The organism is Amycolatopsis sp. FBCC-B4732, from assembly GCF_023008405.1.
GTDB classification, from domain to species: domain Bacteria; phylum Actinomycetota; class Actinomycetes; order Mycobacteriales; family Pseudonocardiaceae; genus Amycolatopsis; species Amycolatopsis pretoriensis_A.
The window spans coordinates 2,113,768-2,171,438 of the sequence record NZ_CP095376.1; the positions used below are offsets into that span (position 1 = coordinate 2,113,768).

48 protein-coding genes (1 of these 48 running past the window's edge) are annotated in these 57,671 nt (G+C 71.7%); 27 read left to right on the top strand and 21 right to left on the bottom strand.

Going from position 1 to position 57,671, the window contains the following annotated elements:
• Positions 1-1,803 carry the 3' portion of a hypothetical protein gene (locus MUY14_RS09060; RefSeq protein WP_247022415.1) on the top strand. 123 nt of this gene lie to the left of the window's left edge, so the window shows 1,803 of its 1,926 coding nt (coding positions 124-1,926); its start codon lies beyond the left edge, outside the window; its stop codon occupies positions 1,801-1,803.
• Entirely contained in the window at positions 1,800-3,461 is a 1,662-nt protein-coding gene (locus MUY14_RS09065; RefSeq protein WP_247022416.1) for a hypothetical protein, read from the top strand. Before MUY14_RS09060 ends, MUY14_RS09065 begins: the two co-directional genes overlap by 4 nt.
• 91 nt (positions 3,462-3,552) lie before the next feature.
• Here MUY14_RS09065 and MUY14_RS09070 read toward each other — a convergent pair whose 3' ends face one another.
• Positions 3,553-3,984, bottom strand: a complete 432-nt coding sequence (locus MUY14_RS09070) for a MarR family winged helix-turn-helix transcriptional regulator (RefSeq protein WP_247022419.1) — start codon at positions 3,982-3,984, stop codon at positions 3,553-3,555.
• Positions 3,985-4,029: 45 nt separating this feature from the next.
• On the opposite strand from MUY14_RS09070, the gene MUY14_RS09075 reads away from it, so the two are divergent.
• Positions 4,030-4,716 (top strand): class I SAM-dependent methyltransferase, encoded by a 687-nt coding sequence (locus MUY14_RS09075; RefSeq protein WP_247022420.1) that lies wholly within the window; start codon positions 4,030-4,032, stop codon positions 4,714-4,716.
• 92 nt (positions 4,717-4,808) lie between these two features.
• Here the strand turns inward: MUY14_RS09075 and MUY14_RS09080 are convergent, their stop codons facing one another.
• The gene (locus tag MUY14_RS09080; RefSeq protein WP_247022421.1) at positions 4,809-5,009 is read right to left on the bottom strand and encodes a hypothetical protein; all 201 of its coding nucleotides are present in this window, start codon (positions 5,007-5,009) and stop codon (positions 4,809-4,811) included.
• Complete coding sequence (locus MUY14_RS09085) at positions 4,987-5,478, bottom strand: GNAT family N-acetyltransferase (protein ID WP_247022422.1); 492 nt, start codon at positions 5,476-5,478, stop codon at positions 4,987-4,989. The genes MUY14_RS09080 and MUY14_RS09085 overlap by 23 nt, the downstream gene beginning before the upstream one ends.
• Before the next feature lie 74 nt (positions 5,479-5,552).
• Here MUY14_RS09085 and MUY14_RS09090 point away from each other — a divergent pair, with 74 nt between their 5' ends.
• Positions 5,553-6,050, top strand: a complete 498-nt coding sequence (locus tag MUY14_RS09090; protein WP_247022423.1) for a hypothetical protein — start codon at positions 5,553-5,555, stop codon at positions 6,048-6,050.
• Here MUY14_RS09090 and MUY14_RS09095 read toward each other — a convergent pair.
• Positions 5,942-6,838 (bottom strand): alpha/beta fold hydrolase, encoded by an 897-nt coding sequence (locus MUY14_RS09095; protein WP_247022424.1) that lies wholly within the window; start codon positions 6,836-6,838, stop codon positions 5,942-5,944. The two genes, MUY14_RS09090 and MUY14_RS09095, sit on opposite strands and share 109 nt — an antisense overlap.
• A gap of 89 nt (positions 6,839-6,927) precedes the next feature.
• On the opposite strand from MUY14_RS09095, the gene MUY14_RS09100 reads away from it, so the two are divergent.
• From MUY14_RS09100 to MUY14_RS09115, 4 genes are all read left to right on the top strand, one after another.
• Positions 6,928-7,518 (top strand): TetR/AcrR family transcriptional regulator, encoded by a 591-nt coding sequence (locus MUY14_RS09100; RefSeq protein ID WP_247022425.1) that lies wholly within the window; start codon positions 6,928-6,930, stop codon positions 7,516-7,518.
• 235 nt (positions 7,519-7,753) lie between these two features.
• Positions 7,754-8,296, top strand: coding sequence for a hypothetical protein (locus MUY14_RS09105; RefSeq protein ID WP_247022426.1), 543 nt, complete (start codon positions 7,754-7,756; stop codon positions 8,294-8,296).
• Between the two features lie 429 nt (positions 8,297-8,725).
• Positions 8,726-9,301: a TetR/AcrR family transcriptional regulator gene (locus MUY14_RS09110; RefSeq protein ID WP_247022428.1), complete on the top strand. Its 576-nt coding sequence runs from the start codon at positions 8,726-8,728 to the stop codon at positions 9,299-9,301.
• Positions 9,298-10,575, top strand: coding sequence for a DUF3237 family protein (locus MUY14_RS09115; RefSeq protein ID WP_247022430.1), 1,278 nt, complete (start codon positions 9,298-9,300; stop codon positions 10,573-10,575). Before MUY14_RS09110 ends, MUY14_RS09115 begins: the two co-directional genes overlap by 4 nt.
• A gap of 13 nt (positions 10,576-10,588) precedes the next feature.
• Here the strand turns inward: MUY14_RS09115 and MUY14_RS09120 are convergent, their stop codons facing one another.
• From MUY14_RS09120 to MUY14_RS09135, 4 genes are all read right to left on the bottom strand, one after another.
• Positions 10,589-11,710: an epoxide hydrolase family protein gene (locus tag MUY14_RS09120; protein WP_247022432.1), complete on the bottom strand. Its 1,122-nt coding sequence runs from the start codon at positions 11,708-11,710 to the stop codon at positions 10,589-10,591.
• A 40-nt stretch (positions 11,711-11,750) separates the two neighbouring features.
• On the bottom strand, positions 11,751-12,569 hold the full coding sequence (locus tag MUY14_RS09125; RefSeq protein WP_247022433.1) for a family 1 encapsulin nanocompartment shell protein: 819 nt from the start codon (positions 12,567-12,569) through the stop codon (positions 11,751-11,753).
• Between the two features lies 1 nt (position 12,570).
• On the bottom strand, positions 12,571-13,122 hold the full coding sequence (locus tag MUY14_RS09130) for a hemerythrin domain-containing protein (RefSeq protein WP_247022434.1): 552 nt from the start codon (positions 13,120-13,122) through the stop codon (positions 12,571-12,573).
• Between the two features lie 179 nt (positions 13,123-13,301).
• Positions 13,302-13,634, bottom strand: coding sequence for a DUF3253 domain-containing protein (locus tag MUY14_RS09135; protein ID WP_247022435.1), 333 nt, complete (start codon positions 13,632-13,634; stop codon positions 13,302-13,304).
• A 116-nt stretch (positions 13,635-13,750) separates the two neighbouring features.
• Between MUY14_RS09135 and MUY14_RS09140 the strand changes: the two genes are divergently transcribed.
• Positions 13,751-14,344, top strand: coding sequence for a TetR/AcrR family transcriptional regulator (locus tag MUY14_RS09140; protein ID WP_247022437.1), 594 nt, complete (start codon positions 13,751-13,753; stop codon positions 14,342-14,344).
• A 67-nt stretch (positions 14,345-14,411) separates the two neighbouring features.
• The gene (locus tag MUY14_RS09145) at positions 14,412-15,101 is read left to right on the top strand and encodes a type 1 glutamine amidotransferase domain-containing protein (protein WP_247022438.1); all 690 of its coding nucleotides are present in this window, start codon (positions 14,412-14,414) and stop codon (positions 15,099-15,101) included.
• A gap of 33 nt (positions 15,102-15,134) precedes the next feature.
• Here MUY14_RS09145 and sigC read toward each other — a convergent pair whose 3' ends face one another.
• Positions 15,135-15,701 carry an RNA polymerase sigma factor SigC gene (gene sigC, locus MUY14_RS09150; RefSeq protein ID WP_247022439.1) on the bottom strand — a complete coding sequence of 189 codons (567 nt, stop codon included), beginning with the start codon at positions 15,699-15,701 and terminating at the stop codon, positions 15,135-15,137.
• Between the two features lie 62 nt (positions 15,702-15,763).
• On the opposite strand from sigC, the gene MUY14_RS09155 reads away from it, so the two are divergent.
• The 4 genes from MUY14_RS09155 to MUY14_RS09170 all read left to right on the top strand — a co-directional run bounded on the left by MUY14_RS09155 (position 15,764) and on the right by MUY14_RS09170 (position 19,483).
• Positions 15,764-16,495, top strand: coding sequence for a zf-HC2 domain-containing protein (locus tag MUY14_RS09155; protein ID WP_247022440.1), 732 nt, complete (start codon positions 15,764-15,766; stop codon positions 16,493-16,495).
• Between the two features lie 697 nt (positions 16,496-17,192).
• On the top strand, positions 17,193-17,417 hold the full coding sequence (locus MUY14_RS09160; protein WP_247022441.1) for a hypothetical protein: 225 nt from the start codon (positions 17,193-17,195) through the stop codon (positions 17,415-17,417).
• 105 nt (positions 17,418-17,522) lie between these two features.
• On the top strand, positions 17,523-18,872 hold the full coding sequence (locus MUY14_RS09165; RefSeq protein WP_247022442.1) for a PepSY domain-containing protein: 1,350 nt from the start codon (positions 17,523-17,525) through the stop codon (positions 18,870-18,872).
• Positions 18,869-19,483, top strand: a complete 615-nt coding sequence (locus MUY14_RS09170) for a DUF5134 domain-containing protein (RefSeq protein WP_247022443.1) — start codon at positions 18,869-18,871, stop codon at positions 19,481-19,483. The genes MUY14_RS09165 and MUY14_RS09170 overlap by 4 nt, the downstream gene beginning before the upstream one ends.
• Before the next feature lie 210 nt (positions 19,484-19,693).
• Here MUY14_RS09170 and MUY14_RS09175 read toward each other — a convergent pair whose 3' ends face one another.
• On the bottom strand, positions 19,694-20,143 hold the full coding sequence (locus tag MUY14_RS09175) for a hypothetical protein (RefSeq protein WP_247022445.1): 450 nt from the start codon (positions 20,141-20,143) through the stop codon (positions 19,694-19,696).
• Positions 20,144-20,730: 587 nt separating this feature from the next.
• On the opposite strand from MUY14_RS09175, the gene MUY14_RS09180 reads away from it, so the two are divergent.
• Together MUY14_RS09180 and MUY14_RS09185 are read left to right on the top strand one after the other, a co-directional pair.
• A complete protein-coding gene (locus tag MUY14_RS09180; RefSeq protein WP_247022446.1) occupies positions 20,731-21,468 on the top strand; it encodes a cytochrome c oxidase assembly protein in 738 nt (245 codons plus the stop codon).
• Positions 21,469-21,479: 11 nt separating this feature from the next.
• Positions 21,480-23,705 (top strand): cation-translocating P-type ATPase, encoded by a 2,226-nt coding sequence (locus MUY14_RS09185; RefSeq protein ID WP_247022448.1) that lies wholly within the window; start codon positions 21,480-21,482, stop codon positions 23,703-23,705.
• A 9-nt stretch (positions 23,706-23,714) separates the two neighbouring features.
• On the opposite strand, the gene MUY14_RS09190 is transcribed toward MUY14_RS09185, so the two are convergent.
• Positions 23,715-24,284, bottom strand: coding sequence for a sigma-70 family RNA polymerase sigma factor (locus tag MUY14_RS09190; RefSeq protein ID WP_247022449.1), 570 nt, complete (start codon positions 24,282-24,284; stop codon positions 23,715-23,717).
• Positions 24,285-24,418: 134 nt separating this feature from the next.
• On the opposite strand from MUY14_RS09190, the gene MUY14_RS09195 reads away from it, so the two are divergent.
• Genes MUY14_RS09195 through MUY14_RS09205 form a run of 3 tightly spaced genes read left to right on the top strand, consistent with a single transcriptional unit; the run spans position 24,419 to position 27,042 of the window.
• Complete coding sequence (locus MUY14_RS09195; RefSeq protein WP_247022451.1) at positions 24,419-24,625, top strand: heavy-metal-associated domain-containing protein; 207 nt, start codon at positions 24,419-24,421, stop codon at positions 24,623-24,625.
• 15 nt (positions 24,626-24,640) lie between these two features.
• Positions 24,641-24,793, top strand: a complete 153-nt coding sequence (locus MUY14_RS09200; protein ID WP_247022452.1) for a hypothetical protein — start codon at positions 24,641-24,643, stop codon at positions 24,791-24,793.
• Between the two features lie 41 nt (positions 24,794-24,834).
• Positions 24,835-27,042: a cation-translocating P-type ATPase gene (locus MUY14_RS09205; RefSeq protein ID WP_247022453.1), complete on the top strand. Its 2,208-nt coding sequence runs from the start codon at positions 24,835-24,837 to the stop codon at positions 27,040-27,042.
• Here the strand turns inward: MUY14_RS09205 and MUY14_RS09210 are convergent.
• A complete protein-coding gene (locus MUY14_RS09210; protein WP_247022455.1) occupies positions 27,027-28,052 on the bottom strand; it encodes an MBL fold metallo-hydrolase in 1,026 nt (341 codons plus the stop codon). The genes MUY14_RS09205 and MUY14_RS09210 overlap by 16 nt on opposite strands.
• Positions 28,053-28,275: 223 nt before the next feature.
• On the opposite strand from MUY14_RS09210, the gene MUY14_RS09215 reads away from it, so the two are divergent.
• Complete coding sequence (locus tag MUY14_RS09215) at positions 28,276-33,129, top strand: RHS repeat-associated core domain-containing protein (protein ID WP_247022456.1); 4,854 nt, start codon at positions 28,276-28,278, stop codon at positions 33,127-33,129.
• 155 nt (positions 33,130-33,284) lie between these two features.
• Here MUY14_RS09215 and MUY14_RS09220 read toward each other — a convergent pair whose 3' ends face one another.
• A complete protein-coding gene (locus MUY14_RS09220; RefSeq protein ID WP_247022458.1) occupies positions 33,285-34,265 on the bottom strand; it encodes a hypothetical protein in 981 nt (326 codons plus the stop codon).
• Positions 34,262-34,864 carry a hypothetical protein gene (locus tag MUY14_RS09225; RefSeq protein ID WP_247022460.1) on the bottom strand — a complete coding sequence of 201 codons (603 nt, stop codon included), beginning with the start codon at positions 34,862-34,864 and terminating at the stop codon, positions 34,262-34,264. Before MUY14_RS09225 ends, MUY14_RS09220 begins: the two co-directional genes overlap by 4 nt.
• Before the next feature lie 383 nt (positions 34,865-35,247).
• Between MUY14_RS09225 and MUY14_RS09230 the strand changes: the two genes are divergently transcribed.
• Positions 35,248-38,064 carry a PQQ-dependent sugar dehydrogenase gene (locus MUY14_RS09230; protein ID WP_247022462.1) on the top strand — a complete coding sequence of 939 codons (2,817 nt, stop codon included), beginning with the start codon at positions 35,248-35,250 and terminating at the stop codon, positions 38,062-38,064.
• Between the two features lie 501 nt (positions 38,065-38,565).
• Here the strand turns inward: MUY14_RS09230 and MUY14_RS09235 are convergent.
• Positions 38,566-39,036, bottom strand: coding sequence for an ATP-binding protein (locus tag MUY14_RS09235; RefSeq protein WP_247022464.1), 471 nt, complete (start codon positions 39,034-39,036; stop codon positions 38,566-38,568).
• A 60-nt stretch (positions 39,037-39,096) separates the two neighbouring features.
• Between MUY14_RS09235 and MUY14_RS09240 the strand changes: the two genes are divergently transcribed.
• Positions 39,097-39,948: a MerR family transcriptional regulator gene (locus MUY14_RS09240; RefSeq protein ID WP_247022465.1), complete on the top strand. Its 852-nt coding sequence runs from the start codon at positions 39,097-39,099 to the stop codon at positions 39,946-39,948.
• Here MUY14_RS09240 and MUY14_RS09245 read toward each other — a convergent pair.
• Entirely contained in the window at positions 39,917-40,336 is a 420-nt protein-coding gene (locus MUY14_RS09245) for a hypothetical protein (RefSeq protein WP_247022467.1), read from the bottom strand. The genes MUY14_RS09240 and MUY14_RS09245 overlap by 32 nt on opposite strands.
• On the bottom strand, positions 40,333-41,901 hold the full coding sequence (locus tag MUY14_RS09250) for a cytochrome bc complex cytochrome b subunit (RefSeq protein ID WP_247022468.1): 1,569 nt from the start codon (positions 41,899-41,901) through the stop codon (positions 40,333-40,335). The genes MUY14_RS09245 and MUY14_RS09250 overlap by 4 nt, the downstream gene beginning before the upstream one ends.
• 113 nt (positions 41,902-42,014) lie before the next feature.
• Here MUY14_RS09250 and MUY14_RS09255 point away from each other — a divergent pair, with 113 nt between their 5' ends.
• Complete coding sequence (locus MUY14_RS09255) at positions 42,015-43,013, top strand: SDR family NAD(P)-dependent oxidoreductase (protein WP_247022470.1); 999 nt, start codon at positions 42,015-42,017, stop codon at positions 43,011-43,013.
• Here MUY14_RS09255 and MUY14_RS09260 read toward each other — a convergent pair.
• From MUY14_RS09260 to MUY14_RS09270, 3 genes are all read right to left on the bottom strand, one after another.
• The gene (locus MUY14_RS09260) at positions 42,991-43,452 is read right to left on the bottom strand and encodes a hypothetical protein (RefSeq protein ID WP_247022472.1); all 462 of its coding nucleotides are present in this window, start codon (positions 43,450-43,452) and stop codon (positions 42,991-42,993) included. The genes MUY14_RS09255 and MUY14_RS09260 overlap by 23 nt on opposite strands.
• Before the next feature lie 400 nt (positions 43,453-43,852).
• Entirely contained in the window at positions 43,853-44,290 is a 438-nt protein-coding gene (locus tag MUY14_RS09265) for a hypothetical protein (RefSeq protein ID WP_247022474.1), read from the bottom strand.
• Positions 44,291-44,335: 45 nt separating this feature from the next.
• Positions 44,336-46,405 (bottom strand): PQQ-dependent sugar dehydrogenase, encoded by a 2,070-nt coding sequence (locus MUY14_RS09270; RefSeq protein WP_247022475.1) that lies wholly within the window; start codon positions 46,403-46,405, stop codon positions 44,336-44,338.
• A gap of 142 nt (positions 46,406-46,547) precedes the next feature.
• Between MUY14_RS09270 and MUY14_RS09275 the strand changes: the two genes are divergently transcribed.
• Positions 46,548-49,361: a glycoside hydrolase family 2 TIM barrel-domain containing protein gene (locus tag MUY14_RS09275; protein ID WP_247022476.1), complete on the top strand. Its 2,814-nt coding sequence runs from the start codon at positions 46,548-46,550 to the stop codon at positions 49,359-49,361.
• 43 nt (positions 49,362-49,404) lie between these two features.
• Here the strand turns inward: MUY14_RS09275 and MUY14_RS09280 are convergent, their stop codons facing one another.
• Positions 49,405-52,176, bottom strand: a complete 2,772-nt coding sequence (locus tag MUY14_RS09280) for a ricin-type beta-trefoil lectin domain protein (protein WP_247022478.1) — start codon at positions 52,174-52,176, stop codon at positions 49,405-49,407.
• 428 nt (positions 52,177-52,604) lie between these two features.
• Here MUY14_RS09280 and MUY14_RS09285 point away from each other — a divergent pair, with 428 nt between their 5' ends.
• Genes MUY14_RS09285 through MUY14_RS09295 form a run of 3 tightly spaced genes read left to right on the top strand, consistent with a single transcriptional unit; the run spans position 52,605 to position 57,620 of the window.
• Positions 52,605-53,510 (top strand): ABC transporter ATP-binding protein, encoded by a 906-nt coding sequence (locus MUY14_RS09285; RefSeq protein WP_247022480.1) that lies wholly within the window; start codon positions 52,605-52,607, stop codon positions 53,508-53,510.
• The gene (locus MUY14_RS09290) at positions 53,507-54,859 is read left to right on the top strand and encodes an ABC transporter permease (RefSeq protein WP_247022481.1); all 1,353 of its coding nucleotides are present in this window, start codon (positions 53,507-53,509) and stop codon (positions 54,857-54,859) included. Before MUY14_RS09285 ends, MUY14_RS09290 begins: the two co-directional genes overlap by 4 nt.
• 4 nt (positions 54,860-54,863) lie before the next feature.
• Positions 54,864-57,620 carry an alkaline phosphatase family protein gene (locus MUY14_RS09295; protein ID WP_247022483.1) on the top strand — a complete coding sequence of 919 codons (2,757 nt, stop codon included), beginning with the start codon at positions 54,864-54,866 and terminating at the stop codon, positions 57,618-57,620.
• The last annotated feature ends 51 nt before the right edge of the window (positions 57,621-57,671 follow it).

The window sequence follows — 57,671 nt, forward strand, 5'->3', positions numbered from 1 at the left end:
GGGAAGACCCAGCTGCTGCGCACTTTCGCGCGAGGGTGGGCCGGCAAGATCCCGTACTCGTTCCTCGACGTCGCCGCCGTCGAAGACCGGCTGGGTGAAGACGCGCTCCCCGAACTGCTCGCCGCGATCGCCGCGCAGCTGTCCCGGCGGTGCGCGCTCTACGGCTCGTTGCGCTTCGACCGCCTGGTCATCGGCCTGAAGGCCGCCCAGCTCGACCTGGACGACGATCCCGCGGGCGCCCGCCGGCAGGTCGAGACCATGCTGACCGAGCGGCTCGGCCTCTCCACCCTCAAGAAGGTGCTCACCGGCGTCGCCCAGCAGGCGCTGAAACAGGTTCCGAGCCCGGTGGAGGCGCCGGGAGGGCTGGTGCAGGTCGCGGTCGACGCCGTCGTCGACGGTGCTGCCGGGCGGCTGCTGACCCGCAACGCTCTCGGACGCGCCCGAAGCTGGTACGCCCACCGGGATCGCCACGAGGTCGGCGACGCGGTCGGCCAGCTGATCGACCTGAACACCGCCCTGCGCACCCCCGAGCTGGCCGATGCCGCGAGCCAAGCCGGTGAACTGCTGTGCGACGCTCTGCTGGCCGACCTCCGCGACAACTTCCGGACCGCGCGGCACGCCGACGAGTGGGCGGCCGGCTGCCTGGTGCTGCTCGACAACGTCGACTGCGCGCTGGGCACCCGGTTCCTCGGCACGGTGGCGGAGTTGCGAACGCTGGACGCCGCCGCCGGGGTGAGCCTGCCGGCGCCGTGGGTGCTCGCCGGGACCAGCCGTGGCGCGCTCCTGGGCGCCCTTCCGCCGGCGCAGCGCGCCGCGGTGCTCGATCTCGGCGCACTCACCGACCTGAACACCCCGGAGGGAACCGATCCGCCGTGGGCGCGGCGCCGGCTGCCGTTCCTCACGGCCGACGACGTCCGCAAGCTCGTCTCGACCGTCCCCGAAGCGCGGCGGCACCCCAACCTCGGCAGCTGCGTGCACCTCGTCACCGGCGGGCACCCCGGTGCGGCCGTGTTCCTCCTCGACGCCGTCGCCGCGACCGCCCCGGGAGATCCCGAGCACCTGCTCGACGCGGCCCACGGCGCGTCCACGGTGCGCGACGCCTTGACCCACCACCTCACGGCCGGCCTCGACGAGACGGTCGTCGAGGCGCTGATCACCTGCTCGGCCGCCCGTGACCGCCACGACGGCCAGCGGCTCGCCACGCGGCTCCCGGGCACCGCCGGCGCTGACCTGCCCCTCGCGATGTGGGACGACACGGGCACCCACCCGACGACCGTGGTGCGGGCACTGCTGCTGCGCAACCTCGCCGACCGCACCGAAGATCACCTCTGGAGCTGGCGCCGGACCCACGAGTTCCTCGGTGGGGCCGGTCCGGCCGACTCCGCCGCACCGGCGCGACTGCTGCACCACACGTTGGCACTCGGCGAAACCACGGCGGTGCTGGACGAGCTCGCGCGGCGCCTCGGCACGATGCCGCTGCCCGAGTGGCTGACGCTGCTGCTGGCCGTCACCTCCGCGCCGGCCCGCGGTGCGCGGACCGTGGCCACCGGCCCCTGGCCGGGATTCCTGCCCTCGCTGGTGAACAGGCTGTGGACCGCGGCCGATCCGTTGTCGTGCGCGAACCGCCGGACCCTGCACACGCGCATCGCCGGCGGCTTGGCGGAACTCGCGAACCACCTCGACGACACCTGCGACGAACTGACCGACCTGATCGCCGACCACCAGGCGCAGGCTCGGCGGTGGCGACCGGCCCTCACCCGATCCGCGGCCGCGCCGGGCAACCGATTCGAAGGAGTTTCGTGAGCGACGCCGTCTACGACTACCCCGTCCGGCCGGCGACGCGGACCCGCGCGCGCCGCCGCGTGCTGGTGCTGGCCGCCGCTGTCCTGCTCCTGCTCGGCGGCGGGGCCACGTGGATCGTCACCTACGTCAAGGACCGGTCGTCGCAGTGCGACGGAACCCCGGGGCGCACGGGCGAGGGGTACGACCTGACCCGGCAGGACGGCGACGGCCAGTGCACCGGCTGGCTCACCAGCTTGGACTACGCTTTCGGCTCGACCGATCCCGCCGCGGCCGGCGTGATACACAAGATCGTCGCCGAGAACCAGCGTGTCGCCCAGCAGAGCGTGCCCTACGTCCGGGTCGCCGTGATGATGCCGATGACGGCCCAGCCGGACAGCAAGCTCAGCGCGGGCCCGATCGTGCACGCCCTCGAAGGCGCCTACACCGCCCAGACCTACACCAACAGCGAGACCACCCCCTACGGCGAGGCCAAACCGCAGATCCAGCTGGTGCTGGCCAACATCGGCCGCGACCAGAACCAGTGGCCCGAGGTCGTCGAAGGGCTCGGCTCCCTGACCACGGGGGAGCACCCCCTGGTCGCGGTCACCGGGATGGGTGTCAGTGTGCCGCAGACCCGCGACGCGGCGAAGCGGCTGAACTCCGCATGGCACCTGCCCAGCATCGGCAGCGTCCTCACCGCGGACGACATGACCACCCGCGAGGTCGGTGGCGAAGACAAACCCGGTCTGTTCAAGGTTTCGCCGTCCAACCACGCCTACGTCACGGCGCTGCAGAAGGCCCTCGGCCCGGTCGGCAAGGGGTACCTGGTGCGGGACCGCAATCCGGACGACTACGTCGAAACCCTCGGCGACGACTTCGTCGACGTGTTCGGCCCGCTGAAGCTCAACGACCACCTGTCGTGGTTCAACGGCAGCACGGGTTCCAGCACGGGGTCCACCGGGCTCTTCGAGGACGCCGTCAACGCGATCGGCATCGGCGACCCCGACGTCGTGTTCTACGCCGGCCGCGACGCGGATCTCCCGGGGCTGGTCCGCAGTCTCAAGTTCCGCCAGGGCGACGGTGCGTCCCGGCAACTGGTCCTGGCCGTGGGCGTCACGGGTCTGGTCGTCGTGCCCACCGACCAGCCGGGCGCGGACGGGGCGCCGCTGACCACCCGCGACCTGCTCGATGCCCGGGTCACGGTGCTCGCCGCGTCGTCGACCGACCCCGACGGCTGGGCGCAGGGCGTGGCGACCCCGGAGCAGTACCCGGCCTTCCGCACCCGGTTCACCACGGGCAGCGCGGCGTTCCCGAGCGCGGACCTGGCCGACGGCTACGCGATCATGCAGTTCGACGCGGTCGCCGCCGCGATCACCGCGATCCACTCCGTGTACGTCCGAAACTCCGCGCACGTCCAGAAACCGGCGCTGCCGACCGCGGCCGACGTCCGCGACAAGCTCACCAGCTACCGCGACACCCCGATCCGAGGCGCGACCGGCACGTTCTACTGGACCGAGCAGCAGCCGCCCAACGACCTCTGGCCGATCGGCCACCCGGTGCCGGTGCTGAGGTTCCCCGCGTCGGGATCGCGGGGACCCGTTTACACGACGGAGTGCCAACGACTCGACGACCCGCTGAACCGGGCCGCCTACAAGGTGAAACCCTGCGCGACCAACTAGGTTTTCCGGCCGGGACGGCGATCATCGTGCTCGAGCCGGAAGGTGTGGTCGGCGGCGCGCGCGTGACCGTGGTGGCGGTGTCCCGACGGAATCACCGCCGGGACACCACCGCGCCGGCCGCGACGAGGAGCCGCCGGAGCTCGCGCCGGCCGCGGTCGTCGAGCCCGGCCAGGACGCGGTTCTCGGCCTCTGCCACCTCGGGGTCGAGGCGCGCGAGCACGCTCACCCCGTGGCGCGTCACCGTGGCAGGCAACGATCTCCCGGCCGGCACCGTGGCAGGTCGCGCCACCAGGCCGCGATCCTGCAGCGCGAGAACCACTTTGTTCATCGCCTGCGGCGACACCTGCGCCTCGCGGGCCAACTCGGCGTTGGACTTCGGCGACTGCGACAGCATCCGCAGGCAGAGGTACTCGGGCGTCGCCAGCCCCGCCGGCTCGAGCACGGTGGCGGCCACCTCCGCGCGCAAGGCTGCGGTGACCCGATGCAGCAGGTAGCCGAGTGGTTCGTCCCGGGAGCTTTCCATGTCAACTATGTTGACATATATCAACCAGGTTGACACTCTGGGTGCATGACGAGCTCATCCAGCGACGCGTTGTTCGAATCCGCCTACCGTGGTCAGGCTCCTGAGCTGGGCCAGGGCCTCCGGCCGCCGTGGAGCATCGGCGAACCGCAACCCGAGATCGCCGCGCTCATCGACACGGGCGCGTTCCACGGTGAGGTCCTCGACGCCGGCTGCGGCGAGGGCGCAACGTCGTTCTACCTGGCCGAGCGGGGTTTCACGACGGTCGGTCTGGACCAGTCGCCGACCGCGATCGAGCTCGCGCGTGCGGAAGCCGCTCAGCGCGGCTTGGACAACGCGGGCTTCGCGGTCGCCGACATCAGCGCGTTCACCGGCTACGACGGCCGGTTCGGCACCGTTCTCGACAGCACCTTGTTCCACTCGATGCCGGTCGAGCTGCGCCAGGGATACCAGGAATCGATCGTGCGCGCCGCAGCGCCCGGCGCATCGTATTTCGTGCTGGTGTTCGACAGCGCGACCGTGCCCACCGGCAGGGTCAACTCGGTCTCCGCGGAGGAACTGCGGGAGGTGGTGGGTGCGTACTGGACGATCGACGAGATCCGGCCGGCCCGCATCCACGCCAACGTTCCCGAGAACTTCCCGGACTTCGCGGACTTCGCCGGCAGCGACGTCCGAAACGAGGGCAACGGCCGCAAGTCGACACCTGCTTGGCTGCTGTCAGCACACTTGTCCTGACCGCTTCGCGACGGCACCGATGTGCTATCGCTCCTGGTGAACGCGCTGCTCCGAGTCACGACGAGGGGGGCACCACGCCCCGCGCGAGACCGTCACTGAGCCGTCAACCGCTTCAGAACCCAGTTCTCGGCACCACACGACGGACAGTGCAGCCGATACTCGCCACCGACGCCACCGGGATTCGGAAACCATTCCACTTCCAGGAAGTCGTCATCATTTTCTGGACAGCGCAGTTCTTCCCGGGCGCCCTCGCCGACGCGCTTGGCCGCCTCAATCCACGCCATGCGGGTCATCAGTACCTCCCCGGACGCGCTCGTGCTGGTCGACATCGAGGTGGAGGAACTGGAAAGTGCGACCGGTGCTGGGCGCTTGACGGAGTTCCGAAGTCCAGCTGTCACCGACGACCTCGGTCGCCACTTGCCTCCAGAAGCGGGCCGCCGGTTCGTTCTCCTCCACGAACGCGATTGCCCAGCGCCCGCGGCGTGACCGCAGCAGATCGGTGGCAGCCGCCAGTCCGACACCTTGCTGCCGCAGGGCGCGAACGACGAAGAAGGCGTGGATGAAGCTGCTTCCGCCGTCGAAGGGGCGGACCAGGCAGAAGCCCGCGAGCTGTTCGCCGGAGAGGATCAGGTAGGCGTGGTGGTCGGCGTCGGTGAAGAACCGCGACAGCCGCGGGAAGCCGAACTGCCCGTCCGGTCCGGGCAGGTCTCCCGTGAACTGCGACAGTTCGTGCCGTTCCAGCTGGCCCAGCCGTTCGACCACCGAGCGGGTGCTGGTGTCAGCCGGCCGGAGGGTGACGCTGCCGGAGTGACCCCCGCTGTCCTTGTTCCGCATGGGTGCGACGTTGTCAGGTCGAAGCGATCACTGCCATCGATTTCCCGATCGCGATCGACCACGACTCCTACCTCGCCGAGCATGTCGGCCGCACGGCTGACGGTCGGCAGTTCTTCATGACCATGCCGTTCATACCGGCTGCGAAAGGACAGGGTAACGAGTTCGTCGCCCTGTTCCTGTCCGATCGGTCCGGACAGTTGCCGGAAGCCGGGATCGACGAGTTCGGGCCGCGAGCCCAGCTGGATCGGGACCGCCGCCAGAGTCGGTACAACGCCAGAATGCGGGAACTCGGCCAGGTCACTTTCACCCGGATCGAGGCCGCACCCTTCGCCGTCGAGCGGTTCGGCACCACCTTCGGCCTGATCCCCAGGCGAGCCCTGGGGGCTGCGGGTCAACCGATGAACGCGGTCACCGCATCGACGACCGCGCCGGGTTGCTCGTCGGGGATGAAGTGCCCGGCACCGGAAATGACGGCACCGCGTGTGTCGGCCGCCCAGTGACTCAAGGAAGCAGCCATGTCCGGGATCGAGCCGTGCGAACTGGAGATGCCCAGGACCGGAACGGTCAACGGGCCCCGGCTGAGCGCCTCGTGGTTCCTGCGTCCCGATTCCGCGGCATCGCGGTAGTAGGCGAGAAACGCTCGCAAGCCGTCCTCGGCGGCGATGGCGGCTGCGTAGTGGTCGATTTCGGTGCTGTCGAACGTGTCCGCGGACAGTGCCTTGGCCTTCAAGAACCAGTCCACGTAGGCGCGCTCGCGGCCCGTGAGGAGCAGCTCGGGAACGTCGGGCACCGCGTGGAACGCGAAGTGCCAGGTCTTCCAAGCGCGGCCGGGGTCGGTCGGCACTGACTCCGGAAGGGTGATTCCGGGGATGCCGGCGTCCAGTAGCGCGACACCGTGCAGCCGCTGTTCGTGGTTCAGGGCGAGCGAGAACGCCACCCAGGCCCCGATGTCGTGGGCGACGAGCCAGTACTCGTCCACGCCGAGCTCGCTCACGGCGGCCTGGATCCGCGCGGCGACGGTGTGCGTGTCGTAGCTGCCGTGCGGCCGGTCCGAGTGGCCCTGTCCGGGCAGGTCGAGCGCGATGACGCGAAATCGCCGAGCCAGGTCCGGCATCACCTTGCGCCACGCCCACCAGGTTTGCGGGAATCCGGCGAGCAGAACGACCACGGGGCCGGTCGCTCGGCCGCCTTCCACGGCGTGCAGCCGGACGCCGTCCACCTCGGGCCAGCGGTGGGTGAAGCCGTCGAGGTCGGGCAGGGGCAGCTCGGAGATCGCGGTGTCGGGCATGTCCCGAGGCTAGCTCATCTTGAACTGTTCGGTTCAAGATAAGATGGGGGAGATCACCTGTCCTGACGCGAGAACGAGGTAGCTGCCGGATGGCCGGACGAAAGCAGTTCGACGTGGAGGTCGTCCTCGACGCGGCGATGGTCCAGTTCTGGCGGGCCGGCTACGCCGACACCTCCGTGGACGACCTGTGCCGGGCGACCGGACTGAACCGCAGCTCCATCTACTCTTCGCTGGGCGACAAGGATTCGCTGTACCTGCGCTGCCTGGACCGCTACGCCACGCGGTACGGCGACCGGTACGACCAAGCCCTCTCGGGCGCGTCCCACGATCCGCTGCGCGCGGTACGCGCCTTCTTCGACGTCACCCTTCAGCGCATCGCGGACCCCGACGTGCCAGACGGCTGCCTGATCGCCCAGACCACGATGGCGATCCCGGCCCTGAGCCCCGCCATCGCCGCGCGCGCGATCCAGGCACTCGACACCCAGCAGGCGCGGCTGCGGACCGCTCTGACCGCCGCGAAGCTGCCCCGTGCCGACGCCGCCGACTTCGCTGTCCACCTCGCGGCGGTCAACCAGTCGGTGGCCGTGATGAGCCGGGCCGGCGCGAGTCGGCGGCAGCTCCGCACGATCGTCGAGGTCAGCCTGGGCGCGCTCGGGCAAGCCGTGCGTCCTCAGAGCTGACCGGTCTCGCTCGGCGATGGCCCGATCGACGCTGGCTCCCGCCGCCCGGCGGTGCCGGCCCAGCTCCCATCAGCAGCTTTCGACGCGGGCTGCACGGTCGGACACCGGCTGAGAGGTCGATGTGCACCACATGTGGGAGTCGTGGACGGGCGCTGAGCGAGTGGTCACCGCCGGCTCGTCCACCGCGGAGAGGTGCAGGTGGTTTCGCGAGATCATCCGGCCCTAAGGTGGTCCGGTGCGAACGAGGCTGCGGACGCTCCGCATCGGGGAGCGGACCTACACCTGGCGGGCCACGATCGGTCAGGTTGCCGGCGACGGAGTCGACCAGCACCGCTGTGTCCGGGTGCGCGCCTGGGGTGCCGGGAAGACCGGCCTCGCCCTGGAGGCCGACTTGCTTTCGAAAGCCACCGGGGCCGGCTGGACCCCGGCCGCGACTGACGGCTCCTACCCGGCGTCTGCCGACGTCCGGCGCCTCATCGAGCACGCGCTGGCCCTCGGCTGGGACCCCGGGATGCTCGGCGGTACCTTTCGGCTCACCGAAGAGCACGGGGTGGAGCTGCCGGGCTTCCTGCTCACCGATCGGGTGCGCGACCCGGGTGCACCAGACCCGACCGCGCGGGTGATCCGGGCGGCCGGAGCCCAGGACCGCCTCGGTAGCAGCGCGAACCTCCCGGGGGTGATGCAGGATCGTCCAGGCGTTCCCGGTGCGGCCCACCCAGCGAGAGGTGATCTGGAAGTTATCGCGCCGGCGATGGGAGAACCATGCGTTCCCGAGTGACCGATATGCGGCACGAGCGGGCTGTCCCGCACGTACCGAAAGCGGGCGCTCTGGTGGAACACATCCCCGGTGACGTGGAGTTCCTCAGTGTGGAGAGGGGGAGTCGCACTTCCCGCCCGGCCGAAGACTACCCACTCGCCCGGCGATCACCCCGATGACGGCGCGAGAAGGGGAACGACGGCCCGCCGACCTGCCCGCGGCCGTCCTGCCCGCCGAGCAGCTCCGCACTCAGCGGCACGAGAGCGCGTTCTTCGCGAAGCGTGAAAGCTCGTCGGAGCAACAGCGGACGTCTTGGCTGTCGCGGCGCAGAACTGCCACCAGAGACCGCGGGGTACGACCGCCGGGGTCGGCCAGATGCCCTGTGAGCGGGCAGTGCCGAGCAGTCGTGAGCACTTGCCATTTTATTGACAGCTGTCCATCATCAGGGGTGTGACCGTCGAGTGGACGACCGCCGAGCCGGCCAAGGACCGCCGGGTTCGCCGGTCGCGGGCGGCCTTGATGCGGGCCGCGATCGACCTGGTCGGCGCTCGGGAGTCGGCGAACGTCCCGGTCTCGGACATCGCGGCCGCGGCCGACGTCAGCCGGCAGGTGCTCTACCTGCAGTTCGGTGATCGCGACACGCTGCTGCTGGAAGCCGCGCTGGATCTGGTGCGGCGGGAGCTCCTCGAGCCGCTGACCCGCCGTCCCGGCGGTGGCCGCGCGTCGACGCTGGCGCTGGCGACGCACTTCGCCGCCCACCGCCGGTTCTACCGCGCCATGCTGACCAGCTCGTCCGCGTTCGCCCTGAACAAGGCGCTGACCAGCCTGTTCGTCCCGATCAACCGGCGCTACGCGAGCCGGGTGCGCACCGGTGAGCAAGCGGTCGACGACCTGGCCGCGTTCATCACCGGCGGGGCTGCCGCGCTGGTCAACACCTGGGTGGTCGAGGGCGCGGACCCGCTCGACCCCGAGGAGTTCACCGACCGGCTGATGCGGATCCACCCGGCCCTCGAGGAGCGCCGATGACCCATCCCGAGCTTGCGATGGAGCTGGTGGCGAAGCTGGAGGTGCTGATCGCCGAGCCGATCGACGCCGGCGCCACCCCGGCCGGCCACCGGCGCGTCATCCCGATCACCGGCGGCACCTTCACCGGCCCGCGCGTCACCGGCGAGGTGCTCGGCGTGGGCGCGGACTGGAGCGTCGTGCGCGGCGACGGCGTCGCGGTCGTGACGGCGCAGTACCTGATCCGCACGGACGACGGTGTCGTGCTGACCGTGACCAACACCGGTGCCTTCACCCGGCAGGGGATCGTCACGAGCCCGCGCATCGAAGCCCCGGAAGGCCCTTATTCCTGGCTCAACGACGCCGTGCTTCCACCAGATCCGCACGAAGTGAGGTCGCCTGTGTCGATCCTGTCCAAGCCGTTCGTCGCCGACACCGTGGCCCGCCTGATGGCGGCGGGTGCCGCGCGCGTGCAGAAGCCCCGTCCGCTGTTCCCCGAAATCCCGGGCCGCACCGGCGAACTCGCGATCCCGACGCGGCACGGCCCGATGCCCGCGACCCGCTACCGCCCGCCGGGCAAGGCGAAGGGCGTCTACCTCAACGCGCACGGCGGCGGTTTCGTGGTGGGCGGCGCGATCGCCGACGACCCGCTCTGCCGCTACCTGGCCGAGCACGCGGAGGTGCTCGTGGTCAACGTCGACTACGCATTGGCTCCGCACAAGCGTTTCCCGGCTCCGTGCGAGCAGGTCTACGACGCGCTCAGGTGGGCGGCGTCGCCCGATCGCGAATGGGCGGGCGCGCGGCTGTGCGTCGGCGGTCAGAGCGCGGGCGGCTCACTCGCGGCCGCGGCGTCCCGGCTCGCGCTGCGTGACGGCGGCCCGGAGATCGCGTTGCAGGTGCTGCACTACCCGCCCCTGGACCTGGTCACCCCGGCGGCCGACAAGCCCGCCCGCGACGACCGGGTGGTGATCCGGCCGTGGATGGGGGAGGTCTTCAACACGGCGTACATCCCCGACGTCGCCCGCCGGACGGACCCGTTGGCGTCCCCGGCCTGGGGCACCAACGCCGACGACCTGTCCGGCATCGCCCCGGCGCTGGTGATCACGTGCGAGCACGACCGGCTGCGCGCGGAGGCGGTGACGTACGCGGGCAAGCTCGAGAAGGCGGGAGCCTTGGTGGAGCACTACGACATCCGCGGCGTGGACCACGGCTACGACCTGCTGGACGGCGAGCCGGAAGTGGTTCGCGGGGTGTACGAGTTCCTGGCCCGGCACGTCGAACGCGCGGTGACCGCGTGACCGGCGCTGCGAGTCAGCGGACCAGCCGGAAGAACCCGCGCACCTGCTCGACCAGCGAGTCCGGCTGCTCCAGCGCGGCGAAGTGACCCCCTCGCGGCAATTCCTCGAACCAGCGCAGGTCGGTGAACCGCCGCTCGGCCTCCCGGCGCGAGGGGCGCGTGATGTCGCGTGGGTAGACCGACAGCCCCGACGGTGCGGTGACTTCGTCCCGGAAGCGCGCGAAGCTCTCCCAGTACAAGCGCGCCGACGACGTGGCCGACGCGGTGAACCAGTAGACCGAGATCTCGTCGAGGATCTGCTGCCGCGACACCGCGTCCTCGGCGTGGCCGTCGTTGTCCGTCCACGCCCGGAACTTCTCCGCGATCCAGGCCGCCTGGCCCGCCGGGGAGTCGGTCAGGCCGTAGCCGAGCGTCTGCGGCCGGGTCGCCTGGATCGCCGAATAACCCCGGCCGGTGCGCTGGAATTCCTGCTCGGCTTCGAGGTTCGCGAGCTCGGCGGGGGTCGGGTCGTCGAACACGCCCGCCGCCACCGATCCCAGGTTCACGTGCACGCCGGCGACGCGCTCGGGCGCGACTTCGCCCAGTGCGCCGGACACCGCCGAACCCCAGTCACCGCCCTGCGCGCCGTACCGCTCGTAGCCCAGGGAGACCATCAACGCGTCCCAGGCGCGCGCGGTGCGCGTGAAGCCCCACCCGGCCGTCGACGGCTTGTCGCTCCAGCCGTACCCGGGCAACGACGGCGCGACCACGTGGAATGCGTCCGCCGGGTCCCCGCCGTGCGCGCGCGGGTCGGTCAGCGGGCCGAACACGGCCAGGAACTCGAGCACCGAACCCGGCCACCCGTGCGTGAGCACCAGCGGGAACGCGTCCGGCTCCGGCGAGCGGACGTGGACGAAGTGGATGCCCAGCCCGTCGATCGCGGAGCGGTACTGGGGGAAGGCGTTCAGCCGCGCGGCGAACCCGAAGTCGTAATCCTCGGCCCAGCTGCGGCACAGCTCCCGCGCGTACCCCAGCGGCACACCCTGCGACCAGTCGTCCACCGGCTCGGGTTCGGGCCACCGGGTCCGGCGCAACCGGTCACGCAGATCCGCGATCTCGGCCTCGGTGATGCCGGCCTCGAACGGCTCGGCGGCCATGGGAAGACTCCTTCGCTGTCGAGGCGCCGTTCGTGGCCGGTCAGGGGGCCAGGGTGATGGCGGCGTCGGGTTCGACGACCCGGAAGCTGAAGCTCTCCTCCAGGTAGAGCGCCACCGTTTCGGCGTCGTGGTGGCTGTAGCCCACGGCGAGGTCCTGGCCGAGCTCGAGGGAGAAGCCGCCGCTGTCGAGGCTCACGATCAGCGCGCCTTCCAGGCCGGGGGCACGCACGACCTTGCCGCCGCCCAGGACGCGGCGGAGGTGATCGAACAGCAGGTAGCCGCCGTGCTCGGTGCTCTCCACGATCCGCGTGTAGCCGTCGGGGGCGATCGCGAGACCGTACGGTCCCTTGATGCCGGCCTGGCGCAGGGTGTCCACCGCGCGGGCGACGACCCCGGGGTAGGCGTCCGGGTCGTCGCCGAGCGACGGGGTGTCGTACGGGGAGGTTTCGGTGATCCCGGTGATGCCGGCCGCGGCCCAGCCGTGGAAGACGGCGTGGTTCTCGATCATCGCGATCTGCTTCGCCGCGCGGTCGAGGTCGTCGAACTCGAGGTCGTCGGCGCCGCGCTCGGCGTCGTCCAGCTCTTCGCGCGACACCGTGAACGGCACCCGCACCTCGGTGAGCGGCAGCACCCGCCGTTGCCGGACCACCGCGCCTTCGCCCAGCCCGGCCAGCGACCCGGCGGCGACGGTGGCGGTCCGCCCCAGGTCCGTGGCGGAGTGCCGCCAGCCGTGCGGCCCGGCCACGTCGACGAGGCGGCGGGCCGCCAGGTGGGTCTGCAGCCGCTCCTTGGCCTCGGCGTCGACCTCCTTCCAGCCCGCGTCGGTGATCGGGGCCAGGTCGCGCATCAGGTGGTTCATGTCAGTCCTGTTCCTTGAGGCTGCCGATGCCGAGCGAGGCGTCGGCCGGACGGTCTCCGAGCTCCTGTTCGACGTACTCCCGCGGGTCGAGGTCGCTGACGTCGAGGTCGCGAGCACCCTCGTGCTGCCGCTTGAACTCGACGAACCGCCGGCCGAGCTCCTCGCGCAGCCCCGGGTCGGCGTGGCGCCGGAAGTCGGAGAGGCCTTCGTCCTCCTCCTCGGCCATGTGCTCGCTGTTGGCGAACCGGGCCTTGTGCACCGCCGCGTGCCAGGCGGTGCTGCCGACCGGGTGCAGGGCGGCCTCGTGGACGCCGTCGCGGATGTCGTTGTGGTCGCCGATGGCGTCGAGCGTCTCCTCCTCGGCGTCTTCGCCGTGGCGCAGGAGGTGGGGGTAGAAGATCTCTTCCTCGGCCCGCGCGTGCACGTCGAGCAGGTCGGCCAGCGGCTGCCAGACCTCGGCCAGGTCGGCCGGGTCGGTGAGGTCGTCGAGCCGGGCGAACTGGCGCCGGAACCAGTCGTGGTCGTCGAGGATGAGGCTGGTGATGTCGGCCATTTCGCATTCCTACCCCACCAGGGGCCTGGCGCAAACCTGAGGACGGGTGACCAGGACCGGCGCTCGTCGTGGTCCGTTTTCCGGATCACGGATTCTTTTGCGGCCGACTTGGGTAAGTTGCTCCCGCGGGCCCGGTCATCACCTCCCCCCTCGGTGACCGGGCCCGTCTCCACGCCTGGCTAGGGGGTGGCCCGGATCCGGATCGGCCCGTGCCAGTCTTCGTCCGGGTCGAGCACGCGGTTCCCCTGGGTGATGCGCACCGCACCGGCCCTGGCCAGCTCCCGTGCGAGTTCGCGGGCCTCCGGCACCAGCGGCTGCCACTCGTCGGCGACCGCCCGCGCCGCGTCGGAAGGGCACGTGCTGCGGTCGGCTCCGCGCCCGATGGCCAGCGCGAGAATGGCGGCGCGCAGCTGGTCTCGCGGCGTCGTGGCGGTCAGGGCGAGCCGGGCTTGCGCGGCGCCGGGGCCGTCGCCGTCCTGGACTCGCCGGAGTTCCTGCCGCGGGCCGCTCACCGGACCACCGTACTCAGGGGAGTAGTGCTCCGGGTGTCCGGCGAGCGGGACGTCCTCCCGCCGGGGAGGGCGGTCGTTCTAGACGACCGGTCTAATCTGCTGCTAGGGTTAGTGCCGTGCCGACCGCAGCAGGGAGCACCGACACTCGCCGGAGCATCCTCGATGCCGCCCAGCGGATCATGGGGCACAAGGGGTACGCCGCGGTCGGCATCAACGAGGTGCTCGCCGAGGCGAAGGTGCCGAAGGGGTCCTTCTACCACTACTTCGCCTCGAAGGACGCGTTCGGCGAGGCGATGATGAAGGCGTACTTCCAGGAGTACCTCGCCGACATGGACCGCATCCTGGAGCGGCGCGGCTCGCCCGCCGCCGAGCGTCTGATGGCCTACTGGCAGCAGTGGCACGAGACGCAGAGCCTCGACGAGTGCCACGGCCGGTGCCTCGCGGTGAAGCTGGGTGCCGAGGTGGCGGACCTGTCGGAGGCCATGCGCCTCGCCCTCAAGGAAGGCACCACCGCCATCGTCGATCGCCTCGAGCAGGTGATCGGCCAGGGTTCGGGCGACGGGTCCCTGACGATCGCCGGGGACGCCCGCTCGCTCGCGGAGGTCCTGTACGACATGTGGCTCGGGGCCAGCGTGCTGGCCAAGATCCACCGTGACCGCGGGCCGCTGGACACCACCATGGTGGCCACCCGGCGGTTGCTCGGCCTGTAATGCCCCCTTTTCCGACGCCGGATGCGTGTCCAGCCGGAGACGACCGGTCTAATAGCAGGAGGAAACCGTGAAGGTTCTCGTCGTTCTCACCTCGCACGACCAGCTCGGCGACACCGGGCGCAAGACGGGCTTCTGGCTCGAAGAGCTGGCCGCGCCCTACTACCGCTTCAAGAACGCCGGGTGGGACATCGTGCTCGCCTCGCCCCGGGGCGGGCAGCCGCCGCTGGACCCGGTCAGCAACGAGCCGGACGCCCAGACCGACGACACCCGCCGCTTCGAAGCCGACGCGGAGGCCACCACGGCGCTCGCGAACACGGTGCGTCTCGACTCCGTCGTCGCCGACGACTTCGACGCGGTCTTCTACCCCGGCGGGCACGGACCGCTGTGGGACCTGGCCGAGGACGAGAACTCCGCCCGGCTGATCGAGACCACCTTGCGTTCGGGCAAGCCGGTCACGCTCGTCTGCCACGCTCCCGGCGTGCTGCGCCACACCACCGCGGAAGACGGCACGCCCTTGGTGCGGGGCAAGAAGGTCACCGGCTTCGCCGACACCGAGGAAGCCGCGGTCCAGCTCACCGACATCGTCCCGTTCCTCGTCGAGGACGAGCTGAAGAAGCTCGGCGGGGTCTACTCCAAGACCGCCGACTGGGAGTCCTACGTGGTGCGTGACGGCCTGCTGATCACCGGCCAGAACCCGGCTTCCTCCGCGCCCGCCGCGGACGCGCTCATCGAGCTGCTCGGCCGGCGCGCCGGCTGACCCCGGACACGGCCGCCGTCCCGCCGGATCGGCTCAGACGACGTTGTCCCGCTCGTCCCGCGCGGCGAGGAGGTCTTCGCGGGCGCGGGCGACGCGGGAGCGGACTGTCCCGATCGGACAGTCGCAGATCTCGGCGGCTTCGGCGTAGGAGTACCCGAGGACCTGGGTGAGGACGAGGGCCTCCCGGCGGTGCGGGTCGAGCTCGTCGAGCAGCAGGCCCAGCTCGACGACGTCCTCGAAGCCGCGGCCGGTGCGGCGGGCGGACTCGGCTTCGGCCGCCGCTTCCCAGTCCTGGCCGAAGGATCGCGGGCGGACCGAGCGGGCGCGGAAGTGGTCGACCACGACGTGCCGGGCGATGGACAGCAGCCAGGTGCGGGCGGAGGAACGTCCGGCGAACCGGGCCAGGGCGGTGACCGCCCGGACGTAGGTCTCCTGGGTGAGGTCGTCGGCGGCGGTCGTGTCGGTGAGGTGCGCCACGAACCGCCACACGTCGGCCTGCGTGGCGCGGACCCACGCTTCGAAGGCGCCCTGGTCGCCGCGGACGGCGGCCAGCGCGAGCGCGGTGATCCGCTCGTCGTCGCGGTCCCTGCGGGAGGTCACGAACGGACACGGTAGCCGACACCCGCGGGAACCGGGACCGCCCGGTGGGCGACTATTGGGGTGTGGACTGCTCCGAACTGCGCGAATCGATTTCGGCCCGGGTCGACGGTGAGCAGCCGGTCGTGCCGGGCGAAGTGATCGACCGGCACCTGGCCGGGTGCCCGGCGTGCCGGGACTGGCAGGAGCGCGCGGTCGCGCTGCGCCGCCTGACCCTGGTCCGGGAGGCACCGCGGGTGCCCGACCTCACGGACCGGATCCTGGCCGAGGTGCCCGCGCCGCGGCCCCAGCGGTGGGGCCTGCGGGTGGCGCTCGGCCTGGTCGCGCTGGCGCAGAGCGGGCTCGGGCTGGCCGAGCTGCTGGGCGCGGACGTCGGGCACGCGGCCCACGGCGGCCTCGCCGTTGCGGTGCACCTCGGCAACGAGAGCGCGGCCTGGAACGTCGCGATCGGCATCGGGTTGCTGTGGGCCGCGCTGCGCCCGGCGACCGCCGCCGGGCTGCTGCCCGCGCTGAGCGGGTTCGTGGTGGTGCTCGGCCTCGTCTCCGGCGTCGACCTGACGACCGGGCAGGTCGCGTTCGACCGCGTCGCGTCGCACGGGCTCGTCGTCGCCGGGGTCGCCCTGCTGTTCGCGGTGCGCCGGCAGCACCGGCGGCAGACCGCACCCCCTGCGGCCGACCGGCTTCCGGCGCCGGACAGCGCGGACACCGACGCTCCGGATGCGTCCGCGCCCCGGTCCGGTGACCGGCCGCAGCGGCGTCGCTTCCCGCAGCGGCCTACCGGTCGGCATGCGGCTTGAGGTCTGCGGGGTCCGGCGTTTCGGATGTGTCGGCGCCCCGGTCCGGTGACTGGCTGCAGCGGCGTTGCTTCCTGCAGCGGCCCGCCGGTCGGCATGCGGCTTGAGGTCTGCGGGGTCCGGCGTTTCGGATGTGTCGGCGCCTCGGTCTGGTGACCGCTTGCAGCGAGGTCGCTTCCTGCAGCGGCCTACCGGTCGGCATGCGGCTTGAGGTCTGCGGGGTCCGGCGTTTCGGATGTGTCGGCGCCCCGGTCCGGTGACTGGCTGCAGCGGCGTTGCTTCCTGCAGCGGCCCGCCGGTCGGCATGCGGCTTGAGGTCTGCGGGGTCCGGCGTTTCGGATGTGTCGGCGCCTCGGTCTGGTGACCGCTTGCAGCGAGGTCGCTTCCTGCAGCGGCCTACCGGTCGGCATGCGGCTTGAGGTTCGCGGGGTCCGGCGTTTCGGATGTGTCGGCGCCTCGGTCTGGTGACCGCTTGCAGCGGCGTGGCTTCCTGCAGCGGCCCGCCGGCCGGCACGCGGCCTGAGGCCCGCGGACACCGAAGCTCCGGACGCATCCGCACCTCGGTCCGGCGATCGGCCGCAGCGGCGTCGCTTCCTGCAACGGCCCACTGGTCGGCACGCGGCCTGAGGCCTGCGGGAACCGAAGCGGCCCGCCGGCCGACTACCGGGTGAGGGGATCGACCGACGAGGAGCTGATCACCATGTCCGAACGGGGTTCCGGCCTGCGGCACATCGCCACCTTCTGCGGTCAGTGCGACTGCGGGTGCCCGGAGTTGTACCTGGCCGAGGGTGCGCCCGCGGAGCGCGCGGTGGTGATCACCGACGACTTCGGGCAGCGGATCGAGATGAGCCGCGAACAGCTGGCGGTGCTCGTCGCCGACGTGAAGTCGGGCGTCCTGGACGCGGTGCTCGTCCCGGTGGGCTGAGCGGGCCGGCACCCGACTTCTCCGGTGAGCCGGGTCACCCGGTTGCCGGGAACCAGCTGCCTCCGCGAGCCGACCTTGTGCAGGAGGGCGGACGGAAGGAGCCCGATGTCCATCGACCAGAACGCGAACGAGCTCGCGCCGGATCAGGAACTCCCGGCCGAGCCGCCCGAACCCCGGCTCGGCTGGGCCGGAGTCCGTCCGCTGCTGCTGCGCCTGCACTTCTACGCCGGTGTCTTCATCGGGCCGTTCCTCCTCGTCGCCGCCGTCACCGGGCTCGCCTACGTCTGGGCGCCCCAGGCGGAACAGGCGGTCTACGACCACGAACTGCACGTCCCGGCGGCGGCCACGACGGTTCCGCTGGACCAGCAAACCGCGGCGGCCAAGGCGCTCGTTCCGGACGGCACCCTCACCGGCGTCCGCCCCGGCCCGGCCCCGACCGACACGACGCAGGTGATCTTCACCCGCCCCGGCCTGGAACCCAGCTTCCACTGGACGGTGTTCGTCGACCCGCACACCGGCGACGTCCGGGGACAGCTGGAGACCTACGGTTCGGGGCAGGCGATGCCCTTGCGCGGCTGGATCGACGTCCTGCACCGCAGCCTGCACCTGGGCGATTTCGGGCGCCTGTACAGCGAACTCGCGGCCAGCTGGCTGTGGGTGGTCGTGCTCGCCGGGCTCGCGCTCTGGTTCGGGCGGGTCCGCCGCAAGCGCGCCGCGGCCGCCAGCCCCCGCGCCAAGCTGCTGACCTGGCACGGCCGGACCGGCTTGATCCTGGCCATCGGGCTGCTGTTCCTCTCGGCCACCGGGCTGACGTGGTCGGAGTACGCCGGGAACAGCATCACCGAACTGCGCACGCAACTGGACTGGACCACTCCGTCGGTGTCCGCGGCGGTACCCGAGACGAGCGGCCGGGACATCGGTTTCGACGGCGCCCGCGAAGCGACGCTGCGAGCCGGGCTGACCGGCCCGGTCGAGGTCCGCCCGCCGGCCGGGCCCGGCAAGGGTTACGTCGTCGCGCAGCTGGGCCGGAGCTGGCCGGTGCAGGCCGATTCGATGGCCGTCGACCCGGCGACCGGGCGGATCACCGACACCCTGCGGTTCGCGGACTACAACCTCGCGGCGAAGCTGAGCACGTGGGGGATCGACGCCCACATGGGCTTCCTCTTCGGGATCTGGAACCAGATCGTGCTGACGCTGCTGGCGGTCGCGCTGATCTGCGTGATCGGCTGGGGCTACCGGATGTGGTGGCTGCGGCGCCCGACCCGCGGTGACGCCCGCGCGGGGCGGCCACCGGCCCGGGCCACGTGGCGGAAGATCCCGGGACGGGCGCTGGCGCCGGCGTTGGCCGTGGTCGCCGTCGTCGGGTACTACCTGCCGCTGTTCGGCTTGTCGCTGCTGGGTTTCCTCATCGTGGACGGCGTGCTCGAGGCGCGGCGGCGGAAGGTGGCCGCATGATCACCGCGGAAGGTCTGCGCTGGATCGTCACCGCGGTGTTCGCGCTGACCGGAGCGTTCTGCGCCTACCGTTGCCTGCAGGACAGAACCGCGGGGGAGCGCACCGGTGACGTGCTGCACGTCGTGATGTGCGCGGCGATGGTCGCGATGGCGTGGCCCGCGACGATGAGCTTCGCCCGCTGGCCGCAGACGGTGTTCTTCGCCCTGGCCGCGGCCTGGTTCGTGGGCGTGGCGGTGACCGGCGCGTCGCACGGGGAGCACGGCGGCCGCCGGGCGGCGCTCTACCACGTCGTGATGATGGCGGCCATGGCATGGATGGTGTTCGTGATGCCGCGGGCGATGAGCGGCATGGCGGGGCCCGGCGGCACGATGGAGATGGCGGGACACCCGGGGATGGTGATGCCCGCGGCCGGCGCCGCCGCGAGCACCCCCGCGGACGTCACGACCGTCGCACTGGTGCTCGTGGTCGTCTTCGTCGTGGCCGGGCTGGTGTTCCTGGCCCGGGCGATCGACGAGGCGCGCGTGTCCCGGCCGCCGCTGCGCAGCCTCGGCAGCGGGGCGAACGGGGCGATGGCGCTGGGCATGGCGCTGATGTTGCTGACCATGGCCTGACCCGGACCGTCCTCAGTGGACTGTGTTGTGGCCCACAGCCGGGAACCGCGGCCGGGGCCGGTCCGACGGCTGAGGGGTGACGACGTCCCGGTTCCGCGCCGCGGTCGTGACGGCGGTGGTGGCCGGGCTCGCCCTGGTGCTGCTCGTCGTCGCCACCGCGGGCGATGTGTACGCGCCCTTGGGCAACGCCGATCCGGGACCGCTGACCACCTACGGCTTCGCGGTCGTCCGGTTCGCGGCCGACGCGGCCGCGGCCGGGTGCTTCGGCGGGCTGGTGTTCGCCGCGTTCGTCGCGCCCGGCCGGCGGGGCGGGGCCCTGTCGGCGGATTCGTACGCGGCGAGCCGGCTCGCCGCGGGCAGCGCGGCCTGCTGGCTGGCGGCCGCGGTGGTCGCGGTGCCGTTCTCGGCCGCGAGCGCGTCGGGCCTGCCGGTGTCCCGGGTCCTGCGGCCCGAGGTCTTCCTGGCCACCTTGAGCGCCACCGAGGAGCCCAAAGCCTGGTTGTGCGTGGCGGTCGCCGCCGCCGCGGCGACGGTGCTGGCGTGGCCGGCGATGGCCTGGCGCACGGTCGTCGCCGCGGCGGTGGTCGCGGGTGCCGGGCTGCTGCCGCTGGTGGCGGTGGGCCACGTGTCGGTGGGTGCGGGGCACGACGTGGCGACCAACGCGATGTTCTGGCACGTACCCGCCGCGAGCGCGTGGCTCGGCGCGGCGGTCGCACTCCTGGCCCGGCTTCGCCGCGGACCCGCGGAGCTCGTGCTGCGGCGCTACCACCGCCTGTCGCTGACCTGCTTCGTGGTGACCGCCTCCTCGGGCGCGGTTTCCGGGTTCGCGCTCGCCCGGCCCGACGGGCTGGTGAGCCGCTACGGGCACGTCCTCGCGGCCGAGACCGTCCTGCTGCTCGCCGCCGGCATCGGCATCGCCGTGTGGCGCCGGCGCCGGTCGGGTTTCCTGCTGGTCTTGGCGGAACTGGTCCTGCCGGCCCTGGGCACCGGTGGCTCGGCGGCGCTGACCGCGCTCGTGCCGCCGTCGTTCGTGAACCACCCGGCAACGGTGCAGGAGACCGTCCTCGGCTACGACCTCGACGCGCCCGGGACCGCGGCGGGGCTCCTCGGGGACTGGCGGCCGGATCTGCTGTTCGTCCCGCTCGCCGCGGTCGCGGTGACGGCGTACCTGCTCGGGGTCCGGCGACTGCGGCGCCGCGGCGACCACTGGCCGCCCGGCCGCCTGGCTCGCCGGGTGGGTGCTCGTCGTGGTCGTCACGTCGTCCGGCCTCGGGGTCCAGGCACCGGGGACGTTCAGCCTGCACATGGTCACGCACATGGCGCTGAACATGTTCGCGCCGGTGCTGCTGGTGCTCGGCGGCCCGGTCACCCTCGCGCTGCGGGCTCTCCCCGCGGGCGAGCACGGCGACGTCCCCGGTGCGCGGGAATGGGTCGTATCGCTGCTGCACGCCCCGGTGACGCGGTTCTTCGCCCACCCGGCGACCGCGGCGATCCTGTTCGCCGGGTCGTTCTACGCGCTGTACTTCTCGGGCCTGTTCGGTGAAGCGATGCTCTACCACTGGGCGCACCAGCTGATGAAGGTCCACTTCCTGGCGTCCGGCTACCTGTTCGCGTGGGTGGCCGTCGGCACCGACCGGACCCCGCGGCCGCTGCCGCACCTGGTGCGACTGGGAATGCTCTTCGCGGTGATGCCGTTCCACGCGTTCTTCGGCGTCATCCTGATGAGCAAGCAGACCGTGCTCGCCGCCACCTACTACCACTACCTCGCGCTGCCGTGGGCCGGCGACCTGCTGGCCGACCAGCGGCTCGGCGGCGGGATCGCCTGGGCGAGCGGGGAAATCCCGATGGTGGTGCTGGTCGTCGCGCTGCTGGTGCAGTGGGCGCGCGACGACGAGCGCAAGGCCCGCCGCGCCGATCGCCACGGCGACGGTGACTTCGACGCCTACAACGCGATGCTCGCCGAACTGGCGGCACGCCGGAACTGAGGAGATCCCGCATGTCCACCACCACCCCGGTCGCCGGGGAGGTCCGCACGGTCGAGCTGGCCGTGACCGGAATGACCTGCGCCGCCTGCTCGGCGCGCGTCGAACGCACCCTGAACAAGCTCGACGGCGTCCGCGCGTCGGTCAACTACGCGACCGAGCGCGCCACCGTGCACGTCCCCGCCGCGCTCGGCGACGACCTGCTCCTCGAGCGCGTCCGCAAGGCAGGCTACGGCGCCCACGTCCGCGGTCACGACGACGAAGACCGCACCGCGGGCCGGGTGCGCGACCTGCGCCGCCGGTTGTTCGTCGCGGCGCTGCTGGCCGTGCCGCTGGGCAACCTCTCCATCACGCTCGCGCTCGTGCCGTCGCTGCGGTTCGCCGGCTGGCCGTGGCTCTGCCTCGCCCTCGCCGTACCGGTGGTGTTCTGGGCCGCGCTGCCGTTCCACCGCGCGACGCTGCGGAACCTGCGGCACCGGTCGTCCAGTATGGACACCCTGGTGTCGCTGGGGGTCCTGGCGTCGTTCGCGTGGTCGGCCTGGGCGACGCTCTTCGGTGGCCACGAACCCGGCTACTGGGTCGGCTTCGGCCCGACCGCGGCCGGCGCCGACGCGATCTACCTCGACGTCGCCGCCGGCGTGACGACCTTCCTGCTGGCCGGCCGTTACTTCGAAGCCCGGTCCCGGCGCAGCGCGGCCGGGCTGCTGGCCGCCCTCGACGCCCTCGCCGCCAAGGAAGTGCGTGTCCTGCGCGACGGTGTCGAGGTGATGGTGGCGGTGGGTGAGCTGGCCGTCGGCGACCGGTTCGTCGTCAAGCCCGGCGAGGCGTTCGGCGCCGACGGCGTCGTCGAGAGTGGACAGTCCACAGTGGATGTAAGCGCGGTCACCGGCGAGCCCGTGCCCGCGGAAGTCGCGCCGGGTGATCGCGTCGTCGGCGCGTCGGTGAACCGCGACGGCCGCTTGGTGGTGCGCGCGACGGCCGTGGGTGCGCACACCCAGCTCGCCCAGATGACGGCGCTGGCCGAACGGGCCCAGGCGCGCAAGGCGTCGGTGCAGCGGCTGGTCGACCGGATCTGCGCCGTGTTCGTCCCGGTCGTGCTCGTGCTCGCCGCGCTGACCCTCGGCGGGTGGCTGCTGACCGGGCACCCGGTGCGCGACGCCTTCACCGCTGCCGTGTCGGTGCTGATCATCGCCTGCCCGTGCGCGCTCGGACTGGCAACTCCGACCGCGCTGATGGCGGGTGTCGGGCGCGGTGCGCAGCTGGGCATCCTGATCAAGGGCCCGGACGCCTTGGAAGCCAGCCGGGAGGTGGACACCGTCGTGCTGGACAAGACCGGCACCGTGACCACCGGCCGGATGACCGTCACGGCGTGCCGGCCGGCCCCCGGCCGCACCCGCGGCGACCTGCTGTGGTTCGCCGGGGCCGTCGAATCGGGTTCCGAACACGCGATCGCGGCCGCCGTCGTGACCGCGGCCCGCGCGGAACTGCCCGCACTGCCGGACGTCGACGCGTTCGCGGCGTTGCCCGGTCTCGGTGCGGAGGCCACTGTGGACGGTCACGCGGTTCTCGTCGGCAGCCCGCGGCTGTTCGGCGAGCGAGGCATCGCCGTGGAGTTCGAGACGCTCTCGGGCGTGGCCGTGCCGGTGCTCGTCGCCGTCGACGGCGAACCCCTCGGGGTGCTCGAGGTCCGCGACGTCGTCAAGCCGTCCGCCGCGGCGGCGGTGGCGGCGTTGCGGGCCCGGGGCTTGCGGACCGTGCTGCTGACCGGCGACCACGAGGTGGCGGCCCGCGCGGTCGCCGCCGAGATCGGCGTCGACGAGGTCCGCGCCGGGGTCCTGCCCGCGGGCAAGGCCCACGCGATCGACGAGCTGCGGGCCACCGGCGCGCGGGTCGCGATGGTGGGCGACGGGATCAACGACGCCCCGGCCCTGGCCACCGCCGACCTCGGCATGGCCATGGCCCGCGGCAGCGACATCGCCCTGCGCTCGGCCGACCTCGTGCTGATGCGCGACGACCTGCGCGTGGTGCCGGACGCGATCCGGCTCGCCGACCGGACGCTGCGGATCATCCGCGGCAACCTGGCCTGGGCGTTCGGCTACAACGTGGCGGCACTGCCGCTCGCGGCCCTGGGCTTGCTCAATCCGCTCATCGCGGGCGCGGCCATGTCGCTGTCGTCGGTCCTGGTGGTCTCCAACAGCCTGCGGCTGCGGTCGTTCGACGCCTCCGGGGAGGTGAAGTAGCGCGGTGGTTCAGCCGGCGGCGTTGCGCCGCACGGTCTTCTCGCGCATCGCTTCCGCGAGGTCGTCGCGCGCCCGCGCGACCCGGGAGCGGATCGTGCCGACCGGGCAGCCGACGACCTCGGCGGCGTCCACATAGGACAGTCCGAGGGTCTGGGTGAGCAGGAAGGCGTCCCGCCGGTCCGGCTCGAGCGCGGCGACGAGGTGGTCGAGCAGCACGCGTTCTTCGAAAGCGGTGCCTTCGGCGCCCCGGCCCGCGTCGGCCTGCCAGTCGGCGGGCGTGGCCGGACGGGGGCGGGCCCGCACGGCGCGGATGTGGTCGGCCACGACCCGCCGGGCGATGCTCAGCAACCACGTCCGTGCCGAAGATTCCGCGCGGAAGCGGCCGAGACCGCCCAGCGCCCGGAGGTAGGTCTCCTGGGTCAGGTCGTCGGCGGACTGGGTGTCGCTCAGCGCGGCCACGAACCGCCAGACGTGCGGCTGGGTCGCCCGCAGGAAGCGCTCCAGCGCGTCCCGGTCGCCGCGGCCGGCGAGCCGGGCCCAGTGCGTGATGTCGGCATCGTCGGATGGCTGTGGCCTCACACCGGCTAGTACGCGGATCGAGCCGGGATGGTTCAAAAGAAGTCGCGGGAACCATTCCGTCGTCCGGGCCGACCTTTGTTGCAGCGAGGCCACTGCCTCGGCAGGAGAAGGCCACGGCCCCGGAAGGCATGACGATGACTCGAAGCACATACGTGGTGACGGGAATGACTTGCGGACACTGCGTCGCGTCCGTCAAGGAAGAGGTCGGCGAACTGCCCGGGGTCCGTGACGTCGACGTCGACCTGAACTCGGGCCGCGTCCTCGTGACCAGCGAAGGCGTGCTGGCGCCGGAGCGGATCGAAGGCGCGGTCCAGGTCGCGGGCTACCGACTCGTCCGATGACCGGGAGCGGCCGTCATGCCGGCTTCGGCCAAGGTGAGCGGGTTCGCACTGCTGCCGGGACTCGTGTTCGGCCTGGCCTGGCTGCCGGGCAGCCTCGCCGGCCCGAGCCCGTCACCAGCCCCATCCCCGCCCTCGGTGCCCGGCATGCGGATGCCCGGGAATCCGTAGCGGCCCCGCCGGCCCAGGAGGTCGAACTCGTCGTCGGCGGGATGACCTGCGGTTCGTGCGCGGCGCGGATCGAGCGCAAGCTCAACCGCCTCGACGGCGTCGAGGCCACGGTCAACTACGCCACCGGGAAGGCACTGGTCGCGGTGCCGGCGGCGCGGACCGTCGACGACATCGTCCGCACCATCGAAGCCGCCGGCTACACCGCGCAGCCGCCCGCGCCACCCGAACCGGACGTGCCCGCGGAGCCGGCGGGCCCGGACCCGCTGCGGCAGCGGCTGCTCGGCTCGGCCGTGCTGAGCGTGCCGGTGATCGTCCTCGCGATGGTCCCCGCGTTGCAGTTCCCCACGTGGCAATGGGTTTCGCTCGTGCTGGCCACCCCGGTCGTGGTCTGGGGCGCGTGGCCGTTGCACCGCGCGGCCTGGACCAACCTGCGCCATGCCACCGCGACCATGGACACGCTGGTGTCGATGGGCGTCGCCGCGGCGTTCCTCTGGTCGCTCTACGCGCTGTTCTTCGGCGGTGCGGGCACCATCGGGATGCGCCACGAGTTCGAGCTGACCCTGGCCGCCGACCACGACCTGGACGGCATCTACTTCGAGGTCGCCACCGGCGTGACGCTGTTCATCCTCGCGGGCCGGTTCTTCGAGTCCCGGTCGCGCCGGCGGGCCGGTGCTGCGCTGCGCGCGTTGCTGGACCTTGGCGCGAAGTCCGTCTCCGTGCTCCGAGGCGGCCGTGAAGAGCGGATCCCGATCGAGCGGCTGCGGGCCGGCGAGCGGTTCGTGGTCCGGCCCGGCGAGAAGATCGCGACCGACGGCGTCGTCGAGGAAGGCGACTCCGCGGTCGACCTCAGCCTGGTGACCGGCGAAGCCGTCCCGGTCGAGGTGTCCGCCGGGACCCCGGTCGTCGGCGCCACGGTCAGCATGAGCGGCCGGCTCGTCGTCCGCGCGACGCGCGTCGGCGCGGACACCCGCCTCGCGCGGATCGCGGCGATGGTCGAGCGGGCGCAGGGCGGCAAGGTCGACGTGCAGCGGCTGGCCGACCGCGTGTCCGCGGTGTTCGTACCCGTGGTCATGGCGCTTTCCTTGGCCACCTTGGCGTTCTGGCTCGGGACCGGGGCGGACACCGCGGTCGCGTTCACCGCGGCCGTCGCGGTGCTGATCATCGCGTGCCCTTGCGCGCTCGGCCTGGCCACGCCGACGGCGCTGCTCGTCGGCACCGGCCGCGGCGCCCAGCTCGGCGTCCTGGTCAAGGGACCGGAGATGCTGGAATCGACCCGCCGCGTCGACACCGTCGTGCTCGACAAGACCGGCACGGTCACCACCGGCAAGATGAGCCTGGTCGCCGTGCGCACCGTCGACGGCGTCCCGGCCGACCTGGCGCTGCAGCTGGCCGGGGCGCTCGAGAACGCGTCGGAGCACCCGATCGCCGACGCGGTGGTGTCGGCGGCGACCCGGCGGTTCGGCTCGGTGGGGGAGGTCCTGGAGTTCCGCAACGTCGCCGGTTTCGGAGTCCTCGGCCGGGTCGACGGGCACCGCGTCGTCGTCGGCCGGCCCGAGCTGATGCACCGGCTCTCGGTGCGGCTGCCGTCGTCTCTGCTGGCGGCGAAGCAAAAGGCGGAGCACGCCGGGCACACCGCGGTCATCCTGGCTTGGGACGGCTGCGCCCACGCCGTGCTGGTGGTGGCCGACACGGTGAAGCCGACGTCGGCGGCCGCGGTGTTCCAGCTGCGGCGGCTCGGCCTGACGCCGATCCTGCTGACCGGCGACAACGAGGCCGTGGCCCGCGCGATCGCCCGCGAGGCCGGCATCACCGACGTCATCGCCGGAGTCTCGCCCGAGCAGAAGGTCGACGTGATCGCCGGCCTCAAGGCCCAGGGCCACGTCGTGGCGATGATCGGCGACGGCGTCAACGACGCGGCCGCGCTCGCCTCGGCGGACCTCGGGCTGGCGATGGGCACCGGAACCGACGCGGCGATCGAGGCCGGCGACCTGACGCTCGTCCGCGGCGACCTGCTGGCCGCGGTCGACGCGATCCGGCTGTCCCGCCGGACACTGGGAACGATCAAGGCGAACCTGTTCTGGGCCCTGGCCTACAACGTCGCGGCGCTGCCACTGGCCGCGGCGGGCCTGCTCAACCCGATGATCGCGGGCGCGGCGATGGCGCTGTCGAGCTGCTTGGTGGTGTCGAACAGCCTGCGCCTGACCCGCTTCCGGCCCGCGGGCGACCGGCCGGGCTATGCCGCGTTGTAGCGGCGCGCCGCCGGTGTCTCGTCGAGGGTGACGCGGCCGAGGTGGGCGAGGACGTCGAGGTGGGCCTCGATCTCCATGACCGCGGACAGCTGGTGTTCGAGCTGGAGTGCGTCGAGCTGCCGGCGGTGCCGGGTCCACGGCAGCTGCCGGGCGACCTCGTAGGCGTTGGTGGCGCCCGCGACGAGCAGTTCGTTGACTTCGTCGAGGCGGTCGCGGTGGTGGTCGAGGATCTCGTGGACGCGGGTGTGGGTGCTGGTGCCGACGGGACCGTGCGCGGGCAGCAGCACCGTGTCGGGCCGCGCCAGCAGGAGCTTGAGGGAGGAGATGAACGAGCGCAGCGGCGTCGCCTCGGGAGCGACCTCGAAGCCCAGGGACGGGGTGATGGCCGGCAGCACGTGGTCGCCCGCGAACAGGACGCCGGCGGGGGAGTGGGCGTAGACGACGTGGCCGCGGGTGTGGCCCGGGGTCGCGATCACTTCCAGTTCGCCGTCCCGCACCGGGATCCGGTCGCCGTCGCGGAGCCAGCCGTCCGGGGGTCCGTAGGGGGTGCCGGCCCCGGAGACGTCGATCGCGAGCACCCGCTCGGCCAGCTCTTCGGCGCCGCAGCGGGCCAGGAGTTCCGGGTGGTTGGGGAACGGGCTGGCCGTGTCGAAGCCGTCGATGCTGAACCGCTCGTTCTCGCCGATCCGCAGCTGGACGCCGAGGGTTTCGCGCCACGCGAAGGCCTGGGTGTAGTGGTCCCAGTGGTGGTGCGTGGCGAGGCAGACGCGCACGTCGCCGAGCCGGTGGCCCAGCTCGGCCAGCGCGGTCGTGACGGCGCGTTCGTTGGCCGGGCCCGCCCAGCCGGGATCGATCAGCACGAGGCCGTCGGGGCCTTCGAGCACGTAGGCGTTCACGGTGGTCAGGCCGGTGATCGGCAGGGGCAGCGGGATGCGGTGGATGCCGGGCGCGACCGGGTGCGCGCCGGGGGTGGTCCAGTCGTCCGGCTGGTCGATCGCGTTCGCGGGCATGGGCTGTCCTAGCTGGTTGCGTAGCGTACGCAACGACGTTACCGGGCCGGGTGTCCCGCTCGATCCTGCTTGTGACATATGTCGGTGCTCCGCCGAAGTCGCCTGACCCGTTCGGGAAGTCCGCAGGAGTCGAACGGGCAAGCCGCGGCGGTGTCGCGACCTGCCTCCTATCGGGTCACTAAGATCATCCGAATGCTGAACCTGGGCAGGGGAGTCGGTCGCCGTGGGTAACCCGTTGGTCGCGCAGACGCAGGATTCGACCAAGGCGTACTCCGGGGTGCCGCTCCTCGAAGACGCCATCGGCCTGAAAGACGCCATCGAGAGCGGTGACTGGGCCTCGGTGGCGATGGGCGCCGTCGGCACGGCCCTCGACGCGCTGACCGCGGTGATGGACCCCTTCGGCGCGATCTTCGCCGCCGGGGTCGGCTGGCTGATCGAGCACGTCGGCCCGCTCAAGGAGGCGCTCAACGCCCTCACCGGGAACGCCGACGAGATCGCCGCGCAGTCGCAGACCTGGAACAACATCGCCAAAGAGCTCGAAGACGTCTCGACCGAGCTGACGAACGCCGTCAAGGCCGACCTCGTCGGCTGGCAGGGACCCGCCGCCGACAACTACCGCAAGCGGGCCGAAGACACGTCCGGGCTGCTGGCCGCCGCGCAGAAGGGCTGCGAAGGCGCCGGGAGCGGCGTCAAGACCGCCGGCGAGGTGGTGGGCGCCGTCCGCACACTGGTGCGCGACATCATCGCCGAACTCGTCGGGCACCTGATTTCGTGGGCGCTGCAGGTGGTGTTCACCCTCGGCATCGGGCTGACCTGGGTCGTGCCGCAGGTCATCGCCGCCGTCGCGAAGACCGCGTCGAAGATCGCGAGCCTCACGACCAAGCTCGTCAAGGCGCTCAAGGCCCTGGTCCCGCTGCTGAAGAAGGCCGGCACCCTGTTCGAGGACGCCGCCAAGGGGCTGAAGAACATCAAGGGCGGGAAGGTCGGCCCGCCGGGCAAGCCGGGGAAGATCGACGGCAACCCGAAGTCCCCCGACGTCAAGGACGGCAAGGGCGGCAAGGACGGCGACTCCACCACCACCTCCGGTGACCACTCGGGCGGCACCGGGGACAAGACCCCCGGCGACCCCCCGGGCGGCGGCGGCAAGGACGGCGGCGGGGGCAAGGACGGCTCCACCTCGACGTCGGGCGACCACTCGGGTGGCAACGGGAACAAGGCCCCGAGCGACCCGCCGCCCGCGAAGGACCCCGGGAAGGACGGCGACACCGGCGGCGGTGGCAAGGACACCTGGGAGTGCAAGACCGACCCGGTGGACATCGCGCGCGGCAACGTCGTGATCGACCAGGTCGACCTGGAACTGCCGTCGCCGCTGGTGCTGGAGCGCCTGCACGTCTCGTCCTACCGCGCCGGCCGGTGGTTCGGCCCCAGCTGGGTGTCCACTGTGGACCAACGGCTGGCGGTGGGCCGCGAACGCGTCCGGTGTTTCGCCGCGGACGGCACCACCCTCGTCTACCCGCTCGCCGAGCCGGGCGCGCCGGTGCTTCCCGTGGACGGGCCGCGGCGCCCGCTGACCCGGCACGCCGACGGCAGCTACACCCAGTCCGATCCCTTGCGCGGCCGGGAACTCCGGTTCGCCGCGCTGCCGGGCCGCGGATCCGCCGAACTCGTCCTGCGGTCGGTCACCGACGCCGACGGCGCCCGGGTCGAGTTCGACTACGACGCTCTCGGCGCACCGCTGGCCCTGCGGCACTCCGCCGGCTACCGGGTGGAACTGGAGACCGAAGGCGGCCGGGTCACCGCCGTCCACGTGACCGACCCGGCCGGCCAGGCCCGGGTCCTGGTGCGGCGCTTCGGCTACGACGAGCTGGGCCGCCTGACGCAGGAGTTCAACGCCTCCGGCCGCCCGCAGGTCTACGACTACGACGCCGCGGGCCGCGTCACCGGCTGGCAGGACCGCAACGGCACCTGGTTCCGCTACGTCTACGACACGTCCGGCCGCTGCGTCCGCACCATCGGCGACCGCGGCTTCTACGACGCCGAGTTCGCCTACGACACGCAGCGGCGGGTCACGACCTTCACCGACTCCCTCGGCCACGCCGGCGAGTACCACTTCAACGAAGCCAACCAGCTCGTCCGCGAGGTCGGCCCGCTGGGCGGGGTCACCACGTCCGAATGGGACCGCGACGACCGCCTGCTGTCCCGCACCGACCCGCTGGGGCGCACGACGTCGTTCGCCTACGACGAGCGGGGCGCCCTCCGGTCGGTGACCCGGCCGGACGGCTCGCTCCTGCGGGTCACGCAGGACGCCGCCGGACTGACGATCGAGACCACCGCGGACGACGGCGTCGTGCTCTCCCGCTTCTACCCGCGCGACGAGCTGCCGGATCCGTTCACCGAGACCCTCGGCATCGCGAAACCGCTGACGTCCGAGCAGGCCGCCTGGACGCGCGGGGACGAAGAGCCGCCACCGGTGGACCGGGACGTGTTCGGGCGGCCCCGGTCGGTGCTCAACCGGTCCGGGCAGCCCGTGGTCCTCGGCTGGACCCCCGACGGCGGCGAACGGCTGCGCGTGCGGCCCTCCGGGGTGCGCGAGTCCCGCGGCTACGACGCCGAGGGCAACGAGGTCGAGCACGTCAACGGCGCCGGGCTGGCCGAACGGACCGAGTACGGCCCGTTCGACCTGGTCACCGCGACGATCGACGCGTCGGGCGCCCGGACGACCTACAGCTACGACACCGAGCTGCGGCCCAGCACGGTCACCAACCCGCTCGGGCAGAGCTGGACCTACCGCTACGACCCCGCCGGGCGGCTGGTCGAGGAGACGGACTTCGACGGCCGCACGCTCCGCTTCGGCTACGACGCCGCGGGCCGGCTCGTCCGGTCGGCGAACGGGGCGGGCGAGCAGACCGAATACGTCCACGACGTGCTCGGCAACGTCGTCGAGCGCCGCTCCCCGGCCGGCACGACCCGGTTCGCCTACGACGCGGTCGGCCGGATGACCGCCGCGGTGATGGGCGACGTCGAGCTCCGCGTCACCTACGACGGCGAGGGCACCGTGCTCGGCGAGTCGGTCGACGGCCGGACGCTGACCCACGTCCACGAGGCCGACGGCACCGTACGGCGGCGCACTCCGTCCGGAGTGGACAGTGTGTGGACCTTCGATGCCGCCGGGCGGCCCACAGCGCTCGTCGTCGCCGGGCACACCGTGCGCTTCGAGCACGATGCGGGCGGCCGGGAGGTCGCGCGCACCGTCGAGGGCGGGGTCGCGCTCACGCAGGTGTTCGACGTCGACGACAACCTGGTCGGCCAGTCGGTCCAGGCCGCCGGGGCGACGCCGCGGCACCGCCGGTTCAGCTACCGGCCGGACGGGCTGCTCGCCGGGATCGACGACGACGTGGCCGGGCCGACCCGGCTCGTGCTCGACGCCACCGGCCGGGTCACCGAGGTGCACGGCGCGACCGGCAGCCAGGCCTACCGCTACGACCCCGCCGGGAACGTGGTGGAGACGAGGGAGCCCGGCCAGGTGCCGAGCGCGGGTCCGCGCCGGTACGCGAACAACCGGCTGGTTTCCGCCGGCGCCGTCGCCTTCGACCACGACCCCCAGGGCCGCGTGATCGCGCGGAACGAGGGCGGCCGCACCTGGCGGTACCGGTGGGACAGCCAGGACCGCCTGCTCTCGGTCACGACCCCCGAGGGCGACCAGTGGTGGTATCGCTACGACCCGATCGGCCGCCGGATCGGCAAGCAGCGCGTGGTCACCTCGGCCACCGGCGCCCGCGTGGTCGCCGAGTCCTACGAGTTCACCTGGAGCGGCGCGCTGCTGGTGGAGCAGGTCCACGTGGACGCGGCGCAGACCCGGCGCGTCACCGTCTGGGAGTACCACCCCGGCGACGACCGGCCGGTCGTCCAGGTCGAGCGCGCGGCGACGCTGCAGGACCGGTTCTTCGCGATCGTCACCGACCTGGTCGGCAGGCCGACCGAGCTCCTCGACGCGGCGGGAACGGCGGTCTGGCGCGGGAACGCGAGCCTGTGGGGCCGCGAGACCGGCCCGGCGGCCACCCCGCTGCGGTTCCCGGGGCAGTACGCCGACGCCGAATCGGGGTTGCACTACAACGTCTTCCGCTACTACGACCCGTCGACCGGCCGGTACCTGAGCCAGGACCCGCTCGGGCTCGGGCCCGCCCCCAACCCGGCCGCCTACGTCGACAACCCGCTTGCGGAGCGCGACCTGCTCGGCCTCGCCTGCAAGAAGGGCGGCGGCAAGAACAAGACGAACGACCAGCCCGGCGGCGGCGACAACGCGGGCAACATCCCCCGCGGCGGCGGGAACAAGGGCAAGGGCAAGAACGACGAGACACAGGCCAGCGGCTCCGGCGGTGCCGGCAAGTCCGACACGCATTCGTTCGGCAAGCAGGACGGCACCGAGGTGCAGGTCGACTCCCACCAGGGAAAGCACCAGGCAGGCAACCAGAGCTTCGGCATGAAGTACACGGGCGGCTCGGGGACGAAGTTCCCGGACAACGTCAACGACAAGTGGCACAAGGACTACTTCTCCAAGGAAGTCGCCAAGTACAGCAACGACCCCGCGTACGCCAAGCACGGCACGGAGGGCAAGAACCCCGGCTCGATCGACCAGAACGTGAACGCGAAGAAGAGCGATCTCGACGCGCACCAGGAGAGGGTCGACGAGCTCGAGTCGGAGCTCAACGCGAAGAAGGCCGCCTACAAGAACGCCTCGGCGGAGGACAAGCCGGCGGTCATGGAGGAAGGCAAGAAGCTCAACCAGCAGTTCAAGGACGCGAAGGCCGACCGGGACAAGGCGGAAGCGGACTACAACGACGCCAAGGCGGAGCGCGAAAGCTACGACGGCAACCGCAAGTCCGTCCAGTACGACAAGGACGCGAAGGACGACGGCGTCCAGTACGACATGACGTCGTACTGGAAGCCGGACGGCCACGGCGGCGGCAACTGGGTCACGACCTACCACTGCAACCCGGCGGTCCCGAAGGGCGGCAGTGTGGAGAAGGACTGGTGGCAGCCGCACGGGAAGGGCATCGCGAAGGAGTTCGGGCTGTGACCGTTCGACGCGGGTGGTCGTGAAGTCCGGACATCGTGGACACCGGCCGGCCTGAACGGCGGCCGGTGAATCGACGGCATGGAACATTACCTCGCCGACGGCACCAAGGTCGGCATCTCGCCGGCTCCACGTCTCCTGACGTCGCCCAAGCCGGGTCAGTCGTCAGCGTCGAGGGACGCGAGCTTGAATTCGAGGTCACGTAACCAGGTCAGGCGGGCTTTGGTCCACCGACCGTCGCGGGTCGTGGGGCCTAGCGCCGCCTGGTCGCGGATGCCGTAGGTGACGCGGTAAGCGAGGACGTCGGTCGCGGTGCGCATCCAGCGGTCACCGTGGGGGCCGCGCGGCGGGGCGAACCCGAGAGCGTTGGTGAACCACGTCGGCAGCAGTGCGCTGCTGCCGATCGCGTCGCTGATGCTGGTTCGCAGCCGGGCGGTGAGGTCGGTCCAGGCTTGGTCGGCCTTGCGCAGCTGTGGTTCGACGCGCGCGCGGGTGACGTCGTCGGACCGCAGCTCGCTGCGGGCGGCCGCGGCGGCGTCCTTGGCGGCGGGCAGCTCGATGTCGCGCAGCTTCCGGCGGGTGCGTGTGGCGGCCGTGAAGCGCTCGGACATCCCGGCGCGCGCGGGGGAGTCCCGGTGGTTGCCGGCCATGGCGGTGACGATGCGGACGAGTTCGTCCTCGGTCGCCGTCAGCTGGCTGGTGAGCTGGGTCAGGCGCTGCAGGGCCGCCTGGTGCACGGTGCGGGTGTCCTCCGGCAGCAGGGCTTCCTTGAGCCGGTGGCGTTTGACGGCTTCGGCGGCGAGAGTGCGGGTGGCGGCGGGGACGTCGTCGAGGTCGATGACCGGGGTGCCGTCGGAGACGCGCACCGCGCGCTCGAGCTGCTGCAACTGCTGCCGCAGCCGCTCGACCAGCGCGCCGGTGGCGGAGACCGTCTTGGCATGGCTGGTAAGCGTGTCGTGCTGGTCGGTGATCCGACGCCGCAGGTCATCGGTGGCTTCTTCGGCGGCATCGGCTGCCGATCGCGCTTTCCGCACGTCGCTGCGGATGCTGTCGACGTCGCTGGAGAGCGAGTCGTGCTCGCGCTTGAGGCGGCGCAGCCGGGTATCGATGTCGCCCAGCGACGCGTTCGGGTTCGTCATCGGACACCTGCTTTCGAGGTCGCGCTGTTCAACGTGCCCTCCACGCCGAGGGAGATCCCGGTGACGACGGTGGCCAGCCCGGCCAGGATGATCAGCACCACCGTGACCGCGGGCCACGGCCACGGGATCGCGGCGAGCGCGCTCAGCACCGCCGCGATGACGCTCATCCCGGCGACGATGCCGCGTTCGTCGATCGCGGGCCGGTGCAGCGCGATCGGTTTGCCCATCACTGCGACTCCGACGACGAGCTGCGGCACGGCCAGCAGCCACCACCACGGGCTGAGAACCGAGGAGGTGATCAGCACCCCGAGCACGACCGCGACGACAGTGGGCGCGGCCGCGACCTTCCGTGCGTGGGCCGCCGCTTTTGTACGCAGGACCTCGAGTTCGCCGCGTTCGACGCGCTGCCGCGCGGTCTCCGCGGCACGTTCGGCGTCCTGCAGCTCCTCCGCGGCGTTGAGCAGATCGTCCAAGGCGCCGGTCCGGTCGGCGTCGGAAGGTATCTCGGCGAACGCCGCAAGGTGCTCGCGGATTGTGTCCTGCAACCGCGTGACGACTTGCTCGGCCTGACTGAGTTGCTGTTCCGGGTCCGTGGCCACGTCGTCACTGTAGGCAGGGAGTCCGACGGAAAACGGGCGATCAACCCGCACGGCGCAGCCGCGATCACCGGCTTGGACCAGCGGGGTTGACCGAACTCACGCAACGTGCGGTGCGCGGGCGCAGGTCGATCCGCGCCGGAGTGAGGCGGACGAGTCGGGCCATGGCAGTGGTCAGGCGGCCCGACGTGCGGCCGGGATGTTCGAGCAGCACGGGCGGGTGTCTCGCCGGTCCGAGGTCCGGTCGACGTGATGCGACGCACCGACCTCCGCGCGGCGACGTTTCCGGTACCGGTCACGAAAAGGTCAATTTACGCACGCAGGTGCAACTGACGGCTCCTTCCCGGCGATACACGACCGCCGGGAAGGGACCTGACATGGCCTTGATGAAGCTTCGCGCACTCCGTCACCTCCTCGTGGGGGCAGTGCTGGCAGGGGCGTTGCTGCCCATCGCGTCCACCGAGGCGGCCGCGGTGGCGCTGCCGTCGGGGTTCGTGCTGCGGGACACCGATACCGGGCTCGGTCAGTACCAGCTGACCGACTTCGCCTACCTCCCCGACGGTTCCGTCCTCGCCACGGCCAAGGACGGCCGCGTGCGGTGGCTGCCCGTGAACGGGACGGGCAAGACCATCGCGACGCTGCCCACCCGTTCCGTCGGTGATCTCGGGCTGGTCGGCGTCGCCGTCGCGCCCGACTACGCCACGTCGCACACCGTTTACCTCACGCGGTCGGTCGACCAGGCGAGCGGCTTCGTCATGCGCCTGTCGCGGTTCACGGTCAGCGTGGACGGGGCCGCCGCGCCCACCGGGCTGAGCGGTGAGCAGTCGCTGCTCGACGTTCCCGGCATCTTCGACGTCCACGCCATCAACGGTGTCGTCGCCGCCGCGGACGGGACGCTCTGGATGTCCATCGGGGACAACGGGGACTTCTCGAAGGTGGACCCGGGGGCGCTGCGCGCGCAGGACATCACCCAGCCCTACGGCAAGATCCTCCACTTCACCCCGGACGGCAAGGGCGTGCCGGCCAACCCGTACTACGACGCCGCCAACCCGGGCTCCACCGCGAGCAAGGTGTTCGCGCGCGGCTTGCGCAACCCGTTCCGGTTCAGCATCGACCCGAACCTCGGGCTGCCGGTCGCGGGTGACGTCGGCTGGAACGCGCGGGAGGAGGTCGACGTCGTCCAGCGCGGCGCGAACCTCGGGTGGCCGTGCTGGGAGGGCAACCACCCGACGTCCGGGTACAGCGGCCTCGCGGGCTGCGCGGGGGTGGCGAACCAGCCGCCGATCTTCGAGTACCAGCACGGCAACGGTGCGATGCAGGGCAACAGCGTCACCGGGGGGATCGTCTACAACGGATCGAGCTACCCGGCGGCCTACCGCGGTGCGTACTTCTTCGGTGACTACGTGACGCACAAGATCTGGACCCTGCGCTACGACGACCAGGGCAAGCTCACGCAGGCCCCGCAGAACCCGCCGGTCTTCACCGACATCGGCGGGCCGACGAAGTTCGCGGCCGCGGTCAACGGCGACATCGTCTACGCCGACATCCTGTCCGGGAAGCTGCGGCGGCTGAGCTATTCGGCCGGCAACACCGCGCCGGTGGCGAACGCGTCGTCGGTCACCGATCCCGACACCCGCACGGTCTCCTTCGACGGTTCGGGATCGGTCGACTACGACAACGACCCCTTGAAGTACGACTGGGACTTCGGTGACGGGTCGACCGCGGCCGACGCCGGTCCGGCGGTGTCGCACACCTACGCGGCGGGCACCGGGTCGTTCACCGCGAAGCTGACCGTCCGGGACCCGCTGGGTGCCACCGGCGCGACCGGCATCGCGGTCGCGCCCGGCAACCACACGCCCCAGCTCACGCTGACGACGCCGGGTGACGCCGCGACGTTCGCGGTCGGCGAGCAGGTTCCCCTGAGCGCCACCGCGACCGACGTCGAGGACGGCGCCTTGCCGATCACGTGGACCTCCGCGGTGCGGCACTGCCCGAGCGAGGCCACGTGCCACTCGCACCCCGGCGCCGGCGGGGCGGGAAGCGGTTTCGGGCTGCCGTTCACCGAGCACCCGGACTCGCGGATGGAGTTCACCGCGACGGTGACCGACAGCACCGGGGTGACCGCTTCGAAGACCTACGTGGCCCGGCCGCGCGAGCACCGGATCACCTTGGCCGGCACGCAACCCGCGGCGCTCAGCATCCCGGTCGAGGGCGGCGTCAGCACCGCGGTGGTCGCCGAGGGGGCCACGTTCGACGTCGAGGCCGCGCCGCTGGGCATCGACGGTGTCTCGAAGTTCACCGGCTGGCAGGGTGGTCCGGCGGGCACGACGTGGATCGTCACGGTCGGCACGTCCGACCTGACGTTGACGGCGAACTACGCCACGCCGATCGACCAGCGCTACAACGCCGACCCGGCGCTGCAGGCGAAGCTCGGTGCGCCGACGGCGCCCGAGGTCACCGACGGCCCGGTCCACTACCGGGTCTACGCGAACGGGCGGCTGTACTGGAGCGCCGTGGGCGGCACCAAGTTCGTCACCGGCCCGGTGCTGACCAAGTACCTCGCCTTCGGCGGGCACGCCAAGCTCGGCCCGCCGACGTCGGACACCGCGACCACACCGGACGGGGTGGCGCAGTACAGCCACTTCGTCGACAACGGCAACGTGGGTTCGATCTACTACACGGCGGCGACGGGCGCGCACGCGCTCTACGGTGAGATCCGCAAGAAGTGGGCGGCGCTGGACTACGAGCGCGGGCTCGGGTACCCGACCACCGACGAGAGCGGGACGCCGGACGGCGTCGGCCGGTACAACCACTTCGTCAAGGGTGGCAACGTCGGGTCGGTCTACTACACGAACGCGACGGGCGCGCACGCGATCTTCGGCGAGATCCGCAAGAAGTGGGCGGCACTCGGCTACGAGCGCGGGCTCGGCTACCCGACGACCGACGAAGGCGCGACGCCGGACGGGGTCGGGCGGTACAACCACTTCAGCCTCGGGCACTCGATCTACTACTCGGTGGCGACGGGGGCGCACGCGGTGAAGGGCGAGATCCGGAAGCGCTGGGCGGCCCTGGGTTGGGAACGGTCTTATCTGCGCTACCCGACGACGGACGAGTACGTGACGAACGGGGTGTACCGCAGCGACTTCCAGGGCGGCTACATCACGTTCACACTCGCCGGCGGTGCCGTGGACCGTCCGTGGTGAACTGAGCCGCGGCCGGCGGCGCCGGGCTCGCCCCCTACGCGAGCCCGGCGCACCGGTTCCCCTGGTGCGGCCGTCCGGCCCCCGGCCGAACGCTCCCCGGACACGGCCCCGACGACCGTGTGCGCCGGTGAGACCCCGGCCGGGTGGGGGCGTGACGAGCTCGCGGGTGATGATCACCCGGGCGGGGGAGGAAGGTAGGGCTCGGCGGCAAACGGGGGGCGTTCTGCCGCCGAGCCGGACTGCGGTCATCGAGCCGGTCGGGGGGCGTGCCGGACCGATCACCTCAGCACCCGACAAGAGGGCGAACCGGGAGCGGAATGACGTCTCGGGCCGGAGATCACCTGGTCGAGTGACGCGCCGGTGCCCGGAGCCCAGCGGGGCATCGGCCCCCCGAACCCCGCTGGGCCGCCCAGGCACCGACTGGCTCCTTGTACCGGAAATCGGCACCGAACACGGTGAGCGTCACCCGACGGTGCTCCGATTCCACCCTGGCGCGGCAGCTCAGGCCCGGTCGGGCAGGAGCGCCCACACGGTCTTCTCGGTGACGTCGCGGTCCACGCCCCAAGCCAGCGCGAGGTTGGCTACCACCGCGAGCCCGGTTCCCCGCGAGTGCGCGCCGCCGCGGATCGCGGTGAGGGTGTGCGCGTTCCGCGGTTCGCCGTCGGTCACCTCCAGCAGCAGGCCGGCCCCGTGCCGGGTGTACCGCAGGCTCAGCGGCGCGCCGGTGTGCCGGTAGGCGTTGTCGACCAGTTCGTCGGCGACCAGGAGGACGAAGCCCAGCCGGGTGGCGGGCGCGGACCCGAACCCGACGCCGTCCACGAGCCGTCGGCGGAGCTCCGGTGGCCGTGGGCGCTGCCGCAGGTCGAAGACGCCTTCGGCGGTGGCGGCGATGCGGGCGCACAACCGGTCGACCTCGGCGCTCGGCCGGAGTCCGCTGTAGACGTCGCCCTCAGGCGGGTGTTCGGTGTCCATCGGTTCCCCTCGGTCGATCCGTGGCACGATGCAGGTGCGATGCAAAACGGAGGAGGCCGGATGGACGGCGGGTCCGGCGCACGGTCGCTCAGCTCGAGTGAGGTGGCGCGGGCACTGGGCGTGTCCCAGGTGACCCTGCGCACGTGGGAGCAGCGGTACGGCATCGGCGCCTCCGAGCGCGAGGAGAACGGCCGCCGCCGGTACGCGCCGGAGGACGTCGATCGCCTGCGGCGGATGCGGGCGCTGCAGGCGCAGGGCACCGGCGCGCGCGAGGCCGCCCGGCTGGTGCTGGCCCGGGCCGCGGCCGCCACGACCGCCCACCAGCGCCGGGAGCGGCTGACCGAAGCCGCCGAGCTCCTCGACCTGGCCACGATGGGCGGCCTGGTCGACGACTCGCTCGGCAGCCTGGGCGTGACGAAGACGTGGACCGACGTCCTCGCTCCGGTGCTGCGCGCGATCGGCGCGCGCTGGGCCCGGTTCGGCGACCGCGACGCCATGGCGGCGGAGTGGGCGCTGGCGACGGCCGCGTCCGGGGCGCTGGACCGGTACACGGCCCCGGCGCCGGCCCGGGCGGGGCGGGCGCCGGTCCTGTTCGTCTGCGCGCCGACGGAGCGCCACGAACTGGCGGTCAAGGCGCTCGGCGCGGCGCTGTGCGACGACGGCGCCCCGGGGATGTTCCTCGGCGGGCTCGTGTCGCTCGACGTCCTGCGGGTCGTCAACGCCCGCTTCGCCCCGAGCGACGTCGTGGTGTGGTCGATGACGTCGCAGTCCGCGGACGTGCGGATCCTGCACACCCTGCACGCGGAAGGGGTGCCGGTGCGCCCGGCGGGGCCGGGCTGGCGCGGGCTGCCGACCGCCGGGGAGCCGCTCCCGCCGTCGTTCACCGGTGCCCTCGCCCACTTCGGGTGCTGACCGCCGATCGCCGTGGTCGTCCGATGTGGACGGACAGGACCGCCAGCGGGCCCAAGGTGTTCTGCAGCACGCACACCAGCATGGCCGCCGGGGTGGCGGGGAACCGCGTCGCGGCGGCCCAGGCGGAACCGGCGAGCAGGAAGCCGCCCAGCAGTACCCCGACGACGACCGCGGTCCGGTGCAGCCGCCGGTCGCGGGTGTCCGAAATGGTCAGCAGGAGCACCGCTTGGACGACGAGCGCGGTGGCCGCGCCCAACGCGGGGGAGCCGACGGGCAGCCAGGTGAAGCTGATCGCCGTGGCGACCGCGGACAGGGCGGCCGTGCCCGCGGCGCACCCCGAAGCGAGGCGGGCCGTCGCCGCGCCGCCGCTCCGGAGGGCGGTGGTCATCGCCGTTCCCGTTCCAAGGCCCGGGTTTCCTCGGTCGGGTCGGGGTTCAGCAGCGAACCCGGGAGCGCGCGCCCGGCCGAGCCGAGCTTGTTCATCTTCTTCGGCACCGGCGCGCCCTGGTATTCGAGCGGGCTCACGCTCAGCGGCTGGTGGATCTCGATGAACTCGCCGTGCGGCAGCCGTTTGATGATGCCGGTCTCGATGCCGTGGTCGAGCACCTCGCGGTCGGCCCGCTGCAGGCCGAGGCAGATCCGGTAGGTGAGGAAGTACGCCAGCGGCGGGGCGATCAGCAGCCCGATCCGGCCGGCCCAGGTCGTGGCGTTCAACGACAGGTCGAACTGCACGGCGAAGATGTCGTTGAAGCTGGAGAGGGTGAGCACGAGGAAGAAGGCGATCGCCATCGCGCCGATCGAGGTGCGGACCGGTGCGTCGCGCGGGCGCTGGAGCAGGTTGTGGTGCGCGGTGTCGCCGGAGAGCTTGCGCTCGATGAAGGGGTAGCTCAGCAGCAGGGTCACGAGGACGCCGATGCCGATGGCGCCGGCGAAGAAGACCGGGGGCACGGTGTGGTCTCCGAGGTAGAGCTCCCAAGGCGGCCAGACGCGAAGCAGGCCGTCGGCCCACCCCATGTACCAGTCCGGCTGGGACCCGGCGGAAACCTGGGAGGGGTTGTACGGGCCGAAGTTCCACACCGGGTTGATCTGGAACAGCCCCGACATCAGCGCCAGCACCCCGATGACCAAGGTGAAGAAGGCCCCGCCCTTGAGCGCGAAGTACGGCATGATCCGCACCCCGACCACGTTGGTCTCCTTGCGGCGCACCCCCGGGAACTGGGTGTGCTTCTGGTACCAGACCAGCGCCAGGTGCGCCCCGACCAGCGCCAGCATGATCCCCGGCAGCAGCAGGATGTGCAGCGTGTACAACCGCGGGATGATCTGATCGCCCGGGAACTCCCCGCCGAAGAGCGCCCAGTGGATCCAGGTCCCCATCACCGGCACCGACAGCACGATCCCCGACAGCGTCGCCCGGATACCGGTACCCGAAAGCAGGTCATCGGGCAGGGAGTAGCCGAAGAAGCCCTCGAAGCACCCCAGGATCAGCAGCAGCCCGCCGATCACCCAGTTCGCCTCACGCGGGCGCCGGAACGCACCGGTGAAGAAGATCCGCAGCATGTGCACGGCCATCGACGCCACGAAGATCAGCGCCGCCCAGTGGTGCAGCTGCCGCATGAACAGCCCACCGCGGACGTCGAAGGAGATGTCCAGCGTCGTGCGGAACGCCTGCGACATCTCCAGGCCCTGCATGTTCGTGAAGCTGCCGTGGTAGACGACCTCCTGCATGGAGGGGTCGAAGAACAGCGTCAGGTACACACCGGTGAGCAGCAGGATGATGAAGCTGTAGAGCGCGATCTCGCCGAGCAGGAACGACCAGTGCGTCGGGAACACCTTGTTCAGCTGGTGCCGCAGGCCCTTGGCCGCGTGGTACCGCTGGTCGGCGTTGTTCGCGGCGTCGCCCAGCGCCTTCTCGACCGGGCTCGACCCCTTGGTCGGCGTGGTGAGTGAACTCATCCGCCCTCCTCCCCGGCGTTGTCCGGCTCGTCCGATCGTCACACTGCCGCGTCTCCGCTGCCCAGTCGTGCATCGGAGTTGAATCGCAGTGCGTTGCTCGAAGCGGTGTGACTATGCTTGAGCGATCAGGCTGGATCGGATATGCATCGGAGGCGTTGGTGTTCGGCACGCTGCTCGACACGGTGCTCGACCGGACCGTGCTCCCGGGGTACTCCCGCCTCGGCTACGCCCTGCGGCGACGCGCGTGGGACGGTCCCGCTCCCGGCGCGTTGGACGGCCGCGTCGCGCTCGTGACGGGTGCCGGTTCGGGGCTGGGGGAGGCCACCGCGACCGGGCTGGCCCGGCTGGGCGCCGAGGTGGTGCTGGTGGTGCGCGATCCCGGCCGCGGGGAGCAGGCGCTCGCGCGCGTCCGCGCGGTGGCCCCGGGGGCGAAGATCCGGGCGGCCCGGTGCGACGTGGCCGATTTCGCGTCGGTGCGGGAGTTCGCGGCCGGGGAGTCGCGTGTGGACGTTCTCGTGCACAACGCCGGCGTGCTGCCGCCGCGGCGCTCGGAGAGCGTCGACGGCCACGAGATCACGTTCGCGACCCACGTGCTCGGCCCGCTGCTGCTGACCGAGTCGCTGCTCCCGGCCCTGCGTGCCGCCGGCGACGGCCGGGTGATCATGGTGTCGTCGGGCGGGATGTACACCCAGCCGCTCGCCGTCGACGACCCGGAATACCGGAACGGCCGGTACCGCGGCGCGACGGCGTACGCGCGGACGAAGCGGATGCAGGTCGAGCTGACCCCGCTGCTCGCCGAACGCTGGCGGCCGGACGGCGTCGCCGTGCACAGCACCCATCCGGGCTGGGCGGACACCCCGGGCCTGGTCGGCTCGCTGCCGTCGTTCCGCAGGGTGCTCCAGCCGGTGCTGCGCACACCGGAGCAAGGTGCCGACACGGCGGTCTGGCTGGCGGCGGCCGATCCGCAGCCGGCGTCCGGGCGCTTCTGGCACGACCGGCGGGAGCGGCCGTTCCACGTCCTGCCGGGAACAGCGCCGAAGCCGGGCGAGGCGCAGCGGTTGCTGCGGTACTGCCTGGACGCGATCGGGGTCAGTTCCGGCTCAGCTGGATGATGCGCACGCACGGCTCGTGGTCCTGCCACGGCTGCAGCCGGACGAAGCCGCTGACGCTGCGCTGGTGGGTGACGCCCTCGATGTCGACCTCGATGACCGGGTCGTGGAAGCGCACGGTGCCCTGGTCGGGGATTGCCAGCCGGGTCGGTGCCTCCACGCTGAGCGTGATGGTGCCGCCGAGCAGCGACTCCGAGCCGGGGCAGGCCATCGCTTTCGCCCCGTCCGGCCCGTCGAGCGCGTCGGCGTTGAGGCGCCGCAGGAACTCCTCGGCCACGGTACGGGCGGCTTGGAGCTGGCTGTCGCTGCCGCGCGAGAACGAGGAAGCCGCTGGAGACGGCGGCGCCGAGCTCGGTCCCGGATTCGCGGCGTTGTCGTGTGGCAGGAAGAAGCCGGGTGTGACGAAACCGGTCACCGCGACGATGACGACGATCAGTCCCACCGCGGCGAGCGTGACCCACAGTCCGGTACGCCGCGGCCGCGGAGGCACGGGGCCGCGGCCGGGGTACGGCGGTGGGCCGTAGCCCGGGCGGGGTGCCCCGGCCCAGCCAGGCGGCGGTCCGCCTGGGTAGCCGTGCTGTGGATGCGTCATGACGGTCGCCTTCCCTCCCCGGTCGGCCGACCTCGAGAATAGGGTGATCATGCCGGTCGGCGCACGTCGGACACGCGCGAGCCTCGGGCCACGGCTGTCCGGCGAAGTCCGGCCGCGAACGGCTCGGAGCGCTCGTCCAGCTCGGCATCACCGCCAGTCCTGGGGAGAAGGGCACGGAAGCCGCCGCTCCAGCCGATGGCCGGACACGCTCGGCGTAACACGGTGAGCTCACGGACCGGCCCCGAGCCTCTTACGCGTGCTCGGAACCGCCGTGAAACACCTCGACGTGGACTTTCGCTGCTGCCTCGCTGTCCAGCCAGCGCAACTCGAATTGTTCGCCGTACCAGTCGAGTCGGGCCGACGCGAGCTCCTCCTGCGCGCTGTCGGTCCCCGGATCCGAGCGATCCTCGTACCGCCAGTGATCCGGCTCGTTCTCGTCCCGGCGCGCGAACACCATGTCGACGTAGGTGGTGCCGCCGGCTCGGGGGCTCTTGACGAGTTCCGGAACCGTGACGTGGAGGTACCCCTCGAACCGCGTCCCGTCGATCACCTGGGCGATCCGGCCGGCGAATGCGAAGTCCTCCACCCTACCGCGCTTCATCAGCACCTCCGCGGCCCATTTTCGTGCAACGCAGTTGTCGGCTGTCCTTCGGGCAAGGGGTCGCATCACGCTCACGTCGGGTGCCACGCCGGCATCAGCTCCCCGCACATCCGGCGGAGCGCACCCGGCGGGCTAGCCGCCGAGGGCGACGTGGAAGAGCTTCTCGTTGCTGTTGTCCGGGATGCTGTCCTTGTCGCCGTTGTTGGTCGTGGTCAGCCACAGGCCGCCGTCGGGGGCGGGTTCCGCCGTGCGCAGCCGGCCGTAGGTGCCGGTGAAGTACGCCTGGACGTTCGTGAGGTCGCTGCCGCTGATGACCTCGCGGTACATCCGGGTCCCGCGTTCGCAGGCGACGTACAGGACGTCGCGCACGATGGCGATGCCGGAGCAGGAGCCGTCCGCCGTGGGGTACGTGCGCTTGGGGGCGATGAAGCCGGACGTGCCGCAGGTTCCGGACGTGCCTTCGCACGCGGGCCAGCCGTAGTTGCCGCCCTTGGTGATCAGGTTGGTTTCGTCCATCACCGCGTTGCCGAACTCCTGCTCCCACAACCGGCCCTGCGAATCGAACGCGAGGCCTTGCGGGTTGCGGTGGCCGTAGCTCCACACCTGGTTGCCGAAGGGGTTGTCCGGAGGCACGCTGCCGTCCGGGTTGATGCGCAGCACCTTTCCGTTGAGGCTGGCCTTGTTCTGCGCGTTGTCGCCGTTCTGGGCGTCCCCGGTGCTGGCGTAGAGCTTGCCGTCGGGGCCGAAGCGCAGCCGGCCGCCGTTGTGGAACTTGTTGCGCAGCAGCCCGCTCAGCAGGACCTGCTCGGTTCCGGTGTCGAGCCGGTCGTTCTCGAGCTTGATCCGCACGATCCGGTTGTCGCCGGGGGAGGTGTGCATGAGGTACAGCCAGTGGTCGCTCGCGAAGCTCGGAGCGATGGCCAGCCCGAGCAGACCGCCTTCGCCGTCGGTGTTGTCGACGCCCGGGACCGTGCCCACGGTGGTCTTGACGCCGGTGGCGGGGTTCAGGTGGACGATGTCGTGGGCGTCGCGCCGGGTGTAGAGGATCGTGCCGTCCGGCAGGGTCGCCAGGCCCCACGGGATGTCGGTGTCGGTCGCGAGCTGCGTCACCGCGCAGACGGAGTCACCGCAGGACGCGCCGGTCGTCACGGTCGTGGTCGCGCTGGGCGCCGACGCGTTCGCCTGGGCGTCGCGGGCCACCACGTGGTAGCGGTAGGCCGTGTTCGCGGCGAGGCCGCTGTCGACGAAGGTGGTCGCGGGCGGGGTGGTGGCGGTCCCGGTGACGGTGCCGGCCTTGGTGTCGCCGCGGTAGATGTCGTACGCGCGGACGCCGATGTTGTCCGTGGCCGCGGTCCAGTTCAGGGTCACGGTCGTGCCGGCCGCGCTGCCGGTCAGCCGCGTGGGCGCGCTCGGCGGCTCGTTGTCCGGCTGGCACTGCGGTGGCGTGATGGGCACGGTGGCACTGGCCTGCGAGACGTTGCCCGCCGCGTCGCGCGCGTTCACGTAGAGGCCCCACGTCACGCCGCCGACGACGGTGAGGCTGGTCGACAAGGTGCTCACCGACTTCATCAGCTGCCCGTCGTGGTAGACGTCGTAGAACGCGACGCCCACGTTGTCGCTGGAGGCGTTCCACGAAAGCGTCACCGCGTCGCAGACCAGGTCGCTCACCCGCGGGTTGCCCGGCACGGTCGGCGGCTGGGTGTCGCCGAGGGCGCTCCGCCACTTCTGGTTGTCCTGACCGGTGCAGGTCCACAACCCGACCAGCGTGCTGTTCGCGGTGCCGGCCCCGGTGACGTCCAGGCAGAGCCCGGACTGCACGCCGGTGATGGAGCCGTCGGCGTTGATCTTCCACTTCTGGTTGGCGCCGCCGTTGCAGGGGTAGATCTGGACGTCGGCGGGCGCGGTGGTGCGCTGGCCGGCGACGTCGAGGCACTGGGCGTCGTCGTAGACCCGCAGTTCGCCCGCAGGGGTGAGGGTCCACTGCTGGTTGGCCTGGCCGACGCAGTCGTAGATGTTGACCCGCGTCTTCGGCGTCGTGCTGTTGCCGACGACGTCCAGGCAGCGGCCGGAGGCGACACCGACCACGGTCGCACCGGCCGCGGCTTCGGCGGCCGGCGCGACCAACGTGGCGCCGGCGACGGCGACCGCCGCGACGGGCGCCCAGCGGCGTGACCATCGGCGGAGGCGGTTCGAGGAGGACATTGTGCTGCCTTTCGCTTCGGGGCGACGCCGGACGGCGGGAATTGTCCGGCAGCTTGTCCGCTCAGTCGTGAAAATCTAACGTATGTTGTCTCATATATCAGATCGACCGATTCGATGACACCCCCGAGCCACGGGAGCCCCGGTGGAACTGAACCGTCGCAAGCTGTTCGAGATCAGCACGGCGGGCGTGGCGACCGCGGGGTTGTCCACGCTCGGCCTCCCGCAGGCGAGTCCGGCCGGTGCGGCACCGGCCGGCCCGGTGACCGAAACGGTACTCCTCACCGGCAGCGACGCCGACCACACCGTCGACTGGGACTTCCAGGTCACGGCCGGCCGCCGGGCGGGGGAGTGGAGCACGATCCCGACGCCGTCGAACTGGGAGTGCCACGGCTTCGGCAGCTACCACTACGGCGGCGACCTGGTGCCGGCGGAGAAGGGTAGCTACCGGCACCGGTTCACCCCGCCGGCGTCGTGGTCCGGCCGCCGCATCTTCCTGGTGTTCGAGGCCGCCATGACCGACGCCGAAGTGCGCGTCAACGGCGTCTCGGCGGGGCCGGTGCACCAGGGCGGGTTCTACCGCTTCCGTTACGACGCAACCGCTTTGCTGCGGCTCGGCGAGCCGAACCTGCTCGAAGTCACCGTCAGCAAGGAATCCGCGGACGACTCCGTGAACGACGCCGAGCGTCGCGGTGACTTCTGGAACTTCGGCGGCATCTTCCGGCCGGTGACCCTGCAGGCGTACCCGGCCGCCCGCGTCGACCGGGTCGCGGTCGACGCCCGCGCGGACGGGACCTTCACCGCGCAGGTCACCCTCGCCGGCGTGAGCACGGCGTCGCGGCTGATCGCGCGGCTGCGGAGGCTCGACGGCACCGCGGTCGGCGACCCCTTTTCCGTCGCCGTGGCGAGCGGGGCGACCAGCGCGACCCTGACCACGACGGCCGCGCAGCCGCTGCTGTGGACCGCCGAAACGCCCCACCTGCACCAGATCGAGCTGACGCTCGCGAGCGCCGCCGGAGTGGCCCTGCACAGCACGGTCGAACGCTTCGGCTTCCGCACGGTCGAAGTCCGGGCCGGGGACGGCATCTACGTCAACGGCCGGCGGATCGTCCTCAAAGGAGCGAACCGGCACACCTTCTGGCCGACCTCCGGTCGCACGTCGAGTCCCCGCCTGGCCCGGCTGGACATCGAGCTGATGAAGGACATGAACATGAACGCGGTCCGGATGTCGCACTACCCGCCGGACGCGTTCTTCCTCGACCTCTGCGACGAGCTCGGGCTCTACGTCCTGGACGAGCTGACCGGCTGGCAACGCGACTACGACGAGGGCGTCGGCGCCCCGCTCGTCGAGGCCATGGTGCGGCGCGACGTCAACCACCCGTCGATCCTGTTCTGGGACAACGGGAACGAAGGCGGCTGGAACACCGCGCTGGACGACGACTTCGGCCGCCACGACCCGCAGCGGCGCGCGGTGCTGCACCCGTGGGCGACCTTCAGCGGCGTCGACACCAGCCACTACCAGAACTACAGCAGCACCGTGGCCAAAGCCGCCGGTAGCACGGTCTTCATGCCGACGGAGTTCCTGCACGGGCTCTACGACGGCGGGGCCGGCGCCGGGCTGAACGACTACTGGAAGGTCATGGGTGGCGCGCAGCGCTCCGCGGGCGGGTTCATCTGGGCGCTGGTCGACGAAAGCGTGGCCCGCGACGACCGGGGCGGCGCGCTCGACACCAACGGCAGCCGGGCTCCCGACGGGATTCTCGGGCCGTACCGGGAGAAGGAAGGCAGCTTCTTCACGATCAAGGACATCTGGTCGCCGGTCCAGCTGGCCAATCCGGGCTACTACGACTCGGTCTTCCCGGCTTCGTTCGACCAGACGGTGAAGCTGGTCAACCGGTACGACTTCACGAACCTCCGGCAGTGCCGATTCGCCTGGCAGCTGCTGGCGTTCGCCGCCCCCGGCACGGGCGCCGGGCACCGGGTCGTCGCCGAGGGCCCGGCCGACGGCCCGGACGTCGCAGCCGGGGCGACCGGCGCGCTGCGGCTCGGCCTGCCCGCCGACTGGGCCGGCGCCGACGCGTTGCGGCTGGACGCGACCGACCCGGCCGGCCGGGCGCTCACCGCGTGGACGTGGCGGATCCGCAAGGCGCCGGACTACGCCGCCCGCGTGGTGCGGCCCGCGACCACGGGAAGCGTCGTCACGACCGAGACCACGACGGACGTGACGCTCATCGCGGGCGCCACCCGGATCACGATCGCCAAGGCGAGCGGACGGCTGACCGGCGTGCGGCGGGACGGCTCGCCGGTGTCGCTGGCGAACGGCCCGGCCCCCGCCCACGGGACGGCCGCGCTCACCGGGTTCAGCCACTTCCGCGACGGAACCGGCTGGGTGGCGCAAGCCGACTACAGCGGCGACCTGACTTCCGTGCGCTGGCGGCTGGACGCGAACGGCTGGCTGAGGCTGGATTACCGCTATCGCGCCACCGGAGATCACGAGCACCTCGGGGTGAACTTCGACTACCCCGAGGCGAACGTGCGGGGCCTGACCTGGCTGGGGGACGGGCCGTACCGGGTCTACAAGAACCGGTTGCGCGGGGTGCACCTCGATGTCTGGACCAAGCCGTACAACGACACCGCGACCGGCGCGAGCGGGTTCGGCTACCCGGAGTTCAAGGGTTACCACGCGCGGACTCACTGGGCCGTGCTGCAGACGTCCGAGGGGGCGGTCACGGTGGTCGCTGCGGAGGAAGGCCTGTTCCTGCGGTTGTTCACCCCTGCCCCAGGGCCCGATCCCCAGCACGCGGTGACCGGCTACCCGGCCGGCGGGATTTCTTTCTTGGACGGCATCGCGCCGATCGGAAACAAGTTCCACGACGTCACGGCGTTGGGCCCGGAAAGCCGGCCGAACGCCGCCACCGGTGATTACCACCGCACGGTGTACTTCCGCTTCGACGCGTGAGTGCTTGTCGTCCGGATGAACGATTCCCTTCCCGTTCTCGGAATCAGGACCGGCTCCACTGCCGGTTGGCCGGGTCGGCGCAGTCGCCGGTCGTCAGCTCGGTGCTGTTCGCCGTCCCGCGACCGATCGGTGTGAGGCACTGCGCGGACGCGGCGTTGATGACGGCCCCGTCGGACCGCACCTGCCAGTGCTGATCGGCCGAACCGGTGCAATCGGTGATCCGGACGGCAGCCGAGTCCGCTTGGAGGCACTTGGTGTCGTAGACCTCGAGGGCGTTGCTGTCGGTCGAAACCCACGTCTGGTTGCTACCGCCGTTGCAGTCCCACAGAGCCGGGCGGGTGCCGTTTTCCTGGGACAGGGCCGGAACGTCCACGCACTTGCCGGACGTCGTCCCGCGGAGCACGCCGGTGACGTCGCCGCGGGCCCAGCGCTGGTTCGCGCCGCCGTTGCACGTCCAGACGCCGATCGTGGTGCCGGCGGTGGTGCCGTGCGCGGTGGCGTCGAGGCACTTGCCGGTGCCGTCCTGGGTGACCGTGCCGTCGGCGTTGAGCGCCCACTTCCGGGAGCCGGTGCAGTCGGCGATCTGCGTGGCACCGTCGGCGGTCACGTCGAGGCATTTGCTGCCGTAGACGCGCAGTTCGCCCGCCGCGGTCAGGGTCCAGCTCTGGTTGCTCCCGGCGGTGCAGTCCCACAGCGCCACCCGGGTGCCGTTCGTGGTGCTCGCGGCGGGAACGTCCGCGCACAGGCCCGATTCCGCACCCTTGAGGATGCCTCGCAGATCACCGGCCGGTTGCGGGGTGATGGTGAGGTTGTCGAATTGGTCGGTCTGGTAGCCGACGACGCCGAGGCCGGCCTCCCCGGTGAGGAACGTCCGGTCGGTCGTCGTCGCGAGGGTGGCGCCGTCGGCCTTGGCGGTGATCTGGTTGCCGCTGAACGTGAGGCTGAGCGTGTGCCAGGTGTTCAGGCCCAGTGCCACGCGCGTGCCGGAGACCAGGGTGGTCAGGACGCCGCCGGTGGAGTTGCGGGCGATGGACCAGGCGCCGGTGTCGCTGATGCGCAGCTGATAGGCGGCCTGGTTGCGCTGCGGCCGGTTCTGGGTGCCGGCCCGCCCGAGCAGCGTCACGGTGCCGGTTTGGCGCAGGGTGACGTCGACGCTGACCGCGTAGTTGCTCCAGGACGGATCCCCGACGAGGGTGAAGGCGTCGCTGTCGTCCTGCCAGTTGATCGGCCGGACCGGCGCGACCTGCTGCAGGCACTGCCCGGACCGCCCGCCGGTGCACGGGCGGGTTTCGTAGGAGCCCTGCATGTCCTCGGTGTACTTGGGCTGCTTGCGGGTGGCGTACTGCTCGAAGTTGTCTGCGTAGGGCAGCGCGAGACTGCCGCGAGCCGGCCCGGCAGCGGTGCCCTTGCCCTGCCCGGTCGTCGTGGTGACCGTGTAGATGTGGTTCGGCTGCAGGGTCAGCCGGTAGCCGCCGTTGGCCGGCGTCACGTCCGGCTGGCGCACGAACCAGTTCGCGGAGTTCGACGAGCCCATGTCGGTGGCCCAGACGTGCACGGTGCCGGTGCTCAGCCCGCCGGAGACCTTGACGTCGACGGTCTGCGCCGCGGTGCTGCCGCTCGTTTCGTACACCGTGGAGTAGTCGGTGTTGTTCGGGGACTTCAGCGACACGTAGCTGCCGTTGGCGCGATCGCCGCCGAGGTAGGCGCTGGCCGAGCCGTTGAGGTACTTCCAGCCGGGCTGGGTGAACTGGGCGTAGTGCGCGTTGGCCCACAGGTTCTTGCCGACCCGGTACGCCCCCGACCACGGCGAGCCGGCGTCCATCAGCCCGACCGTCGCGTACGGCAGGTTCGGGGTGATGGCCGCGATCAACGGCCAGTTCAGGTACCCGCTGATCTCGGCGTCGAGGTAGCCGCGGTTGACGGTGCGGATGTAGGGCACGACGCCGTCGTTGTCGTCCTGGGAACCGAACTCGCTGGCCCACAACGGCTTCCCGCTCGAGCGGGCGTTGGCGGTGGTGCTGCACGAGGTCGCTTGCGACAGGTAGCCGCACACGTAGTGGTTGCCCAGCGTGCCCACGGCGTTCTTCAGCGCGGGGTCGGCGGCGAACTCGTCGGCCATGCCCCACCCGCTGTCGTCGCCGACGATCTTGACGGCGGAGAAACCGGCGTTGTCCAAGCCGGTGCGCAGGTTCTTGTACCAGGTGCTGTCGTGGCCGCGTTCGTTCCAGCCGCCCAGGTAGCTGATCGTCAGCCCGTGCCCGCGGGCGCACTTCAGCCACGAGATGTCGTAGTCGATCATGTCCTGGGACCAGAAGCTGCCCCCGCCGATCCAGCCGGGAGCCGCCCAGGGGAGGGCCACGAGCTTGATGCCGGGGTTCCGCGCGACCGCCTGTTCGCCGAGCCAGAACTCGTAGCCGACGTTGCAGTCGATGTCCCCGCGGACGTGCTGGTGCGACGGCTCGGATCCGTCGGTGGAGTTCGCGTCCCCGCCGATCTCCAGCTTCAGCAGTTGCACGGCCGCGCCGTAGCCGGGTTTGAAGAGGTAGTCGAGGATCTGCGAGCGTTGCGGTTCCGGGTAGTCGACCAGCAGGCGTGAGTTGCCCCCGCCGCCGCTGATGGCACCGACCCCGTCGAACGTCCGCCCGACGACCCCGCCGTTCACTTCCGCCGTGGTCGCGGCGCCGGCTTCGGGGGCACTCACGATGTGCAGGACGCCGGCCACCAAGGCCGAAAGGGCGAACTGGACCGCGATGCGGAACGCGCGGGGCTGCTGCTGCCGCGAGGTGCGCCGGGACTGGGGGATCGCGTGAGGCACTCGCTTCTCCTGCCGCTGGAGGAGATCGACCCGCCGCCGGGTCCGGAGCGAGAGCGTGCCGGCAGGGGCCGATCAGTGCTGTTCGTGGAAGCCGATCGAGCTGAAGTCCCGCTGGAGCGTGCGCACGTGGCGGCGGCGCACACTCGGCTGTCGAGTTTCGTTGACTTTCGTTGAAGTTCAGGCGTTATTGCACTGCATTGCTCACGACCCTGTCAAGACCCGACAAGGATCGGACATGGGTAAGGCAGCGGTTAACCCGGAGCAAGCGAAAGGCTTAACTCGGACATTTCACCGGACCTGCCACCGTTCGCCGCACCTCGTTCCCCGAGCGTTCACCTCCGTCGCCTGCCGATGGTCATTTGCTGTCCCTAAGTTTTTGGCGCAAGCCACGGACGAAGGCGAAGGGATCCATGGACGCAGCGCCGGCAGTGAGAGCGCGTGAGATCACCAAGTGCTTCGACGACGTCGTCGCGCTCGACGGGGTCGACTTCGACGTCGCGCCGGGGGAGATCCACGGATTGGCCGGGCCGAACGGTGCCGGGAAGACGACCTTGCTCGGTTTGCTGCTGAGCCTGGCCGTGGCCGACGAAGGGCGGCTCGAGATCCTCGGTTCGCCGGTCGGGCGGGCGCTCGCCGCGCCTGCCGGGGTGGCCGGGTTCGTGGACGGGCCCGGGCTCTACCCCTCGCTCACCGCGCGGCAGAACCTCGCCGCGCTGGCGGCGTTGCGCGGGCGCGACCGGCACTCGACGCGGATCGGTGACGTCCTCGACGAGGTCGGTCTCGCCGACGTCGCCGACGACCGCGTGCGCGGGTTCTCCCTCGGCATGCGGCAGCGGCTCGGGCTGGCCGCGGCCCTGCTCACCGAGCCCCGGCTGCTGGTGCTCGACGAGCCGGCGAACGGCCTGGACCCGGCCGGCAAGAAGCACGTGCACGGCGTTCTCGGGCGGCTCGCGGCCGGTGGCACCGCCGTGGTGCTCTCCAGCCACCGGATGGACGACCTCGAAGCGCTGTGCTCCGACGTGACCATCCTCGTCACCGGCCGGGTCGTCTTCAGCGGCCCGCTGGGCAAGCTGTCCACCGAGAACGCGGAACTGGACTACCGGCTGCGCACCGCCGATCCGGTGGCCGCGCGAGCGCTGGTGGCCGGGGCCGCCGGGGTCCGCCTCGTCGAGGACGCCGACGTCTTCGTGGTCCGCGCCCGGGTGCCCGCGCTCGACGAACTGGTGCTGCGGCTGGGGGCGGACGGCATCGCCATGCGCGAGCTCGCGCCCGTGGTGTCCCCGCTCGAAGCCGCCTTCCTCGCCCTCACCGAACAGCCGGGGGCCGGCCGATGACCACGAACGTCGCCGAAGCACCGGTCGAGCGCCCGGTTCCCGTGCTGCGGGGCTACCGCTTCGAACTGGTCAAGCTGGTGTCCGCGTGGCGCATCCGCTTGCTGGTGCTCGCCTGCTGGCTCGCGCCGGCGCTGTTCGTCGCCGTGGTGAGCGAGCAGAGCTCCCTGCCGGTCGACACGTTGTTCGGCCGCTGGATGAACGCCACGGGCTGGGCCGGGCCGCTGGTGATGCTCGGATTCGCGGGCACGTATGCGCTTCCGCTGCTGACGTCGGTGGTCGCCGGGGACGTCTTCGCGGCCGAGGACCGGCTCGGCACCTGGCGGCACCTGCTGGTGGCGGTCCGCTCCACCCGGCGGATCTTCGCCGCGAAAGCGCTTGCCAGCCTGACCGTGATCCTCGTGCTCGTGGCCGGGATGGCCGTTTCCGGTGCGGTGGGCGGGGTCCTGGCCGCCGGGAACCGGCCGCTGGCGGGTCTCGACGGCCACCTGCTCGCCCCGGGCGACGCCGCGGTGCAGGTGCTGCTCGCGTGGGTCTGCGTGCTCGCCCCGACGCTCGCCCTCGGTGCGCTCGGCCTGCTCGGGTCCGTCGCGTGGGGCCGGTCGCCGATGGGCCTGCTGCTGCCCGCCGTCGTCGCGCTCGTACTGGCGATCGCCCAGCTGCTGCCGCTGCCCGTCGCCGTCCGCCTCGCCCTGCCGAGCTACGCCTTCATCGCGTGGAACGGCTTGTTCACCGACCCGGTCCAGCTCGGGCCGCTGCTGATCGCGGTCGGCGTCAGCCTGGCGTGGGCGGTGCTGGCGACCGCGCTGGCGTACGTCCTGTTCGTGCGCCGCGACTTCACGAACCCCGGCCACGACGGTGCGGGGCGGCGCGGGATCGTCGTGGGGGCACTGCCGCCGGCCGGACTGCTGGCCGTCACCGCGGGACTCGTCGCCGTGGCCACGCCGGCGACCGGGTCCGGGATCGACCAGGACAAGGTGCAGCGCTCGCTCGCGACGGCGTTCGCGCACCTCTACCGCCTGCAGGCCGGGCAGCTCAATCGGCCCGACGTCACCGAAGCGCAGCTGGGGGCCACGGCCGCCTGCACCAAGGGCGACGGTCTCGTCGAACCGGACGGCCCCGGCAACGACTGGCGCTGCGTCGTTTCCTGGCACCTGCCGGGGATCGCCGCGACCGGTACGGCCGTCTACCAGCTGGACATCACCTCGGACGGGCGGTACGTCGCCGACGGCGACGGACCGAAGGAAGTGAACGGCTACTTCCAGGTGCGGACCCCCGCGGGGGACCAACCCAACCCGCTCTGGCAGTTCGACGGCAACGTCGAGCTGCTCTCCTCCACCCCGAAGGGATAGCCCGATGCAGGTAACACGCCGCAGACGGCGTGTCGGGAAGGTGCGCCTCCCCGGTCACTTCAGCGGTCACCGGTTCCGGTACGCCACCGCCGGCTCCGCCACGCTCGTGCTGATCGCGACCGGCACCGGCGTCGGTGTCGCGTCGACCGCGCAGTTCGGCACGGACCAGGTCGGCCAGGTCACCGAAAACGGCCAGGTCGTCTCCGCCGACCAGTACCTCAAGCCGATCGGCGACCGGCTGGTCGTCGACAACGGCAAGATCATGGCGTCCTCGGTCAGCCCGGACGGCGCCCACCTCGCCGCGCTGACCACCGACGGCGGGATCGCGCTCACGATCGTCGACCTCAAGAGCTGGAAGGTGCAGCAGCTCGTCGGCAACTCCGCGACGGCGAACCTGCGCATCCCCGGCAACGACGTCGGTCAAGAAGGACCGGCGTACTCCCCGGACGGCAAGGCGCTGTGGCTGGCGCAGACCGACGGCTACACCCGCTTCACGGTGAACCCCGACGGGACCGTCGCCGCCCCGACGCCGGTCAAGATCCCGGCCGACGGCCCGAAGCACGCGCTGGTGGCGCAGGCGGTGTTCTCGCCCGACGGGTCCACGGTGTACTCCGCGGTCAACGGCCAGAACCGCGTCGTCGCCCTCGACGCGGCGACCGGGGCGATCAAGCAGAGCTGGGCCGTCGGCAACGCGCCGCGCGACCTGGTCCGCGTCGGGACCAAGCTGTACGTCAGCAACGAAGGCGGGCGCCCGGCGCGGCCCGGTGAGCCGACGCTGAACTCCTACAACACGCAGGTGCCGGCCAGCCAGTTCACCGGCGCCACCACCAGTGGCACGGTCAGCGTCATCGACCTGGCGAACGCGGCCGCCGCGCCGAAGAGCATCGACGTCGGCCTGCACCCGACGGCGGTGTACTTCAAGAAGGGCACGCTGTTCGTCACGAACACGGCGAGCAACACCGTGTCGGTCATCGACACCGGCCGCGACAAGGTCGTCCAGACCATCGCGACCCAGCCGTGGCCGGAGGCCTCGGTCGGGTACGAGCCGGACGGCGTCACGCTCACCGACGACGGGCACCTGCTGGTGACGCTCGGCCGCGCCAACGCGGTCGCCGTCTACCGCTACCAGTGGGCGCAGGAGCCGGTGAGCTACGTCGGCCTGTTGCCGACGGACTACTTCCCGACGGCCATCACCACGGTCGGCAAGGACGTCGTCGTCTCCAACACCCGCGGCATCGACGCCCGCCGTCCCACCACGGCCGCCGGGCACGGCACGCACGACACGACGTCGAGCGTGCAGAAGTTCCGGCTGCCCGACGACCGCGCGATCCGCGGCTACACCGGCCAGGTCTTCAAGCAGAACGGCTGGACGAAGGACTCGGTGCAGGTGGCGCACGACAACGGCCACCGGAACCCGGTGCCGGTCCCGGCGCGCCTCGGCGACCCGTCGACGATCAAGCACGTCTTCCTGCTGGTCAAGGAGAACCGCACCTACGACCAGGTCTTCGGCGACGACCCGCGCGGCAACGGCGACCCGTCGGTCACGCAGTTCGGCGAGAACGTGACGCCGAACCAGCACGCGCTGGCGAAGCAGTTCGGGTTGTACGACAACACCTACGACATCGGCACGAACTCCGCCGAGGGCCACAACTGGCTGATGCAGGCCGACAACCCGGAGTACACCGAGTCGTCGGCGGGGGAGTACCTGCGCAGCTACGACACCGAGGACGACGCGCTCGGCCACCAGAGCTCCGGGTTCCTCTGGACCGGCGCACAGGCGGCCGGCAAGTCGGTGCGGGACTTCGGCGAGTTCCAGCAGTTCCTGACCAAGCCCGCCGGGGCGAGCTGGCAGAACCTGTACTGCGACAGCAAGAACATGGCGGCCACGGGGGAGCCGAGCGCGTACCCGCTGGTGTCGTCGTCGCCGATCCCGTCGCTGAACAACGTTTCGGTGCCGGGCTTCCCGAAGTTCGACACCGCGGTGCCGGACGTCTACCGGTACCAGATCTGGAAGGACGACTTCGAGAAGAACGGGCCGGCCAACCTGAACATGTTCTGGCTGTCCAGCGACCACACCGGCGGCCCGCCGAACGCGGCCGCCCAGGTCGCCGACAACGACCTCGCGGTCGGCCGGATCGTCGACGAGATCTCGCACAGCCAGTACTGGAAGGACTCGGCGATCTTCGTCGTCGAGGACGACTCGCAGGCCGGTCTGGACCACGTCGACGGCCACCGGGCGCCGGTGCAGATCATCAGCCCCTACGCCCAGCACGGCGTCGTCGACAGCCACTACTACTCGCAGATCACGATGGTCCGGACGATCGAGCAGATCCTCGGCGTCAAGCCGATGAACCAGAAGGACAGCGCGGCGACGCCGATGAGCGCGGCGTTCACGAAGAAGCCGGACTACACGCCGTTCACCGCGCTGCCGAACCGGACGTCGTTGACGGCGGGCCTGGCGACCCAGCCCCCGTGCGGCCCGGACACCCCGGCCGCGGCGAACCCGGCGGCGGCCCCGGTGCCGTCGTCGGCGGTGCCCGCGGAGAAGGAGCAGGTGGCGGCGCGGTGGCAGGAGTGGACCACGCACCAGCGGCTGACCGGCCCGGACGCGGTCGCCGACTACGCCAACCCCGCGCAGATGAACCACTTCACGTGGTACCAGACGCACGGGTGGCAGCTGCCCTACCCGGGTGAGAAGCAGGTGTTCGCGCCGGAGGAGGTACCGGGCGCTTACCTCCCGTCGGCGGAGTCGGACGGCTGAGCTGTTCTCGCGTCGAAGACCCCTGGCCGGTGCTTCCGGCCAGGGGTCTTC

Excerpts from the sequence above, each read along its gene's own strand:
- MUY14_RS09080 (WP_247022421.1), bottom strand. The coding sequence starts at position 5,009 with ATGACCCGCATGGCGTGGATTGAGGCGGCCAAGCGCGTCGGCGAGGGC.
- MUY14_RS09235 (WP_247022464.1), bottom strand. The coding sequence starts at position 39,036 with ATGGACACCGAACACCCGCCTGAGGGCGACGTCTACAGCGGACTCCGG.
- MUY14_RS09160 (WP_247022441.1), top strand. The coding sequence starts at position 17,193 with ATGTCCGAACGGGGTTCCGGCCTGCGGCACATCGCCACCTTCTGCGGT.
- MUY14_RS09130 (WP_247022434.1), bottom strand. The coding sequence starts at position 13,122 with ATGGCCGACATCACCAGCCTCATCCTCGACGACCACGACTGGTTCCGG.
- MUY14_RS09255 (WP_247022470.1), top strand. The coding sequence starts at position 42,015 with ATGCTTGAGCGATCAGGCTGGATCGGATATGCATCGGAGGCGTTGGTG.
- MUY14_RS09120 (WP_247022432.1), bottom strand. The coding sequence starts at position 11,710 with ATGGCCGCCGAGCCGTTCGAGGCCGGCATCACCGAGGCCGAGATCGCG.
- MUY14_RS09240 (WP_247022465.1), top strand. The coding sequence starts at position 39,097 with ATGGACGGCGGGTCCGGCGCACGGTCGCTCAGCTCGAGTGAGGTGGCG.
- MUY14_RS09245 (WP_247022467.1), bottom strand. The coding sequence starts at position 40,336 with ATGACCACCGCCCTCCGGAGCGGCGGCGCGGCGACGGCCCGCCTCGCT.
- MUY14_RS09250 (WP_247022468.1), bottom strand. The coding sequence starts at position 41,901 with ATGAGTTCACTCACCACGCCGACCAAGGGGTCGAGCCCGGTCGAGAAG.
- MUY14_RS09115 (WP_247022430.1), top strand. The coding sequence starts at position 9,298 with ATGACCCATCCCGAGCTTGCGATGGAGCTGGTGGCGAAGCTGGAGGTG.
- MUY14_RS09195 (WP_247022451.1), top strand. The coding sequence starts at position 24,419 with ATGACTCGAAGCACATACGTGGTGACGGGAATGACTTGCGGACACTGC.
- MUY14_RS09165 (WP_247022442.1), top strand. The coding sequence starts at position 17,523 with ATGTCCATCGACCAGAACGCGAACGAGCTCGCGCCGGATCAGGAACTC.
- MUY14_RS09170 (WP_247022443.1), top strand. The coding sequence starts at position 18,869 with ATGATCACCGCGGAAGGTCTGCGCTGGATCGTCACCGCGGTGTTCGCG.
- MUY14_RS09200 (WP_247022452.1), top strand. The coding sequence starts at position 24,641 with ATGCCGGCTTCGGCCAAGGTGAGCGGGTTCGCACTGCTGCCGGGACTC.
- MUY14_RS09095 (WP_247022424.1), bottom strand. The coding sequence starts at position 6,838 with ATGCCCGACACCGCGATCTCCGAGCTGCCCCTGCCCGACCTCGACGGC.
- MUY14_RS09075 (WP_247022420.1), top strand. The coding sequence starts at position 4,030 with ATGACGAGCTCATCCAGCGACGCGTTGTTCGAATCCGCCTACCGTGGT.
- MUY14_RS09270 (WP_247022475.1), bottom strand. The coding sequence starts at position 46,405 with ATGTCCTCCTCGAACCGCCTCCGCCGATGGTCACGCCGCTGGGCGCCC.
- MUY14_RS09295 (WP_247022483.1), top strand. The coding sequence starts at position 54,864 with ATGCAGGTAACACGCCGCAGACGGCGTGTCGGGAAGGTGCGCCTCCCC.
- MUY14_RS09070 (WP_247022419.1), bottom strand. The coding sequence starts at position 3,984 with ATGGAAAGCTCCCGGGACGAACCACTCGGCTACCTGCTGCATCGGGTC.
- MUY14_RS09210 (WP_247022455.1), bottom strand. The coding sequence starts at position 28,052 with ATGCCCGCGAACGCGATCGACCAGCCGGACGACTGGACCACCCCCGGC.
- MUY14_RS09185 (WP_247022448.1), top strand. The coding sequence starts at position 21,480 with ATGTCCACCACCACCCCGGTCGCCGGGGAGGTCCGCACGGTCGAGCTG.
- MUY14_RS09205 (WP_247022453.1), top strand. The coding sequence starts at position 24,835 with ATGACCTGCGGTTCGTGCGCGGCGCGGATCGAGCGCAAGCTCAACCGC.
- MUY14_RS09100 (WP_247022425.1), top strand. The coding sequence starts at position 6,928 with ATGGCCGGACGAAAGCAGTTCGACGTGGAGGTCGTCCTCGACGCGGCG.
- MUY14_RS09220 (WP_247022458.1), bottom strand. The coding sequence starts at position 34,265 with ATGACGAACCCGAACGCGTCGCTGGGCGACATCGATACCCGGCTGCGC.
- MUY14_RS09230 (WP_247022462.1), top strand. The coding sequence starts at position 35,248 with ATGAAGCTTCGCGCACTCCGTCACCTCCTCGTGGGGGCAGTGCTGGCA.
- MUY14_RS09290 (WP_247022481.1), top strand. The coding sequence starts at position 53,507 with ATGACCACGAACGTCGCCGAAGCACCGGTCGAGCGCCCGGTTCCCGTG.
- MUY14_RS09125 (WP_247022433.1), bottom strand. The coding sequence starts at position 12,569 with ATGAACCACCTGATGCGCGACCTGGCCCCGATCACCGACGCGGGCTGG.